Source organism: Aequorivita todarodis, assembly GCF_028561335.1.
Classification (GTDB): Bacteria; Bacteroidota; Bacteroidia; order Flavobacteriales; family Flavobacteriaceae; genus Aequorivita; species Aequorivita todarodis.
Window position 1 is genome coordinate 1 of the sequence record NZ_JAQQTG010000013.1, and the last position, 57,671, is coordinate 57,671.

Genomic DNA, 57,671 nt, shown 5'->3' on the forward strand with positions numbered 1-57,671 from the left:
GGATTCAAAACAAGGATAATCTCAAAGATAACGGCACTTACAGCTATTCAATATATCAACAAGTTTATCTTTGGCAGAAACATCAACAATATTAAAATCAGCATTATTTAAAATGCACAACGGGTTATATAATAAAATGTTATCGTGTAGGCCAATCCCACTAAATATGATATGGTCAATAAAATTTTCAAATAAAATTTCATAGGCTTGTTCTCTATCACTTCAACCCATAATGCCGCAAAAGCATCCGCTCATAAACCCGGTCGGGCAATACGCGTTTTAGTACAATTGAAAATTTCTGCAGGGAGGAGCCTACTTTATAATGGATCCGCGGATTGGCAGTTTCAATAATTTTATGCACCATCTTTGCCATTTCCAATGGATTGCCGCCATTGTCAACGTGCTCGTTCATTATTTTTAACGTATTCCCGTAATCTTTTTTATAGGGAGAATCTTCCAAAACCGGTGCGTGGTAGCGTCCCGCGGCAATATTGGTGGCGAAATCGCCCGGGGCTACATTGGTCATTTTTATGCCAAATTGGAGGGTTTCCATCCGCATGGCTTCTATGGTTATTTCCAAAGCGGCCTTGCTGGCCGAGTATATTCCGCGATACGGAAGTCCCATATAGCCCGCAATGGAGGTAATATTCAAAATATGCCCAAAACCCTGTTTGCGCATTTGTGGCAAAACTGCCTTTATTACGTTTATGGGCCCGTGGAAGTTGGTCTGGAAGGCTTTTTTAATTTCAGCTTCGGGGGTTTCCTCTATGGGCCCCGTAATACCGATACCCGCATTGTTTATTACCACGTCAATTTTTTCGGCCCTGTTCAATACTTCGGCAACGGCAGCGTCAATGGATGCCGTGCTGTTCACGTCCATTTTCAGCAGGGGAAAGACGGAATCATTGTAATTTTCAGGGTTTCTGCTGGTTCCAAACACTTGGTAGCCTTTTCCGTCCGGCGTGGCTGGCAGGTTTACAAGATATTCGCCGATGGCCTTGCCAATTCCCGAGGAACCGCCTGTAATGAGTACTGTTTTTGGCATAAAAGGGTATTGAAAGGCAAAGGTGCGGTTATGGAGTGGGTTTTCCAAATAGTTTTTCTAAAAAGAATCACGAACCACGATTAAAGGGAAACACGACTGAAAAAAGCTGTTTTGAAAAAGCCTTCCAAAAAAGACTAAAGTAATCCAGCACTAAAATAGTCGTGCATCGTGTTGCGAAGCGGTCGTGATTCAAATGGTCAACAGGAAAGTTTAGCGCACAAAAAATGGCAAGCTACCTACATCACACCGCTACGACCGTTTACCTTTGCTGCGTTCCCGCCCTGGAGGATTCAACAGGAGCTGGTTGTGTAGGACTTGCCGCTGCAAAGATAAGCCTTTTTGAAGTTTTTGCAAGTATTTTCACATTTCAATTTTAATAAATACCTTGCGTAAAAATTATTTGTACCATGAAATTTTATAACGTTTTAGCCCCTACCCTTTTAGTGCTTTTGATGGGCGGCTGCGGGAATAATTCCAAAGACAAAAAGGACGCTTTTTCACTGGAAATCAAAAATCCGAAGAAAACTTATACCACCGAAGATGTGCTCACTGTTTCCTTGGACAACAAAAAAGCTATTGAAACCGATTCAATAATTTACTTTTTGAACAAAGACAGGGTCGAGGTTTCAGGAAACACCCTTTCCCTTTCGGGGAAAAAACTCGGCGAAAAAACCCTGAAAGCCCTAATATATAGTGATGGCGAAGAATTTGAAGCTTCAAAAAACATCACGATTCTCTCCTCTATAAAACCGAAACTTTACACCTATAAAATTTTGGAAACCTATCCGCACGATATAAAAGCCTATACCCAAGGCCTTGAGTTTGAAAATGACACTTTATACGAAAGCACCGGGCAATACGGAGAATCATCACTTCGGAAAACGGACTATAAAACTGGGGAGGTTTTAAAAATGGTAAAGCTTGCGGACCAATATTTTGGGGAAGGACTTACCATTCTGAACAACAAAATTTACCAACTTACCTGGCGCGAGAACACCGGCTTTATCTACAACTTAAAAACCATGGAGCAAACGGGAACCTTTGTCTATGGCCAAAGCCGGGAAGGTTGGGGCTTGTGCCACGACCGTGAAAATAATATATACAAAAGCGACGGTACCGATAGAATTTGGACCTTAAATTCAAACACACTTGCTGAAAAGGATTACATCGAAATTTTCACCAACACCAGTAAAATCAACAGCGTGAACGAGCTGGAATGGGTAGAAGGAAAAATATATGCAAACGTGTATCAGCAAGGCTCCATCGCAATCATTGACCCTTCAAACGGCGCGGTGGAAGGCGTGATCGACCTTACCGATTTAAAGGACAAGGTAACGCAACACCCTAAACTGGACGTGCTGAACGGTATTGCCTACAATGGCGAACCCAACATACTTTACATTACCGGAAAAAACTGGGACAAGCTTTTTAAGATTGAAATAATACAGAAATAATCTATTGTCGTTTTATTCAACTTATAACTTTAGGAACTTAAAACTTCAAAACTTTTCCCTCACTGAAACGGCCGCTTCCCTCAAAAGCGGTTTTTTTATGGTTTGATATTTGATTCCTTTGAATCATTAAATCATCAACTATGAAAAAATCCATCACCCTCCGTATTCCAGAGCCTTGCCATGAAGATTGGGCAAAAATGACCGCTACCGAAAAAGGAAAGTTCTGCAGCGTTTGCACCAAAGAAATTTTCGACTTCACTTCAAAAACCGATGAGGAATTGGTAAAATTTCTTACCGAAAACAAAAATGCCTGCGGAAGATTGAAAAAATCGCAATTAAACCGCGAAGTAAAACTGGAACGCAAAAGCGGACAAAGCTTTGCTCCTATCGCGGCCTCCGTGCTTCTTCCATTGACGCTTTTTTCAAACAATCCAAAATCCGAAAACAATGCGACTTCAGGAAAACCGATGGTTTCCATGGGGATTGGCCGCTTCAACAATCCCGATAATTCAAGGTTACAGGTCTTTACCCAGGGAATTGTAAGGGACGAAAACGGAAATCCGCTGAAAAACGTCAAAGTCATTTCCAACGAAACCGAGGCACAAACGTGGACCAACAAAAATGGCGAATATGAAATTTATACGTTGGACAAAGAGTGGCTCACCTTCAGCAAAGAAAATTTTGAAACCCAGAAAATCCAACTGAACAACAAATCGGAAGCGCGAAATATTTATCTGATATCAGATAGCCAAATACAACCGATACTGCTTGGCAGAATTGCCGTCGCCCCCAAAAAAGAGGAAGTGATCAAGGAATATTCCTTCCATACCAAAGGAACCGTAACCGATGATACCGGTCTGCCGCTTCCGGGCGTAACCGTAATTATTAAAGGAACTTCCAAAGGAACCCAGACCGATTTTGACGGAAATTATAAAATTGAAACCCAGCCGGGCGATGTCTTGGTCTTTAGCTATGTAGGCTTTGAGACCAAAGAGATTACTGTTTCCAATATTTCAAATAAATTTGATATTACGTTAAATAGCTATGAATTAATGGGAGATGTAGTGGTTGATACCGGAGGATTGCCCAACGAAAATTATCAACCAAAAAATAACAATGGCCAGTAAGCAGAGGCACGCAAACTGCATACTGCGGCTGCCTACTAAAAAGCTTTACGGACTTATAACTTTACGGACGTTAGGCACTTTATTTCAACTTCACAATAATAACCTTCAATAAAAGTTATATTTTTACCAAAATTATTTTTGAATGAGGTATTTATACGGTTTGGCAATTTTGTGTTGCCTTGTGTTATGGAGTTCGTGCCGCAACGATTTTGAAACGGTTGCCAGCACTGGAAATTTGGAATTTTCTAAAGATACGGTCTATCTGGATACCATTTTTTCAAACATTGGCTCCAGCACTTATAATTTGAAAGTTTACAACCGAAGCGATGAGGATATCAACATTCCCACCGTCCGTTTGGCGCAGGGCGAAGCTTCCAACTATCGCTTGAACGTGGATGGAATTCCCGGAAAGGTTTTTGAGAACGTACAAATTCTTGCCAAGGACAGTATCTTTATTTTTATTGAAACTACTTTCAACGTCAACAACCTGCCCACAAACCCCAAAGAATTTCTTTATACGGACCAGCTCCTTTTTGACAGTGGCGGCAATGAGCAGAAGGTGGAACTCGTTACGCTGGTTAAGGATGCCGTTTTTCTTTTTCCCGAAAAATATGCCGATGGCACTTACGAAACGCTCAATCTTGGCGACGACGATAATCCTATTTTAGTAAAGGGATTTTTTCTTGAAGACGACGAGCTTACATTCACAAATGAAAAACCCTATGTAATTTATGGTTATGCAGCCGTTCCGAACAATAAAACCCTTTCGGTTGAAGCGGGTGCCCGTGTGCATTTCCACAACGGCAGTGGGATTTTGGTAGCGCCAAACGCTACGATGAAATCTATTGGTGCTCCCAGTTCGGACCCCGAGACTCTGGAGAACGAAATTATTTTTGAAGGAGATCGCCTGGAACCCGGATTTTCTGATGTTCCGGGACAATGGCTCACCATTTGGCTAATGCAAGGTAGCGTTGCCAATGAGTTTGTGCATACTACAATTAAAAATAGTACCGTTGGGCTTTTGGTAGATAATAGTCCCGTAATCCTTAGTAACGTTCAGATTTACAACAATGCAAACATTGGTTTGCTTGCGCGAAATAGTGCTATTATTGGCGAAAACATGGTAATAAACAACAGCGGCCAATCTTCCTTGGCTATACAGTTGGGCGGATTTTATGAATTTAGACATTGCACTTTTGCCAATTACTGGACCGGGGGCTTCCGATCGTTTCCTACGGTTTCAATTGCAAACAGTTTGGAAACAGAAACTGAAATTTTAGTAACGGACCTGGTTCAAGCTAATTTTATAAACTGCATTATCTACGGTAACGAGCGCCGGGAGTTTTCACTGTTTAAAGATACCAACGGAGCTTTCAATTTTAAATTTGAGAATTGCTTGCTGCGTTTTGAAGATCCAACGGGTGAATTTGGCAACGATCCGTTATACGATTTTGCCAACCCAGCTTTGTACCCCGAAACAAAGTTTAATTTGGACCCTATTTTTCAAGATACCGAATTGAATAATTTCAATATTGAGTCAGGTGCTTCGGGCGCAGAGGGTCTTGGTAAGCCTGGGGTTTTACCTACCAAAGATTTAAATGGGGTTACAAGAGGGAATTCACTACAAGACCCTCCAGATGCTGGAGCTTACGAGAGCATTGAATTTTAAATTTTAAAAAAACTGAATTGAAAAACCCATCCAAAATGATGGGTTTTTGTTGTAAAATTTTCAAAAGAAATTATTTTGCCTTCAACCATTTCAGCTTTAGTTTTGAATTTTTCCGCTCCACAGGCTGCATTACCAAGGTATCACCGTTAAAGTAAAATCTTCTTTCGGCAGTAAGCCCAAATTCGGATGGATTTGAATGGGAAAGTTTAAAATGCGAAACAATGCTATCGGCCTCAGATACTTTATAATTCCCCATATAGTAGTAGGATTTCGTTATATATTTTAATGCTTCCAAAGGAATGGAATCGCTAAAATTTGGAAACTCCATTCCCGCTTTTTCATATCCCTTTTCATAAAGGTGAAGGGCTACGTGGCCGTTTCCGTCATATAGTAGATAGCCGTCCATTCCGCCTTTGTAATCGCTCCAGGTATTGGTTGTGGTGTCGCGCACCTTCATACTTTCCAGTTTCCAAAGCCCCGTAATTGTAGCCTTGGACGGTTCATCCTTGCCACAGGAAAAAGCAATCGCTGCTATTCCAAGGAAGATGATTCGTTTCAAATTCTTCATTTTGAAAAAAAGTAAATTAGTAATCAATTCTTCCCTCCTTGGCTTCCCACTTTTTAAAAACTTTGCGGCCCTCTTCCCTACCAAGATTGATGAATTTGATGTTTCGGTTTTCAATATCCTTTTCTATTTCATCATAAATAAAATGGTCGTCAAAGCCTATTTCGGCAGCATCCTCTTTTGTGCAAGCGTAATAAACGGCTTTCGGCCGCGCCCAATAAATAGCGCCCAGACACATGGGGCAAGGCTCGCAGGAAGTGTAAATTATACAATCATCCAATTGGAACGAACCAAGCTCATCACAAGCTTTGCGGATGGCCACAACCTCAGCGTGCGCCGTTGGGTCATTACTGGAAGTTACCTGGTTGAAACCTTCGGCTATAATTTCGCCATTTTTTACGACCACTGCCCCAAAAGGGCCGCCGGCATTGTTGTCCATGCCTCTTTCGGAAAGTTCGATGGCACGTTTTATAAATTGGCTGTCTTTTTCGGTTATCATGTTTAAATTATTATTTAGTGTCGGTTGATTTTTCAATAGAACTTGCGTGGTCCTTAATTATGTACCATTTATCATCTATTTTTTTCAGGTCGTAACTCACTATCATTCTGTTGAAATATGGGGCGCCATCGCGCAAGGGTTCACGGTATATGATTTCTGTTATCGCCATTCCCAAATCCTGCCCAATCTCAGTGTTCAGTATTTTTGTTTCAAAAGTCCAATCGGGCGCGGCAAACCATTCTTTGTGATAATTCATAAACCCCTCCACGCCGTCAATGATTTCGGAACCGGGCAAAATCAATTGCATCTGGCCGTTTGGGGCCATGGTTTCTCTCAAAGCGCCTAAATCCCGATTTGAAACGGCATCCAAATGTTTTAGCATCACTGCTAAAAATTCCTTTTCATTATTTTCTTCGCTTTTTTGGGAAATGTCCACTTCAACAATGGTATCGGTTTTCGCCGATGAAGGTTTTTCGTTGCACGATATGGCAAAAACTCCTAAAAAGAAAAGCGCCGTTAATGGACTGGCTTTGAAAATTGAGGGTATAAACTGTTTCATAAAAGCAGTATTTATAAATGATTTTCTAATTTGAAAAAAGCAATAGCTCTTCCCCGTCTTCATACGTATAGTTTCCAACCTCCGAAAGACCGAGCTTTTTCAAAAGTTTTATGGAGGAAAGATTTGTTTCAAGCGTGATGCCCACTATGGTCTGAATTCCCAAGGTTTCCGAAGCGAACTGCATTACTGCATTTGCTGCCTCAAAGGCATAACCTTTATTGGCAAACTCGGGTAAAAACGCGAAACCTATATCCGGATGTTCCAAGTTGTCCCGCTTGTATAGACCCGCCGAGCCGAGTGGCGTTTCGTCTTTCTTCAACGAAACCAAATAGGGCCCAAAGCCATGCTTTTCATAACTGACCAAATAGTTCTTCTTCATATAATCTTCCGCATCTTCCAAGGTTTTGATATTCCTATCGCCGATGTTTTTGAGCCAGCCTTCGCTGTTCATCAGTTTAAAGATGAAAGGAGCATCGGTTAAGGTATATTGCCTTAATAGAAGTCGGTCGGTTTCTATTTCCACTGTTTTCAAATGAAGAAATTTTTTAGAAAAACATTCCTTGCGGCTTTGCGACCTTTGCGACTTTGCATCTCCGCGAGCTAATTTTTCACGCAAAAGCGCAAAGACGTAAAGACGTAAAGTTTTATATGGGAAATTTTAATTCTTAAAAAGCGGCAGCCCAGACATCATTTCGTTTACCTTTTCGGCAATGCTTTCCAGCTTGGCATCGTCTTCACGGTTCGCGATAACCTCATCAATTAAATTCACTATTTTTTCCATATCCTTTTCAACCAAACCGCGGGTGGTTACGGCTGCCGTTCCAATACGGATGCCGCTGGTAACGAAGGGCGATTTGTCGTCAAAAGGCACCATATTTTTATTTACAGTAATATCTGCTTTGCCCAAGGCTTCCTCTGCTTCTTTTCCCGAGATATTTTTGTTGCGAAGGTCAATAAGCATCATATGGTTATCGGTTCCGCCGGAAATAATATCATAGCCTTTTTCCACAAAATGCTTTGCCATTACCGCCGCGTTCTTTTTCACTTGCACCATATAATGAAGGAAATCATCCGTCAAAGCTTCGCCAAAGGCAATCGCTTTTGCGGCGATAATATGCTCCAACGGCCCGCCCTGGTTTCCGGGAAAAATAGCGCTGTCCAGCAGACTGCTCATTTTTTTAAGGTTGCCGTTTTTCAATTTTTGACCGAAGGGATTGTCAAAATCCTTTCCCATCAAAATCATTCCGCCGCGAGGACCACGAAGGGTCTTGTGGGTAGTAGTTGTTACCACGTGGCAGTGCGGCAGTGGGTCGCCAATAATTCCCTTTGCAATCAATCCTGCGGGATGGGCAATATCCGCAAAAAGCAGGGCGCCAACTTTATCGGCAATTTCGCGGAAACGCTTATAATCTATTTCTCTTGAATATGCAGAAGCCCCTGCAATAATCATTTTTGGTTTTTCCTTTATGGCAATTTCTTCAACCTTGTCATAATCAATCCGTCCAGTTTCCTTATCAACACCGTAAAAAACGGGATTGTAAAGCCTTCCGGAAAAGTTTACTGGCGAGCCGTGGGTTAAATGCCCGCCGTGAGAAAGATCGAAACCTAAATATTTATCCCCCGGATTTAAACAGGCAGCAAAAACAGCGGTATTTGCTTGCGAACCACTATGGGGCTGCACGTTTGCATATTCTGCCCCAAACAGGGCTTTTGCGCGGTCAATGGCTATTTGCTCTACCTCGTCCACCACTTCGCAACCGCCGTAATAGCGCTTGCCGGGATAGCCTTCGGCATATTTATTCGTTAAAACGGAACCAGCGGCTTCCATTACCTGGTCGCTCACAAAATTCTCTGAGGCAATCAGCTCCAGACCGTTCAATTGGCGTTGTTTTTCGGCTTCTATCAGTTCAAAAATTTGTTCGTCGCGTTGCATAAAAAATTTCAAAATTTATGGCTTATGGTTTAGAGTCGAAAAAATGGGAATTGCAGCGAGAGAACCACAAACTGCAAACCATTTACTCTAAACCTCCACCGAAAGTTAATTAAATCCAAAAATAGTAATTACATTCGGTAACTATCATGAAATATATATATTTGATGAAGAATTTTACTAACAAAACTCAGGTTGTAACTAAATTGCACTAACGAATTAATTCTCTGATTTTGAAACTTTTGAATTTTTTTCCTTAGTTTTATTTGCAACTACAAAAAGAATTTTAAAAAATGCCCATAACAGCAAACGACCCCAAACGAAAAACCTGGCTGGATACTGCGCCAGACACAGATTTTCCAATACAAAACATTCCCTTCGGCGTTTTTTTGACGCGCGACGATATTATTACCATCGGCACCCGCATTGGCGATTATGCCATTGACCTTGGCGCACTGCACCAATTGGGGTATTTTAAAGGAATTGACCTTACCGATGATATATTTCTGCAAGATACCTTGAACGATTTTATTAGCGACGGAAGAAAAACTTGGCGTTTGGTACGCAACCGGATTGCGGAAATTTTTGATGCCGAAAATCCAAAACTTCGCGATAACAAAGACCACAGACAGCACATCCTTTTCACGATGGATGAGGTGGAAATGCAGCTTCCCGTGCAAGTTGGCGATTATACCGATTTTTATTCCAGTAAGGAACACGCCACGAATGTAGGAACCATGTTCCGTGGCAAGGAAAATGCGCTGATGCCAAACTGGCTTCACATTCCCGTGGGATATCACGGAAGAAGTTCCTCCATAATCCCAAGTGGGATAAACGCCCGCAGACCTTGGGGGCAAACCATGCCCGAAGGCGCGACTGAGCCTGTTTTTGGTCCTTCAAAATTGGTTGATTTTGAATTGGAGATGGCTTTTATAACCACAGATGCAAACGCCTTGGGCGAACCCATTCCGGTAAACGAAGCCGAGGAATACATCTTCGGATTGGTGCTTTTCAACGATTGGAGCGCGCGCGATATTCAAAAATGGGAATACGTGCCGCTTGGGCCATTCCTGGCTAAGAACTTCGCCTCTTCCATTTCACCGTGGATTGTAACCTTGGATGCTTTGCAACCCTTCAAAGTGGAAGGCCCAAAACCCGAAATGGAGCAACTGCCCTATCTTCAGTATAAAGGAAAGAAAAGCTACGATATAAATCTTGAAGTTTATATTGCTCCCGAAAATGGAAAAGAAACCAAAGTTGCTGCATCCAACTTTAAATATATGTATTGGAATATGAGCCAGCAATTGGCGCACCACACCATAAACGGCTGTAACGTGAACAGTGGCGATATGATGGGAAGCGGTACCATTTCCGGCCCAACGCCAGACTCTTACGGCTCTATGCTGGAACTTACCTGGCGCGGGGAAAAGCCCATTAAACTTTCGGACGGTACGGAGCGGAAATTTATTAACGACAACGATACCGTTATTTTAAAGGGTTATTGCAAAAACGAAAACGTGCGGATTGGCTTTGGGGAATGTAGGACGAAACTGCTCCCGGCAATAAAGCTGTAGTCTTTTTATAATATGGAATTTAAAAACCACGAATACACGAATAATTAGGCATTAAAAAAATTCGTGTATTCGTGGTTTATTTTTCGCCCAATAATCTTCTTCAAAGTTATACAAGATAAATTGGCATTACTATTGTAATTTAGCCTTCATAACCAAATCAATTTCGGTATGAAGGCTTTTTACTTACTCCTATTTACTGCATTTTTCAGCATTTCCTGCAATAGCGTTAAACGTACCCAAAAGTTTGTTGCCCGAGGCGATTATGACCAAGCCATTGAGCTTGCCGTAAAAAAACTTCAAAAAGATAAGGGCGCAAAAGAATATGAACCGCACATCCGTCTTTTGGAAGAGGCTTATTTAAAGGCCAAGGAGGATGATACTCGCCATATTTCTTTTCTGAAAAAGGAAAACAACCCTGCCGCCGCCAAGGAAATCTATTACACCTATCTCGATCTGCAGGCGCGCCAAGATCTGATCCGTCCTTTGCTTCCGCTTTACAGCAACGAAATGGGCAGAAAGGCGAATTTCGTGTTTTCAGATTATAGCAATGATCTGTTGGCGGCCAAGGATGCGTATGTAAAGGCGTTGTATCAGGAAGCCATCGTTTATATGCAGCGCAACACGAAAAAAGATTACCGAAGTGCTTTTAATGTTTTATGCGAACTGGAGGAAGTGCAACCCAATTACCGCGATGTGCACCAACTTAAGGAAGATGCACATTTCCGGGGCACAGATTTCGTATTCGTAACGATAAACAACCACACCGGGCAGTTTATCCCGTTTCGCCTTGAGCGCGATCTGCTTGATTTCAACACCTACGGACTGGATGATTTTTGGACCGAATATCACGGACAACGAGCGAACGGTATCAATTATGACCTGGGCGTTGACTTAAATTTTCAGACCATCCAAATTTCCCCTGAACGAATTTCGGATAGACAATATACCCGAACTCAGCGCATTAAGGATGGCTTTGAATATCGCCGTGACCGTAAGGGAAATATTGTGCGCGACAGTCTGGGCAACCCAATCAAAATTGATAAGTATATTAATGTTTCGGCACAGGTTACCATCACCACCCAGCAAAAAAGTGTATTTGTGGGCGGTACCGTGGTTTATAAGGATTTGAACAAAAGGCGGCAATTAAACAGTTTTCCAATTTCTTCGGAATTTGTTTTTGAAAATGTCTTTGCAAAAAATCGAGGCGATGAACGCGCCCTGACCGCCGAGGACCGAAGACTGCTAAACAATTACTTTATACCTTTTCCAAACAACGAACAAATGGTCTTTGATGCCGGTACGGATATCAAGGAACGGTTTAAGGAGATTTTGAGGGATAATTCCTTTTAAAAATTAAACAAATCGCTCCAAATGCGAAGCCTCGATAGCATGGTGCGAATCGTGGTGTAACACTTCCCCATTCTTAATAACAAGCATTTGTGGGCTTTCGTGATGGACCTTAAAACGCGCTGCTATTTCGTTTGAAATCTCCCGGTTTTGCAAGAGGTCTAAATAATACAGTTTTAATTGGTCGTCAGAAAGTTTGTAGTTTTTCTCAAACAGTTTTAAAACGCCTCGGCTAATCCCGCAACGGGTGGAGTGTTTAAAAATAGCGACCGGTTTGGTTTTGGATTCCTCCACAAGTTCATCCAATTGTTCCATGGTGGCCAAAACGTGCCACGGTACTTCCACTATTTCTTCTTTCGCAAGGTCTCTCGGTGTTTTAAAAATATCTAATAATCCCATGATTTTCTTTTTTGGCAAAGCTACAGGTTATAAAGGCGAAATTTTCTAAAAGAAATGATAAAAAAGACTCGCGTTAAAACCGTCATAATGTCTGTTAAAACAAGGCGTTTAGCGGACATTTTGTCTTAATTTTAGCGTGGCTTTATATTTGAAAATATCTTTTTGAAATAAAAATAATATGTCAGGCCAAGCGCATCCGATAGACATCGGATCCAAGCCATTTCAAATAAAAAATAACAATAGATAATAAGTAATAAAATGAACTTTAACAACTTTACAATAAAAAGCCAGGAGGCCATACAGCAAGCGCAGCAGATTGCGCAGGGCTACGGCCACCAGCAAATTGAAAACGAACACCTCCTCAAGGCTATTTTTGAGGTGGATGAAAACGTGGCGCCTTTCATCTTAAAGAAGCTTAACGTAAACCTTGTTACCCTAAAACAAATCTTGGACAAGCAATTGGAAAGCTTTCCAAAAGTTTCCGGCGGCGATATTATGCTTTCCCGCGAAGCGAACAAAACGGTCATCGAAGCCAGCAATATTGCAAAAAAGATGGGCGATGAATATGTTTCCATAGAACATCTTTTATTGGCGATTCTGAATTCAAAAAGCAGCATTGCGCAGAGCCTGAAAGACCAAGGCGTAACCGAAAAGGGAATGAAAGCCGCGATTGACGAACTCCGCGGTGGTGAAAAGGTAACCTCCCAAAGTGCCGAGGAAACCTATAATTCATTGAACAAGTACGCAAAAAACCTCAACCAACTCGCCCGTGATGGCAAGCTGGATCCCGTTATTGGCCGTGATGAGGAAATACGAAGAATTCTTCAAATCCTTTCGCGAAGAACCAAAAACAACCCAATGCTCGTGGGGGAACCGGGAACGGGGAAAACGGCCATTGCGGAAGGTTTGGCGCACAGAATTGTTGATGGCGACGTGCCCGAGAACCTAAAATCGAAAGAGATTTATTCTTTGGATATGGGCGCGCTGATTGCAGGAGCGAAATACAAAGGTGAATTTGAAGAGCGTCTAAAAGCCGTTATCAAGGAAGTAACTTCCAGTGAAGGCGATATCGTACTTTTCATCGACGAAATCCATACCCTCGTTGGCGCCGGTGGCGGACAGGGTGCCATGGACGCCGCGAATATTTTGAAGCCCGCCCTTGCGCGTGGCGAATTGCGCGCCATTGGAGCAACGACATTGGATGAATATCAAAAATATTTCGAAAAGGACAAAGCGCTGGAGCGCCGTTTCCAAAAGGTGGTTGTTGACGAGCCCGATACGGAAAGTGCCATTTCAATTCTTCGAGGAATTAAGGAAAAATATGAGACGCACCACAAAGTGCGTATTAAGGACGAAGCGATTATTGCTGCCGTTGAACTTTCGGAAAGATATATTACGAACCGTTTTCTTCCCGATAAGGCAATTGATTTGATGGATGAAGCTGCTTCAAAATTAAGGATGGAAATCAACTCCAAGCCAGAAGAACTGGACGTTTTGGACCGAAAAATTATGCAGCTTGAAATTGAAATTGAAGCCATAAAACGTGAAAAAGACGAAACCAAGCTGAAATCGCTCAATGCCGAACTTGCCAATCTTAAGGAGGAACGCAACGAACTGAACGCGCGATGGCAGAGTGAAAAAGAAGTGGTTGACAATGTGCAGAACCTCAAAACACAAATTGAGGAATACAAACTGGAAGCCGAGCGTGCCGAACGGGAAGGCGATTTTGGAAAAGTTGCGGAGCTCCGTTACGGAAAAATCAAGGAAGCTCAGGAAGAACTCAATAAGTTGGAAGCACAATTGGCCGAAAAACAAGATGGCACTTCCATGATAAAGGAGGAAGTAACCCGCGAGGACATTGCCGAAGTAGTAGCAAAATGGACGGGCATACCTGTTACCAAAATGTTACAGAGCGACCGCGAAAAGCTATTGAATCTCGAAGACCATTTGCACAAACGTGTGGTGGGCCAATACGAAGCCATAGAAGCGGTTAGCGACGCCATTCGCCGTAGCCGTGCAGGTTTGCAGGATGAAAAGAAACCCATAGGCAGCTTCCTGTTCCTCGGAACCACTGGGGTGGGTAAAACAGAGCTTGCAAAGGCACTGGCGGAATATCTCTTTGACGATGAAAACGCAATGACCCGAATAGATATGAGCGAATACCAAGAACGCCACAGCGTAAGCCGTTTGGTAGGTGCGCCCCCGGGATATATTGGTTATGAAGAAGGTGGTCAACTTACGGAAGCTGTGCGCCGCAAACCCTATAGCGTGGTTTTGCTTGATGAAATTGAAAAAGCGCACCCAGATACTTTCAATATTTTATTGCAGGTGTTGGATGAAGGCCGATTGACTGATAACAAAGGCCGTTTGGCAGATTTCAAAAACACGATTATTATTATGACCAGCAATATGGGCAGCGATATAATCCAAGAACGCTTTGAGACCGTAAAGGATCCGGAAACCGCAATGGAAGGCGCCAAAATAGAAGTGCTCGCTCTGTTGAGACAAACCGTGCGCCCAGAGTTTTTAAACCGTATTGACGACATCATCATGTTTACCCCGCTTTCAAAAAGTGATATTCAGCAGATTGTGAAGCTACAATTGAAAGGCGTTTCCAAAATGCTTTTGAAACAGAACATCGTGCTGGATGCTACACCGGAAGCCATTAAGTACCTATCGGAAAAAGGATTTGATCCGCAGTTTGGTGCAAGGCCTGTAAAAAGAGTAATTCAGCGGGAAGTGCTAAACGAGCTAAGTAAGGAAATCCTCGCCGGAAAAATAACCACTGACAGTATAATCTTGCTCGATAGCTTTGATGACTCCCTGGTATTTAGAAACCAAGAGAATTTAGTTGAATAGATTGGATTAATTAGTCAATTTGAAAAACCCTCAAGAATTTACTTGGGGGTTTTGTGTATCTCTAATTCATCAATAGCCGCATTAGGCCAAAAAAAGACCCCTTAAAATTTTAATGTTTAAAATTTTAAGGGGTCCGGCTTCAAATAAAGCGGTAACTAAAGTTTAGTTTAAAACTACCACTTGTCAATCTGTTCCTTCAATTTTTCTTTAGATTCACCTGTCTTCTCTTGAAGGCGACCAAGCAATTCGTCCGATTTTCCTTCGGCATACATTAAATCATCATCGGTAAGGTCTGCATATTCTTGTTTGAATTTACCTTTTACTTGGTTCCATTTTCCTTTAAACTGATCTTCGTTCATAGCTTTTTTGTTTTAAGTTAAATTAATTTTTCTTTTTCGTTTTATAAAATTACAACAGACGCCCCCCTATTTATAATAATGAAATATTAAAGATTCACCCGTTTTAGTTATAACTTTGCCAATGAGTCTTAAAAAATGTTATTTAAAAAAAATTTTATGAAACATTTCGTCATCCTATTAACACTATTGCCACTTTTCACCTTTTGCGGTCAACAAAAGGAAAAAGAATCTGAGAGCGGCAATGAATCTGCTGCCCCCAATTACAGCGCAACTTATTATTTAATCCGCCACGCCGAAAAAGTACGTACCGACCCAAAAGACCCCGACCCCGTCCTGAACATTGACGGGATGATGCGCGCCAAGCGTTGGGCCACCTATTTTGAACCCATCAAGCTCGATGAAATCTACATTACCAAATATATCCGTACCAAGCAGACCATTTCGTTCATAGCACAGCAGAAGCAGATTTCGCCAAAGCACTATGACCCGAACACAATCTATTCCGAGGAATTTTTAAAGGAAACCAACGGAAAGACCGTGCTCATCGCCGGCCATAGCAACACCACCCCGCAGTTGGTGAACCAGCTTCTCGGCGAAGAAAAATTTAAGGAAATGGACGATAGTGATAATTCCACGCTTTTTAAGGTAACGATAGATGGTCCCGATAAAAAGGTTGAAACGATTACCGTTGAGTAGTGAGTGACAATATTCTTTATTCTTTATTCTTTATTCTTTATTCTTTATTCTTTATTCTTTAATCTTTATTCTTTATTATTTACACAATATTGTTTATTCATTATTAATTCTGCATTATTCAATCTATTTTTGCAGCTATGGCAATTCAGAAAAACGTAAAAATAAAAAACCGAAAGGCTAGGTTTGAGTATGAAATTCTCGATACCTACACCGCCGGCATCGTCTTGCGGGGCACCGAAATTAAGGCCATTCGTGAAGGCAAGGCGTCCATAGCTGAAAGTTTTTGTGAATTTAGCAATGGAGAGCTCTTCGTGATTAATATGACCGTGCAGGAATACAGCCACGCCACGCACTACAATCATTCCCCAAAAAGCGAGCGCAAACTTCTTTTAAACCGCAGCGAGCTAAAAAAACTTGAAAAGGAAGTAAGAAACAGCGGACTTACCATTATCCCGCTTGTACTTTTTACCAATAGCAAAGGCTTGGCAAAAATGGACATAGCGCTTGCAAAAGGTAAAAAGGAGTACGACAAACGCGAAACCATCAAGGAACGCGACACTAAAAAGCAGCTTAGCCGTATCAAAAAGGCTTTTAATAATTAATTCATAAAAATTTTACTGGCAGATAAGGTTTTGGTATTTTGGTTGGTAAATAACCAAAAGCAGTCCTTCTTTCCTTTATGAAAAAATTATTTTTTGCCCTCTTACTTTTTTCCACTTATCTACTCCAGGCCCAAATTGTTGGAAAAGTAACCGATACCAAAGGCGAGCCCCTGCCCTACGTAAATATTTACCTTCAAAATAGCTATATAGGCACCACCACAAATGACGACGGCAACTACTCGCTCAACGTTTCCCGACCGGGCGAATACAAGGTTATTTTTCAGTTCTTGGGCTATAAAACCTTGACCAAAACGATTACTCCCAGTACTTTTCCTTTTATCCTGAATATTTCCCTGGAAGAAGAAACCACCAGCCTTGATGAAGTGGTGGTCAACACTTCCGAAGACCCAGCGTACCGCATTATCCGAAAAACCATTGCCCAACGGAAGGAAAATCTGGAGAAGTTGAGCGAATACACTGCCGATTTTTACTCGCGCGGACTGTGGAAAGTAAAAAACGTGCCCGAAAAAATCATGGGCCAGGAAGTCGGCGATTTTGACGGAATGCTGGATTCTACCCGCACGGGCATCATTTACCTTTCGGAAACAATTTCAGAAATAGCGTATCAAAAACCGGATAAATTCACCGAAAAGATTATCGCCAGCAAAGTGAGCGGCAACGATAACGGTTTCAGCTTCAACAGTGCACAGAGCGCCAACATCTCCTTTTACGAAAATACGATTGAATTGAACGCGGCACTGGTTTCGCCCATTGCTAATAATGCGTTGAATTATTACAACTATAAATTGGACGGCGTTTTTTACGAAGGCCCAAAACTCATCAACAAAATAAAGGTAATCCCCAAACGCCCCAATGACAGGGTTTGGCAGGGCTATGTATATATTGTGGAAGACGACTGGCAGCTATACGGAGTTGAACTTTCTACCACGGGAGCCGCGATACAAGTGCCTTTTGTGAGCAATTTAATGGTGAAACAGAACTATAAATACGATAGCGATTATGATTTTTGGGTGAAAATTTCACAGTCAGTCGATTTCGGTTTTGGCTTTTTGGGAATGGAAGGCGACGGTCGGTTTATAGCCGTTTATAGCAATTATGACTTTAAGCCACAGTTCACCAAAAAATCCTTTACCAACGAAGTGCTTTCCTTTAAACCCGAGGCCAACAAAAAAGACAGTCTGTTTTGGCGAGGCAGCCGCCCCGTACCGTTGACCGATGAGGAGCTGAGAGATTACATCAAAAAAGACAGCATACAGGTTTTAAGGCGCTCAAAGCCCTATTTGGATTCACTGGACGCAAAGTCGAACAAACCCGGTGTTCTGAGTCTGTTGACAGGTTATACCTATAAAAATTCCTTTGAAAAATGGTCTGTTGGTTATGAAGGTCCTTTGCCCAACATAAATTTCAATACCGTTCAGGGCTGGAAGAGTACGGCGGGACTAACGTTTAACAAATGGTACGACGACAACCAGACCAACACCCTTTCGGCGGCCGTTCGGGCAGATTACGGGATTGCAGAAGACAGGCTTCGGTTTACGGCGAATATTCTTCGGAATTTTAATTGGACGGACAAATTGCGCTTCTCCCTTTCGGGCGGAAGCACAGTGGCCCAGTTTAATGATACGGAGCCCATTTCGCCATTGATAAATACGTTTGCCACCCTTTTCTTTGAAAGGAACTATATGAAGCTGTACGAGCTAAATTTCGGACGAATCGCTTACAGTCAGGAAGTTTTTAACGGGCTACACCTGTACGCCGCCGTGGCTTATGAAAACAGAAAGCCGCTTTTCAACAATACCGATTACGTTACCATTCCATTTGACGATGTGAGCTATACCAGCAACAACCCATTGGCACCAAACGATTTCAGCAATGCCGCAATCACCGAGCATAACATCGTGAAAAGCAAGCTTCGGGCGCGCATCAACTTTGCCCAAAAGTATTTTTCAAACCCCGATATGAAATTCAATATTGGCGACAACAAATATCCGGAGTTAAATATTTCCGTGGAAAATGGTGCCGCGATTACTGAAAGTTATTATGATTACACTCAGTTTGAAGCAAGTTTGAACCAATCCATTTCCTTGGGAAATAAGGGACAGTTTTATTACAATTTAAAAGGGGGAACTTTCGCCAATGGCGACGGGATTTCCTTTGTGGATTACAAACATTTCAACGGAAACCAAACACGGGTGGGCACTTCGCCTAATTACACCAATGTTTTTAACCTGATGCCCTATTACGATTTCAGTACCAACAAAAGTTATTTTGAAGGCCATGTGGAGCACGACTTCCGCGGATGGATTTTGGGGAAAATTCCGGGAATCAATCAATTGAACCTCAACTTGGTAGCCGGGGCGCATTTTTTAAGCACCGAAGAACGGAAACCCTATTCTGAAATTTCCGTAGGTATTGATAACCTTGGTTTTGGAAAATTCAGACTGCTGCGCGTGGATTATGTACGTTCCTACTATAACGGCAGCAGCGACGGCGCTTTTATCTTTGGGCTGAAGTTTCTGGATTTGTTGGGGTTATAAGATTTTAAAAAACATACTCCGTGAAACTCCGCGCTTCTTGGTGCTCCTCTGTGGTATAGCTATTACACAGAGTTGCGCTGAGGGCCACTGAGAGCAACAAAGAAGATTTATAACCAAAGAAACCATGATAAATATTTTAAAACTACTAATTGTTTTTTCACTTTTCACTAATTGCATCCCGATGCAAAAAGTGCCGAAAGATGCAGTAATGACGGACTTTTTCCACTTTCAGAAAGCGAAGGATTACGACGCTTCCAAATGGGCGGCATTTCTACCGGGAACTGGCGGCTTGCGGATTTTTAAGGACACGACCCATTATTACAAGGTAGCCGAAAAGCTAAACGCGGAAGGCATTTCGGTTCTATTGGTCGATAATGTTGCTGCCTATAAAGCTTCCAAAAGAGACGTGGACGAAGAAGAACCCGTACAAATTCTTTGGACACTGGAAGAGGCTCTAAAGTGGGCAAAGCAGAATGGAGATATCGCCCCAAGTTCAGAGGGAAGCATCGTGGGCTGGTCACGGGCTGGCCTCGGTTTAATTCCGCTTGCAAATGATGAAGATGAATTGAAAAAACTCAATATAAAATCAATTGCAATGTTTTATCCCGCAAATGGTTACGAAATAAAACTTAAACCAAAAGTTCCAGTACTGGTAATGACGGGCGGAAAGGATAAAATTGTTAAAGTTGATGATATTTTGAAGCATATGGTTGCCGAAAATGTGACCATTCAAGTATATGACGATGCGTATCACGGCTATGATGTGGAAAGCCTGAAAAAGGGAAAATATTACCGCTACATTCCCTTCATCAGCAAAAAGCATTATCTCCTAAAGTACGATGAAGAAGCCGCGAAGGAATCTTTTGAGGAATTGATTAAATTTTTAAAGAAAAACTAAATCTTCGCGCCCTTTGTGGCTCTGCGGTGTTAATTTTTCCGTAAAGAAACAGGAAGCGCAAAGCATAAAACCATGGCAATACCTTTTCCAATCCTAATTACCGAACGCCTAAACCTCCGGAAAATAGTTCCCACAGATCTGGAAAGGGTTTATTTTTTACGCTCAAACACAGATATCAACAAATACATAAAGCGACCACCACAGACGTGGGAAACGGCAATTGCGCATATCCAACTGCTGGACGACAATTTAAAATCCGACATAGCGATTGCCTGGGGAATTACGACCAAAGAATCAAACATGCTGATTGGTTCTATATGTCTTTGGAATTTTTCAGAAGACAAAAAAATCGCAGAGGTGGGTTACGACCTCGATCCAAAATTTCAAGGCAAGGGAATTATGAGCGAAGCACTAAAAGCTGTTTTGGATTATAGCTTCAACCAAAGAGGTTTTGAAACTATCGAAGCCTATACGGATTATAGGAATATTCCTTCAAAAAAGCTGCTAAAACAACATGGATTTATTCCAAGAGAAGGTAAAAAAGATGCTGATAACCAAGATAATATAATATATTACCTAAACTGTTAGTTTTTATCTTCTAAAAGTGGTACAAATCGGAATTCTCCGTACTCTTCTTTCTGAAATTCAGTGTCAGATTTACGTAAAAAGACAGTCATTATTTGCACATTTTCCCCAACCGGAATCACCAATCTTCCACCAATTTTCAACTGCGCCAACAACGGATTTGGAACATAGGGCGCTCCGGCAGTTACGATAATTCCGTCAAAAGGAGCTTCCTCTTCCAGCCCGATATAGCCGTCGCCAAAAATCATGCGTTTGGGTTTGTAGCCAAGTTTTGGAAGAAAGAGTTTCGTTTTTTTGAAAAGTTCGTTTTGTCTTTCAATGGTGTATAGAATCGCTCCCATTTCCAAAAGCACTGCAGCTTGATAGCCGCTCCCCGTTCCTATTTCCAGAATTTTGTCGCCTTTCTTCACTTGCAAGAGCTCCGTTTGGCGAGCCACGGTATATGGCTGCGAAATGGTCTGGTCTGCCGCAATCGGGAAAGCCTTGTCAACATACGCGTGGTCCACAAAGCCCGAGTCCATAAAAAGATGCCGTGGAATCTTGCCGATGGCCTGTAAAACGTTTTTGTCGGCTATCCCTTTTCTTTTAAGGATTTCAACCAGTTTTTTACGCATTCCTTGGTGGGTAAATGTATCTTTCACTACTATTGGATTTGAGATTTTGGACGTGAGATATTAGACTTTACAAAGTAACCAAATTAGCCTATTAAGCACCAAATTTCAAGCACCAATTTCCTAATATATTTTAGAAAGCAAATAGCAAAGCCAAAACCCCAGCTCTAAAGGGAGTTAATCATATATGCATAAGAAAGGGGTTGTTTCCCAAAAACAAAAATTCTGACGTCAATCAGCACAAAGAAAGCCAAAACACTCCCTTTAACGCTCAGGGGTTAAACTCCTAAACTTATAAACTTATAAACTCATAAACCCATCAACTCCTGAACTTTTAAACCCCTCAACTTTTCAACTTTCCCCCGAAACCCGTACATTTGTGAAAAACACACGCCAATGCTAAAAGCGGGAGTTCTGGGTGCGGGTCACCTGGGAAAAATACACTTGAAATTGCTGCAACAATCCACAAAATATGACCTTGTGGGATTCTTCGATGCCAGCAAGGAAGCCTCGAAACAAATAGAAACTGAATTCGGCTACAAAAGTTTTCCCTCGATGGAAGGCCTTATAGATGCTTGCGACATGGTGGTTGTAGTGACCCCGACGAGCACACATTTTGAATGTGCCGAAAAGGTAATACGGGCCGGAAAGCATCTTTTTATAGAAAAACCCATTACAGAAACGGTCGCACAGGCAGAGCAGATTCGCGATTTGGCGAAAGAGATGAAAGTACGCGGACAAGTAGGGCAAGTGGAACGTTTTAACCCTGCCTTTCAAGCCATTAAGGATAAAATCCACAACCCGATGTTTATTGAGACCCACCGTTTGGCGGAGTTCAACCCCCGCGGGACCGATGTTTCGGTGGTATTGGATTTGATGATACACGACATCGATGCTATCTTGAGCGTTGTAAAAAGTTCGGTAAAGTCGGTAAGCTCCAGTGGCGTTTCGGTTATCAGCGAAACGCCCGATATTGCCAATGCCCGCATTGAGTTTGAAAATGGTTGCGTGGCAAATCTGACCGCAAGCCGCATTTCGCTTAAAAAAATGCGCAAGGCCCGTTTCTTTCAGCGCGACGCCTATATTTCGGTAGATTTTTTGGAGAAGAAATGCGAAGTGGTAAAAATGAAGGACGCCCCAAAGGAAATAGACGATTTTGCGATGGTGTTGACAAATGCCGAAGGAATAAAAAAACAAATCTATTTCGAAAACCCAAAAATTGAGGCAAACAACGCAATCCTGGATGAGCTGGAAAGTTTTTACGAAGCCATAAAAGCCGATAGAACTCCGGAGGTATCGCTTAAACAAGGTACTGAGGCGCTTCGGGTTGCTATGTTGATAATTGAAAATTTTAAGAAAATATAAAAAATGACTGATGCCGGATGCTGGATGACGGAAGCAAAAAATAATACCGACCAAAGTATCAATAGCGTCAATAGCATCAATAGCATCAATAGCATCAATAGCATCAATAGCATCAATAGCATCAATAGCATCAATAGTAAAATTAAGTTTAACCTCAAAAGATACCCGCCTACGCGGGCATTATTATGAAAAACATAGCAGTAATAGGCGCAGGCACGATGGGCAACGGAATAGCCCACACCTTCGCGCAATTTGATTATAAAGTACAATTGATTGATATTCACCAAACGTCGCTTGACAAAGGGATTGCTACCATTACCAAAAATTTGGACAGAATGGTCGCTAAGGAAACCATTTCTGAAGAAGACAAGCAGCGAACCCTAAAAAACATTACAACCTTTACCAGCCTTGAGGAAGGCGTGGAATATGCCAGCCTTGTTGTGGAAGCAGCCACTGAAAATGTGGATTTGAAACTGAAAATCTTCCGTGATTTGGACAAGTTTTGTCCGGAAGATACGATACTTGCGAGCAATACTTCTTCCATTTCAATTACGCAGATTGCCTCGGTAACCTCGCGTCCCGGAATGGTTATCGGGATGCACTTTATGAATCCGGTGCCGATTATGAAACTGGTTGAAATAATAAAAGGTTACAGCACGAGTGAGGAAACGTTCAAAACGGTGGAAGAACTTTCAAAAAAGCTGAATAAAGTTCCAGTGGAAGTGAACGATTATCCCGGCTTCGTGGCCAACCGCATTTTGATGCCGATGATAAACGAAGCCATTGAAACGCTCTACAACGGCGTGGCTGGAGTAAAGGAAATAGATACCGTAATGAAACTTGGAATGGCCCACCCGATGGGCCCCTTGGCATTGGCAGATTTTATTGGTTTGGACGTTTGTCTTTCTATTTTGAAAGTGATGTACGAAGGCTTTAAAAACCCAAAATACGCGCCTTGCCCGTTATTGGTAAATATGGTCATGGCAGGAAAACTGGGCGCAAAAAGCGGCGAAGGTTTTTACGATTACAGCCAAAACAGAAAGGCGGAGGATGTTTCCTCGCAATTTGGGAAATGATTTTTTAACCACGGAGTGCACAAAGATTTGCACAAAGTCCACAAAGAAAACCCCGAAACCCATAAACTTTTAAACACTTAAACTCTTAAACTCATAAACCAAAACATTGGCCAAAATCATCCCCTTTAAAGCCGTACGCCCTACGCGTGACAAAGTGAGCCTGCTCGCGGCGCGCTCCTATGACAGTTATACGGCCATGCAGGTAGAGTCGCGATTGCGGGACAACCCATTTTCGTTTCTGCATATCGTGAACCCGGGGTATAAGTACCAAAAGGAAATTTCGGGCGAAGAGCGCTACGGCCTGGTACGCAACCGCTACCAGGAATTTAAGGAAGATGAAATTTTTATTCAGGACGAAAAACCATCGTTCTACATTTATAAAATCGTAAACCGCGACAGACTTGAGTTCAACGGCATTGTGGCCGCGGCGAGCGTTCAGGATTACGCCGATGATGTCATCAAAAAACACGAGGACACGCTGGAATTTCGAGAGGTTATTTTTAAGGAATACCTAAAAACCGTGGGCTTCAACGCCGAAGCCGTGCTCCTTACCTATCCCGATAATGACGAATTGGAAGCCATAATTGAAGAGGTGATGCAAAGCCGCGCCGAGTATGAATTTACCACCACCTATCGCGACACGCACTATCTGTGGAATGTAGATGACGAAGTGCTGCTGAAAAAAATCCAGCAGATTTATAGTGAAATGCCGGTGCTGTATATTGCCGATGGCCACCACCGCTCTGCTTCTTCCTATTTGTTGGCAAAAGATTTAAGAGAAGAAAATCCGCATCACACGGGCGATGAAGCTTATAATTATTTTATGAGCTACCTCATTCCTGAAAGCGATTTGAAAATTTACGAATTCAACCGCTTGGTGAAGGATCTGAACGGGATGACAAAGGAAGAGTTTTTAATAAAGCTCGACGAACATTTCAGAATAGAAAACCGCGGGATGGAATATTACAAGCCTTCAAAACTGCACCATTTCAGCATGTATCTTGATGGCGAGTTTTATTCCTTGTACCTTCGCAAGACAAAATATGAAATAAAAAATGCGCTCGATGCGTTGGACACCCATATTTTATACGTTACGGTCTTAAAACCTCTGCTCGGTATCGAGGATTTACGGAACGACCAGCGCATAGAATATTCCCACGGAAAAAAGGATTTGGCATACGTAAAAACCGTGGTTGATTCGGGGACGTTTGCTGTGGGTTTTGGGCTGGTTGCCGTTACAACGGACGAACTAAAGCAGATAGCCGACGAAGGCCTGAAAATGCCCCCCAAGAGCACCTATATTGAGCCGAAACTGAGAAGTGGCGTAACGGTTTACGAATTCGGAAAATAGAGAAAAGAGGAAGAAAAAGAGAAGTGATTATGACGATTTCAGAAAATTTAAAAAATTTCAAAAAAGCATTACCGAAGGATGTTACACTGGTAGCGGTTTCAAAAACCAAGCCCGTGAGCGATTTGATGGAGGCCTACAACGCAGGGCAGCGTGTTTTTGGCGAAAATAAAATTCAGGAAATGGAAGCCAAATGGCAAGAAATGCCAGAGGACGTTGAGTGGCACATGATTGGCCACGTGCAGCGCAACAAGGTAAAATATATGGCCCCTTTCGTGAGTTTGATACATGCGGTGGACAGCTTGAAACTTTTAAGGGAAATCAACAAAGAAGCCATCAAGAATAACCGGACCATCAATTGCTTGCTTCAAATAAAAATTGCCGAAGAGGAAAGTAAATTTGGAATGGACGAAGCCGACGCCGCTTCCCTCCTCGCTTCCGAAGCATTTAAAAAACTTCAGAATATTAAGATTGTTGGTCTTATGGGAATGGCAACCTTTACCGATGATGAAAGGCAGATTTCAGAAGAATTTCAGAAATTGAAGGATGTTTTTGAAAAATTCAAGGTTCAAGATTCAAGATTTGAAATTCTCAGTATGGGTATGAGCGGCGATTACAAAATCGCAATCGAACACGGCAGCAATATGGTGCGCGTGGGAAGCGCGATTTTTGGGGAACGAAAAGCCCCCTAGCCCCCAAAGGGGGAACTTATAACTCAAAACTAAGAATACTATTAACTATTAACTTAATAACCCAATAACTTTTACGGTGTACGCAATTTTAGACATAGAGACCACGGGTGGAAAATACAATGAGGAAGGCATTACCGAAATTGCAATTTACAAATTTGACGGCCATAAAATCGTGGACCAGTTTTCAAGTTTAATCAATCCCGAAAAGCCCATCCAGCCATTTGTTGTGAACCTAACGGGCATAAATAATGAAATGCTCCGGCATGCGCCCAAGTTTTACGAAGTGGCCAAACGCATCATCGAAATTACCGATGGCTGCATTATGGTGGCGCACAACGCCCTTTTCGACAATAGAATCCTTACCACCGAATTTGACCGATTGGGCTACCCGTTTGAAAAGGAAACCCTTTGTACCGTGGAGCTCGCAAAAAAGTTGATACCCGATATGCCTTCGTACAGTTTGGGAAAATTGGTGCGTTCGCTCGGGATTCCGTTAAGCGACCGCCACCGCGCCCAGGGCGATGCAAAGGCTACCGTGGCACTTTTTAAAATGCTGTTGGCAAAGGACACTTCCAAAGAAATAATTACCGAGACACTTCGGAAAGACCCAAAGCGACAAATGGAGCCGAAACTTCTCGATATTATTGAAAATGTTCCCTCTGAAACGGGTGTGTATTATATGCACAACGACGCCGGAAACATAATTTACATCGGCAAAAGCAAAAACATCAAAAAAAGGTTGATGCAGCATTTTACAAGCGACAACCGCAAATCGAAAAAAATTCAGTTGGAAGTAAAATCGGTCACTTTTGAAAAAACAGGAAGCGAACTGATTGCCCTTTTGAAAGAATCTGAAGAAATTAAACAGAACAAACCCCTATTTAACCGGGCGTTACGCCGTACGCTGTTTACGCATCAGCTTATTAGCTTTGTGGACGAAAACGGTTATATAAACTTAAAAATTGAAAAAGCGGACGGCAGGAAAAAAGCCATTACCACGTTCAGCAATTATCAGCAGGCAAGGTCGGCACTTTTCAAAATAACAGAGGAAAACCAGCTGTGCCAAAAATTGACGGGGCTTTACGACACCAAAAAACAATGTTTCAATTATACCATAAAAGAGTGCTACGGCGCTTGCATAAACAAGGAACCAGTTGCCGAATATAACAACCGCGTTCAGGCATTTTTGGAAAAGTGCAGTTACGAAAACCAAAATATGCTCATTATAGATCGCGGTAGGGAAATTGAAGAACGTTCGGTGATTTTGATTGAAAACGGAATTTATAAAGGGTATGGTTTTTACAATCTGAATTACCAGATAAACAATCCGGAAATTCTGAAATCCATCATCAACCCGATGCAGAACAACCGCGATGCGCAGCACATTATTCAAAGTTATCTTCGAAGAAAAAAAGTGCTGAAAACGGTAAACCTTTCAACCAATACGGTTATTTAGGCTAACATTGCTTATTTTTAGTCGTTCAAAAAAAAGATCTTGAAACCAACCGATAAAAAATCCTGGCGTTACAAACTTCACGAAATAATCTACGAGGCCGATACGCCTATGGGAAGGCTTTTTGACATTGTCCTGCTTATACTCATTCTGCTGAGCGTTGTAATCGTAATGCTGGAAAGTGTGCGCTCCATCGATTTGGAATACCATAGACTGTTTTATGTAATTGAGTGGGTCATAACCATTTTTTTTACCATTGAATATATTGCCCGCATCCTTACCGTAAAAAAACCAAGGCATTATATTTTCAGTTTTTATGGAATTATTGACTTTCTCTCTACCATTCCGTTATATCTGTCGTTCATACTTGTGGGGAGCAACTATTTGCTAACCGTGCGGGCGTTGCGACTGTTGCGGGTTTTCAGGATTTTAAAGATAACGCGGTACATTGGCGAAGGCAACAAGCTGAAAAAGGCACTCATAGAAAGCCGCGCAAAAATCTTTATCTTCATATTTGCCGTACTTATCGTAGCCATTATCGCCGGAACTCTTATGTATCTCATTGAAGGAGAAGAAAGTGGTTTCAAAAGTATTCCCGTGAGCGTATATTGGTGTATTGTAACCCTGACCACCGTAGGTTTTGGCGATATTGCCCCCGTTACTCCGGCCGGCCAGTTTTTGGCAACCATCATTATGATTCTTGGGTATGGCGTTATCGCAGTGCCAACAGGAATTGTAAGCGCTCAGTACGTAAGAAAGGCAAGTGATGATTATGTGCACGTAAACACCCAAGCCTGCAGAAATTGTGGAGTACAACGGCACAGGGACGATGCGAAGTTTTGCCACAAATGTGGTAAGGAACTGCATCCTGAAAATAATGCTGAAGCCTGATGGCCGCACAAAAACCATTGCTTATCTGCGTTGTGGGCGCTACGGCCATTGGCAAGACTTCCTTGGCCATAAAGCTTGCGCAGGCTTTTTCTACGGAAATCATTTCGGCAGATTCGCGGCAGTTTTTTAAGGAAATGACCATTGGCACTGCCGTTCCGAGCAAAGAGGAATTAAGTGCCGCCCCGCATCATTTCATTCAAGATAAAAGTATTTTTGAAGAATATTCCGTTGGCGATTTTGAACGGGATGCGATTGCCCTGTTTAAAAATCTTTTTGAAAAGAACCAGGTCGTTATAATGGTCGGCGGTTCCGGCCTGTATGTGGATGCCGTGGCAAAAGGCTTGGACAGTTTTCCGGAAGTGCCTTCGGAAATAAGGGAACAGTTGAATATTGAGTTGCATGAAAAAGGCATTGAAACACTCCAAAATGAGCTGCGAAAAGCAGACCCGCGGTATTTCGAAAAAGTGGATATCCAAAATCCGCACAGGTTAATTCGAGCCTTGGAAATCTATCGCGCGACCGGAAAATCGTATTCGTCTTTTCTTAAAAAAGAAAATCCGCAAAGAGACTTCAACACCCTATTTATTGGTTTAACTGCCGAACGGGAACTAATCTACCAACGTATAAATCGTCGGGTAGATAATATGATTGAAGCGGGGCTAATCGATGAGGCGAGATCGCTTCTTCCGTACAAAGAAAAAAATGCGCTGCAGACGGTTGGGTATCGCGAACTTTTTGAATATTTTGAGGGTAAAATTTCTTTGGAAGAAGCCATTTCAGAAATTAAAAAAAACACCCGAAGATTCGCCAAACGCCAAAATACCTGGTTTAAAAAAAACGAAGCCATCCATTGGTTTTATTACGATACGGAAGTTTCAGAAATTATAAATTTCATAAAAGAAAAAAACGCCCTTTAAAGGCGTTTTTTTACACATATCTTAAGCTGTAATTAATTCTCCACTTCGTTCTTAACTACCAAACGGAAACCTTCGCCATGAATATTGACTATTTCTACGCCATCATCCTTGCTTAGGTATTTGCGAAGCTTTGCTATATAAACGTCCATACTTCGGGATGTAAAGTAGTTATCATCTCTCCAGATTTTGGTAAGGGCGAGTTCACGCGGCATCAAATCATTCTTGTGAAGTGCCAATAGCCGCAACAATTCATTCTCCTTTGGAGAAAGTTTTATGGGGGTTTCCTTGTTATAGGTCAAAAATCGCAATTTGGAATTTAAATGGAAATTACCGATCTGGAACTCAAACTGCTTGCTATCGGCAATGGAATCAGTAGCCTTTCTTTGAATGATCGCTTTAATTTTCATCAAAAGCACCTCGCTGTCAAAAGGCTTGTTTAGATAATCGTCTGCCCCTACTTTATAGCCTTTCATCACATCTTCTTTCATCGCCTTTGCGGTAAGGAATATGATTGGCACATCCTCGTTTTTCTCGCGGATTTCCTTTGCCAACGTAAAGCCATCCTTATAGGGCATCATTACATCCAGGATACAAAGATCGAAATCGTCCTTTTTAAATTTTTCAAAACCTTCCATTCCGTTTTTTGCATGGGTTACGTTATAATCGTTCATGGCAAGGTAATCTTTTAGTACTGTCCCAAAGTTGGGATCATCTTCTACAAGAAGGATTTTTTTGTTTTCAGTTTCCATAATTTTAAGATATTAAGTGTAGTTTTATTATAAAGGTGCTGCCTTTTCCCTTTTCGCTTTCCACGAATATTTCGGCATCGTGGTCGTCTAGGATGCGCTTTACATAAGCAAGGCCAAGGCCGTGGCCTTTTACATTGTGAATATCGCCGGTATGTTCCCGGTAGAATTTTTCAAATATTTTTTTCTGTACAGGTTTGCTCATTCCCATACCCTGATCGCGTATTTTGAGAATAACGCTATTTTTTACATTTTCGGAATAAATATCAATCTTTGGCGCTTCCTCAGAATATTTTATGGCGTTGTCCAGCAGATTTACTATCACATTGCTCAAATGTGATTCGTTGGCCAGGACAGCAGATTGGAGCGCTCCGTAATGGGTTTTTATATAGCCTCCCCGATCCTCAACGATCAAACTTACGTGCGAGATAGCTGCTTCAACAACATCCTGTAGATTGACGCGTTCCTTGGGCAAATCCAGTTCGTTTTTTTCAAGCTTTGAGATTTGCAATACGTTTTCAACCTGTGCGTGCATGCGCTTGTTCTCTTCCCGGATCATTCCCAGATAGCGGTCCAAAAATTCTTTATTATCCTTTACTTTCGGATTCTTAAGTGAGTCTAAAGCCAAGTTAATTGTCGCTATGGGGGTTTTGAACTCGTGGGTCATGTTATTTATGAAATCGCTCTTAATTTGAGAGATTTGCCTTTGCTTGTATATCTGTGAAATGGCACTGGAATACGCAAGTATGATAACCGCCGTAAAAACCAATGATAGGATTGCCATCCCCAAGATGCTGTTCAATACCAATTTTTCCTTTTCTGAAAAATTAACATATAGCTGATAATTGGTATTGTTGTCAACATCAAAAAGAGGGACTACGTAAGTACTTCTATCATCGTATTTGAAATTCTTTGACCTCACTTTGGTTTCAAGGTTGTTGCTGTAAACGGCAAATTCAAACTTTGATTTTAATCCTCTTTCCTTTAATTCATTGTCAATCAATGTTGTTATCAAGGCTGGGCTCACTCTTTTGTATATTGGTGTAAGCGATGTAATGTTGCTCACAAAACTTTCAAACTGCTTTTGCTCGTAGTCCTTCATTCTTGAAAAGGACACCATCCCTGTCTCTGTGGTCGTGGTACCGTCAATACCTTCAGAAATTCTGGTTTTGGTCTTTCTGTTTGTCAGCTTCTTAAATTGGATACTATCTGCATCAGTATCTAAAAGACCCGAAGAAAGTTTATAATCCTGCTCTAAAATTCCATCAGTGAAAATATAGGTTTCATTGGTGGCCTTATTCTGATATTTATACGCCAACTCAGTAAAACTGACATTATCGGGAACTTTAATGCTGTCAACATACGGAATATAAAGCTGATAATAGGCTTCGGTCTCTCTCAGTTTGATTTCCTTGGCAACGGACAAAAGGACTTGTTTGGCGTTTATGGTAAATTGGTCGTCCTTGGTCCGGTATGCGTTTGAAATCCAATAACCTTGAACAAATACTATCCCCAATAATGAGAGGCTCATGAGCGCTATAAGCAATACAAATAGCTTTCTATTCATATTTCAAAAGTAAGATTTTAACATTTAGCCAGTCGTCCATTTAACCAAATGTTAACAAAAGACAGGAAGTGCTATCCCACGAGGGATTAGCTTAAAGATTTGTGGATTTTTTCAACTTTATCGCGGGTGGTTTTTAAGTCGATATTCTCAATAATTATGTCCGCAAGTTTTTGCTTTTTTTCATCGCTCCATTGATTGTCCATGCGCTGTTCAATGGCTGTTTTCGAGGTATTATCGCGCGCCATCACGCGAGCTATGCGCATCTCTTTGGGGGCAGTTACCAAAATTACCAGATCACAATCTTTGTAGCTGCCGTTTTCAAAGAGTATCGCGGCCTCCTTTATTACATAGGGCGCTTGCTGTTTTGAGGCCCATTTTCTGAAATGCGCCGCAACTTTTGGATGGATCACTGCATTCACAGCTTCCAATAGAGATTTGTCATTAAAGATTTTAGCTGCAACAAACGCGCGATTGAGTCTTGGCCCCAAATAAGCCTCTTCTCCCAGTAACGCAGTAAGTTTACGGCGTATCACCTTTGAGGAATCGGTAAGTTTTTTTGCCTCAGTATCCGCAATATAAATAGGCACCCCCAGCTCGGAAAACATTTTTGCCACCGTTGTCTTCCCGCTTCCTATTCCGCCCGTTAGACCTATTATTCTCACTTTGATACCTTTTTCTCTTTTGAAGTTGAAGAACTATTTGAATATGAAAAAATCAATTTTCTTGGGTTCGAAGACCACATTGTAAATGTTCGGAGGTTTTTTCTCAAGAAACGGCAGCATAAAGTTTTCCTCCTTATTTCTTTGGGAATAATCGCATACCAGCCTAAAGCTTTCTTTGGAAATGGTAGCAAAATCGGTTACGGATACGTCAAAAGTAATAGTTACTGCCTGTGGCACCATTTTAATATCCGTATCTGGCGGTAGGTTAATCACCTCAACCGGCAACGTATATTGCCCCTGCGAAAATTCAGCGACATCAAGCGTAACCTTCACTTTATTGGGTTTGATTGAAACTATTTCGCTTCCGGGACTAACAACTTTTGCCGTTTCTGAAATATTTTTTTCAACATCTTTTAGCGAAATCAGTTCTGTCTCGATTGTATGCATGTTCTTCAAACTGCCCGAAGGACCGGATATTGTAACAGAATCTGGTGTAATTTTCACGCTATCTATCGGTTTAAAGCCGTTTTTAAATGAAATGGCCGTCTTTGCGATAACGCGCACTTTTTTTAGGACTATGGGGTCCAAATGAACATTTAGTTCATCAACGGAAAGGTTTTTAATGGCCAAATTTCTATTGAAATTGGCAGATACCATTCGTAAAAGTTCACTTTTTGAAACCTTGAAACTGTCTTTTTCCTTTGTATAATATTTACCCACAGGCACCGTAATTGTGGGTTTTTTAAATTTATAGAAAAGTATTTCAAAACCATTTGCGGCAAGATCGAAAGTAATATATTGGGGGTTATTCTCCGAGAGCGCAGCTGTTTCGGGAATATTTTCATAATTGATCTTGGCTGTCATCGTTGAAGTAAACTCCCTACTGAACTTGGTCAAAACCCAAAAAATCGTGGCAAGCAACAAAAACAGCAGAAAGCGGTTCACCTTTGCGTTTTTAGTGTTTTTAAAAAATCCCTTCGGCATAGCGGTTTGTTTGAATGTCAATAAAATTAACTAAAAAATAAGGAGGGAAATTGTTTCCGGGGATCTTTCTTCAGAAGATTTATATAAAAACTGGACTTCAAAAAAGCCATTCCATACCCAAAAAACTGAACAAAAACAGCAGCTACGGAAAGCAAGCCAATATAAATTCTTTTGTTTTTTATTGAAGAGTCTATCAGAATCAACATTAAATAGAAAAGCAATGGGACCAAAAATAACGGATTGAAAAAGAGGGAACATAAAATAGATCCAACAACAAAAAACACGAATACTGTTGGAAACCAGAATGTAACCTTTGCTGCGGAAGGATGCCATTGGTTTAAAATGGGGCGTACAAGTCCAAATTTTTTTACCTGAATATAAAACTTCTTCCAGGAAATCCGTCGTTTATGGTAAACAAAAGCCTTGGGCAAAAACGTTGTTTTATAGCCTGCCTTCAAAATGCGCTGCGAAAGGTCCGGATCTTCCCCTGGATGGATTTTTGCAAAACCACCCGTTTTTTCAAACACTTCTTTTGAAATTCCCATATTGAAACTCCTGGGCTCAAAACGATTTAGGCTGGCTTTACTGCCCCGAATACCACCCGTGGTAAAAAAAGAAGTCATTGTATAATTGATAGCCTTTTGCAAAGGAGTGAAACTTTCATGGGCCGCATCTGCGCCTCCAAAACAATGGTAACATGTTTTGTTCAGGAATGAATCTACCGTTTTTAAATAGTGCGGCGGCAACAAACAGTCGGAATCGAGAATTATGAAATAGTTCCCTTTTGCCTGCCCCATCCCAAAATTCCGTGAATCCCCGGGGCCGGAATTTTGTTTGAAATAATAGGAAATGGAAAGTTTTTCTGAAAACTGGCCCACTATTTTTTCAGCGGTTTCCGTGGATCCATCCTCTACCAATACAATCTCAAAATCTTCGTGAAAATCGAGCTTCGAAAAACTTTCCAAAAGCTCCATCACTTCCTGCGGACGGTTATAGACGGGGATTATAAAGGAGTACATTCGTTGCATTGCGCAAAGTTAGCTAAATAAAAAAAGCCACCCACTTTCGCGGATGGCTTTTGGTATCAAATTTCTAAAAATTAGTTTTTCAATACTTTATAAGTACCTATCTGTCCTTCAACGGTAACCTTCATAATGTAGGTTCCGGTTGTTAGACCAGAAATGTCAAGATCAGTAGTTGTAGCGCCAATTTTAGAGCTCAACACACTTTGACCCAACAAGTTATAGATAGTAACTGAATCTATATTGTTTACAGATTTCAAAGAAAGCGCTCCGTTGGTTGGGTTTGGATAGTACACAAAACCTTCCAATGCGTTTTCAGAAACTCCAAGGATCTCTCCTTTTGCTGAAGTCCAAGCTACTTGGTCAGAGCCGCCGTTGAAAAGACCGATTACAGTTGAAGCACCGGTAAGCACATCAACTCTTCTCCATTGTCCTTGCAATGCGCCACCGTCAAAAGCAGATAGGTAAACAAAACCAGGGTCGCCTTTAATGTATGTTCCACCTTGGCCATAGTTGGCATCAAAACCAAGTGGGCCTACAATAGAAGCTGTACCGGTTCCAAGATCAACATAATAGAAGTTATCATCAACAATATCGTGGCTGTAACCATCACCATTTTCGTCTATCATTAAGGAGATAGCTCCGGTCATACCTGTTACCCCTACTGTAGTAGCGGTACCTGCACCAATATCAATAGTAGAAAGTGTAGAAGTGGCAAGGTTCGTAGAAATTGCATACAAAGTTCCGCTAACTGGATCAAATTCAGCACCGGCCCAAGATTCACCACCAGGAGCAGCAATGCTACCAAGTGAAGTATAAGCACCAGTTGCAAGATCTACACTGTAGAAATCGTTGTCGTTGGCAAGTACATACGCAGTACCGTCATCATTCGGGTCAATGGCGCCAGCATTTTCAAAATTTGGATTTGTAATTGGAGAAACTCCAACAGTAGCAAATGCAGCAGGATCTGCTGGATCAAAGCTTATCAAGCTCTCGGTAGAGTTATTAACACCAAATACAACGGCTGGATCGCCTCCGCCTCCGCCTGGCTCGTCATCACCAAGAACATTCCATACAAAACCTTGGCTCAAACCTAGGTCGAACAAAGGAGTAGGAACGTTTGCGCCACAATCAGGAGCCATAATATAACTTGGTCCAGTTTCACCATCGTTGTTGCAGCCAAAACGCATAAAGTTTGTATCCGTTCCATCATCTACCAATACGAGCTCCATAACCATTGCCTCACCAGCAGGAATCATTGCCGAAAGAGGCAAGTTAATCATCGTCTCATAATCTGCGTTGGTTGCCATATAAACGGCAGTACCTTGAAGAGTCAAAGTTCCACCTGGAAAAGAACCAGGAGTTGTAGAATAGATATTAGCAGTTATGGGAAAACCAGATGGAGTTGAAATGGTTCCCATTGCAAATTCCACAGCAGTAACTTCCAAACCGTTCATAATACCATAATCTCCCGGAAGATCAAAGGCTCGATAAACATTATTGTTTCGGAAGCTTGTTGGAGATGCGCAAGCAATCTCTGCGCCAGACTCAATTGTTTGTGTGTTACTTTGTGTGATAACAACCGGGGCTAAATTCTGGATCCCGTTGAAATGCACATTTAGCATACGTTGTTCTTGAGGAGTAAAATAAGAATTAACATCCCCTGCGACATCTCCAATATTCTGAAGTCTGGTTATCAAACTTTCAATTGTTACTGGGGTTTGTGTGCTAGTGTTAGTTCCTGTAAAAGAACTTTGCGCATTCATTAGGCCAATGGACCCAATAAATAAAGCTAATAGTAATGTAATTTTTTTCATAATAAGAGTTTAAATTAAAGGTTAATTTTTTTATATGAAGGCTAAAGATATTCAAATAAAAATTGATTCCAAAGAATAAGTTATAAATAAAGCAAAAAAGCCACCCACTTTCGCGGATGGCTTTTCGTACTCAATTGTGAAAGATTAGTTTTTCAGAATCTTATAAGTACCTGTCTGTCCTTCAACTGTAACCTTCATTATATAGGTTCCTGTGGCTAAACTAGAAACGTCAAGATCAGAAGTGGTGGCGCCAATTGTAGAGCTCAACACGCTTTGACCCAGCAAGTTATAGATGGCTACTGAATCTATATTGTTTACAGATTTCAAAGAAAGCGTTCCACTGGTTGGGTTTGGATAGTAAGTGAAACCTCCAAGTGCGTTATCGGCAACACCCAATGGATCACAATCGCCTTCAAAATTATAAACAAAATCGTCAGCACCTGTAGCAACTTGCCAAGTAGCTCCACCATCGGCTGAATAAACAGCAGGGTAACCTACAACACTTGCAGTTGTTATCTCCCAATATCCAGGACCTCCAGTACCAGCAGATGTGGTAACATATATGCTTACCCAATAGGTGGTTGGAAAAGCAGCTTGACCCGCTAAAGCAATTGGAGCAAGATCAAATACAACCTCTGTAACATCAAGAGAGGAAGCCGCTGGGAAATCCCCAAGCAATGTTTGTGAACTTGGAACAACAGCAGTTTGGGAAGCTATAACATTTCCTGGATCTGGAAGCCCTCCAAAATCATCAGCATATACAGTAATATCAGCAGATACAACTGTGTCGCCATCAGGCATTATAAAGTTGGCGGTCGCCTTGTTAAAGCTCATATTCTCTCCCATTGCTACGGTTAAATCAGCAGCTACATGCTGAGGGGTATCTACTGAAGAAGTATAACCGTTTTCAAAACCGTTTGATGCATTGGATTCATTACAAGCAGTACCACCTCCAACAAGATCGCCATACATTACGAAAGGAAAACCTTGGGGAGTTAGCGAACCACTGTCTTCAACAGGAGCATATACACCAGCATTGTTTTGAAGTGCGTTACCTGTAGTAGCATTTCCGGTAATTACAATTGGAGGAGCCCAAGGACCAGAAGATCCAGAACCTTCAAAAGAATACTCAATCCAGTAAGTACCAGGCGTTAATGAAAGACCCGGGGTAAGCGCAGTGGCTCTTTGAATTTCTCTTGAAGTATCGCCAGGCGCGCTCTCCAGTTGTCTAAAGGCATCGGTTGCAACTGCAGTATCAAGGACATCTGTAGTAAGATCGCCCCAAATTACGGTAGCACCACCACCACTTGGATCACCATCCCAAACTTGAAGGTATAATGCATTGATAGATGGCGCAGAAGATCCTGTTTGGTAAGCAAAGACATCAATAGAAGTAATATCATAAGAATCTGTAAGCACTACATCATCTGCAATACTAAATCCGTTAATAAATGAGGCACCAAAACCATATACGCCCATTCCTAAAGAAGCATCCTGTAAAAAGCTGATGTCTGGAGGACCTGCTACGTTAAAATAAGGTCCATTGTCATAAACCACTGCATCTGGAGATCGGAAATAATAGGTTCCCGTAAAAGGAACATTTAAATTAGTATAATCAACCTCGTTATTGGAAGTTACTCCTGTGGTTTCACCAACCGCTGTTACCGTAGAATTGTAATAAGCCGCAGGAAGTAGAACCGTTTGCGAATTTTGATCCGCAGGCGCATTCGTGGCTTTATTTTGGCTAAATCCAATAGCGCAAAAGCCCATAAAAATTAGCATTGTAATTTTTTTCATAATAAAATTTGATTTAAAAGTTAATATTAAAATCTTCACTATAGTAGGCTAAAGATATTCAAAAAACAATCTAAAACAAAACAAATAAACAAAATTTACAAAGCGTAACTTTATTTTTAATAAAAAAAGCCGCCCACGAATTTGGGCGGCTTTAGTTAAAATTAAAAATATAGAATTATTGTTTCAACACTTTGTAAGTACCTGTCTTACCGTTTACGGTAACCTTCATCAAGTAGGTTCCAGCGCTAAGACCTGTAATATCTACCTGTGAAGCCGTTGCATTCACGCGGTTGTCGATCACTACTTGGCCCAAAAGGTTGTATAGCGATACGTGCTCGATGTTATCAACACTGTTTAGGTTCAGGATACCGTTGGTTGGGTTCGGGTAATAACTGAAACCGGCAATGGTATTGTCTGAAACTCCAAGATTGGTACCGTCTATTACGATATCGGTAATGGCTCCCGTGTTCATCACAAACACATAGTATGCCTGGCCGCCCAATGTGAATATAGAGGCCGATGTGCCAGGGGCACACTGGTTGGTCTGTTGTGGAACAAGGGTAAGGTCTGTTTCCACAGCATTCTCATTAGGTGCGGTATAGAAGGTTACCGAGCTGGCTCCGCCAGGGGTAACGATCGTCGCGTTTGCGGTACCGTCTCCGGCAGGAACAAAGTTGTACCAAACACCTCTGGCTCCGGTAAGATCACAGTTCACAGGATTACCATTTTCCAGAGTAGCCGCAGGCATTGCTACAGCGGGATCAGTATAAGGGAATCCAATTTCATCAACATCTATCGAGTTTACGATCATATCGTTCGGCGGAGGTGTTGGAGTACAGGTAACGTCCAAAGTGAAGTTACCGGTAGCACCACCAAAGCTGTGGATAAGAATGTAGTACTGTGTGTTCCCATCACTCGCAAAAGTGACCTCGGACTGAAGTCCACAGGCATCATCGTTTCCGTCCACACAAACAAGTGCTGCGCAGGTTCCGCTATAAACCGAAATCTTAGAATCGAAATCCGTTCCGTTACACAAGGACAAGGTAATATCACCTGGAAGACCACTGTTGTCGTTCAGGGAATACCAAACTCCGGGAGAGGTAATTGCTGGACCACAAGCAGGTGCGCTGGAATCAATGGTGGCGTCAACTGTAGATCCAGTAACCGAACTACCGCAGCTTACCGCTATGGCACCGCTACAATCATCGTTTGGCAATGGATCCTCACAAGTTACATCAAGACTAAAGTTACCAGAAGCACTACCAAATCCTTCTACCATTATATAATAGGTAGAGGTACCATCGGAAGTAAAACTCACCTCAGATTGAAGACCACAAGAGTCATCGTTGAAAGCTAGCTCATTTAGAAGGTCGCAATCGTCAAATACGCGAAGCGCAGAGTCATAGTCGGTTCCGCCACCGCAAAGTGAAATGGTAACCAACTGTGGAGCACCGCTGCCGGTGAATTTATAGAATACGTCTGGAGCAGGGTTTCCGCCAGAATCAGTAGCAGTCAAAGTCTCGCCTACTACACTGTCGCCACAAGCAAGGGCTATCGCGCCAGCGCAATCGTCATAGGTGCTACCACCGCCGATTGGCGAACAAGTACCATCAAAGGAGTAAACACCTTCCAGTGTTCCGTCAATCACAAATCCTCCGCCAAGTCCATCGTCATAGGCTTCACCGAATCCAATAAGACCAGCAGTAGAGTTTTCCCAGAAAGTATTGCTTCCATCGGTTGGCTCAAGCGATAGGCCGATCCAATAGGTAGTAGCCGCACCGGATTGCCCAGGAAGGTTCACGTCGGTTATATCAAGTTCTACGCTCCATACGTCAAAACCAAAATTAGTTCCAATAACAACTTGGGAGTCTGGAACCAGGTTCGTTTGGGAGGTTAAAAGTGCGCCAGGCGCGCCAGAACCGTTATCCTCATAGATGAAAACATCTACGTTATCAGCATTTACGCCAGAACCAGTGGCCCCAATAAAGGCAGAGAAGGTAATGGACTCCAATAGCATGTCTTCACCGTCAACAACAGTTATGTCGTTGGCAACAATTCGGCCAAGGTTTTTAGTGAAACTCTTTCCGTTTTCAAGGCCGTTGCTCGGGCCGGTTGTAGCACAAGGGCTTCCACCACCGCCGATTGGCGAACAAGTACCATCAAAGGAATAAACACCTTCCAGTGTTCCGTCAATCACAAATCCTCCGCCAAGTCCATCGTCATAGGCTTCACCATATCCAATAAGACCAGCAGTAGAGTTTTCCCAGAAAGTATTGCTTCCATCGGTTGGCTCAAGCGATAGCCCGATCCAATAGGTAGTAGCCGCACCCGATTGCCCAGGAAGGTTCACGTCGGTTATATCAAGTTCTACGCTCCATACGTCAAAACCAAAATTAGTTCCAATAACAACTTGGGAGTCTGGAACCAGGCTCGTTTGGGAGGTTAAAAGAGCGCCAGGCGCGCCAGAACCATTGTCCTCATAGATGAAAACATCTACGTTATCAGCATTTACGCCAGAACCAGTGGCCCCAATAAAGGCAGAGAAGGTAATGGACTCCAATAGCATGTCTTCACCGTCAACAACAGTTATGTCGTTGGCAACAATTCGGCCAAGGTTTTTAGTGAAACTCTTTCCGTTCTCAAAGCCATTGCTTGGTCCTGTTGTGGCGCAAGGGCCACCAGTACCACCGCCGCCAATAGTAACATTCATGGAGTAATCCTCGGCTTGACCAAAACCTGTTGCCAAGCAAGGATCTAAATAATTGGTCATGCCAAATTGCTTTTTAACTCTCATTCTGGTGGTTCCAGCCATTGCTCCAGCAGGAACATCAATGGTTCCGTTGGATTGCTGGCCATCAGTACCTGTGGAATTGATAAGAAGATCAGTTATTTCATATACTTCTCCTGCATCGTTTAAAATTCCGTTTTGGTTCCAGTCTATAAATACAACAAAGCGGTTTGTAAAATTTCCGTCTGTATTTCCCTCTAAGGCAATAGGGTAGCTCATTCCAGCTTCCATATCACCACTGATAGCGGTAAAATCTTCGTGATCGGGTGTACCGTTTACCGTAGCATCTGTTACATTGCTTATTCCGGCAACTTCTACCAAGGTAATGGGTTCAACATTTGAAGTGAAATCAAGCGGTCCACAGTAAGGATCTGGGAAAGGCCCGCCGCCGCCAGCTTCTTCTCCAACAATATTCATGACCATATGCTGATTCGGAAATCCGATTGCAGCAAGATCTGTAGGAGTGCTTATAGAACAAGCAGCAGACATGATCCAAGATACTCCAGTTTGGCCATCAGCATTGGAGCCAGGGAACCACGAGGCAGTGGCGCCAGCGTTTATCTTAAGCTCGTAAATCATAATTGACCCTGCAGGAATGGTTGCAGTAATTGGAACTGAAACCACATTTCCGGCATCAGCCACGTTTGAAACATAATTAGCTGTTCCCTGAAGGGTGGCAGAGCCCGGATATCCGCCAGGAAAGGCAGTTGTTGTAGAATAGATATTTATGGTCAAATTGGTTGGACCCGAAACAGCTTCTACAGCAAATTCAGCACTGCTTACATTGAAGGCATCCGTGATACCAAAATCAGCTGCTAAATCAAAATCCCTGAAAAAACTGTTTTCATCAGGAATACCCCCTGCATTACATGTTACAGAATTACCCGCAACAATATTTTGGGTAACACTGTGAGTAATAGTTACCGGAGCCATATTATTGTAATATGAAACAGGGTGCATATTTCTAGATGCAGTTCCCGGAGGGGGACCTATTACTGTCCTTAGTGAATTATTGGAAGCGCTTAAAGACATTGGCCCGGACAAATTTCTTTGCACAGGAGCAACATCGTCAAGAGAAGTAGCAGAACGACCTTCAGAAGTACCCTGATAAATAGTTTGCTGCTTTTGGTAAACAACAGGGTTATTCTCCCCTTGTTTCATTTTGGTAATCTCAGACGGGCTGTCCGAAATGTTTGAAGTAACAACAGCCTTTTTCTTTTGCTGCTGATTGTAATAAATAGGGTTGTTTACCCCCATCGATTTTGCTTCATGCTGACTATACCCTAAGGCACAGACCATGAACAAAATTACCATAGTAATTCTTTTCATAATTAAATCTAGTTTAGTTAGTAAATGATTTTAAAAGTCTAAAGCTATTCTAAAAAAATCATATTTCAAAGGTTTTGACTATAAGATTGTTAAGTCTTTTAAAAATAAGAATGAATCGGGATACTTGCAGAAATGATAGAAAGGCATTTTCCGTATCGCTTTTTCTTAAGCAAATTTGAAATCAAAGAAAATGGTTCCGAAATCTTTTGGGCAAGTGCCAAAAAAAAGAACCACCCGCAAAAAGCGGGCGGTTCTACTAAAGATTAAAGGTTTAAAAATTATTGTTTCAGTATTCTATAAGTACCTATCTGACCATTCACGGACACCTTCATTAAATAAGTGCCTGTGCTAAGCCCAGAAATATCAACCTGTGAAGTTGTTGCGTTCACGCGGTTGTCGATCACTACTTGGCCCAAAAGGTTGTACAGCGATACGTGCTCGATGTTATCAACACTGTTTAGGTTCAGGATACCGTTGGTTGGGTTCGGGTAATAACTGAAACCTGCAATGGTATTGTCTGAAACTCCAAGATTGGTACCGTCTATTACGATATCGGTAATGGCTCCCGTGTTCATCACAAACACATAGTATGCCTGGCCGCCCAATGTGAATATAGAGGCCGATGTGCCAGGGGCACACTGGTTGGTCTGTTGTGGAACAAGGGTAAGGTCTGTTTCCACAGCATTCTCATTAGGTGCGGTATAGAAGGTTACCGAGCTGGCTCCGCCAGGGGTAACGATCGTCGCGTTTGCGGTACCGTCTCCGGCAGGAACAAAGTTGTACCAAACACCTCTGGCTCCGGTAAGATCACAGTTCACGGGATTACCATTTTCCAGCGTAGCTGCAGGCATATGTACTGCAGGGTCAGTATAAGGGAATCCTATTTCATCAACATCTATCGAGTTCACGATCATGTCGTTTGGCGGAGGCGATAGTGCACAAGTAACATCTGCTTCCCATCCAGATTGCGGAACGGACGCGTCACTCATAAACACGAAAGTCAACGCCCCACTTGGATCGGTTGAAACAAATGGACCAGGTATGCTGGTACCATAATATCCACCAGGAGGAAATCCACTATTGGTCGCTGGGTTTCCACTTGATATGATTGGGAAACTTGCATCTGGACCATCGTACACATATAGTGCGTCCCAGGTAGCTTCTACTTCAAAGGCTGTGAAAGTTACCGTTACAACTTCGCCCGCATTTTCCGGGGTTATTATAGTTGTAACATTTTCACTGTTTTGATAATCTCCATTTGGACCACCAGTGTCATAGAACTTACCGCCACAAGCCGGAGGAGTCGCAAAATTAACCGGACCGGCAAGTTGACTCAATCCATCTGAATCACAATCTGCAACCACATAGAAATCATAACTAAAACCGCCTCCTAAGCCAGTTGCAGTCGCAGATGTTGTACCTGCAGGAACTGTGCCTGTTGCAACCGGTGGATCAGAAATTGGGTTAGCTCCTTGGTCAAAAACATACCAAATGTAACCGTTGCTGGCGTTTGGCTCAACATTCCAAGAAAGATCGGCAGTAGTTGGTGTAATGTTTGAAACCATAAGGTTTGTGGGTTCAGGACATGCTGGTGGAGGAAGTGTTTCCCCTATTGAAACCCAAGCTACTTGAGTTGTTGCAGCAGTAGTAACGATTGGACCAATTAAGGTAGTCGCTCCTGTAGCGGTATCAACTGAACGCCATTCCGCAGCAAATGAACCATTGTTAAAAGCAGCCATATATACGGTATCCGTAAGCGCATCGTAGCACATACCTTGTCCAAAATTGGCGTCAAAACCAATGTTTCCTATCATTGTGGTAGCCCCTGTAGCCATATCGATACTATAAAGGTTATCGTCCACCAAATCATAGGTATATCCAACACCTGCACCATCAATAGCAAGAGCAATTGGAAGCGCACCACCAGCAAGACCCAATGGTCCTACCAATGTAGCAGATACTCCAATTGGATCAATAGTATAGAGGTCTGTTAGCGATATAGCGTATAAGATACCCGAAGCTTGGTCATATTCCATTCCGAGCCATTCTCCGCTTATGGTACCTAAGGAAGTATAGAACCCTGAGGCAACATCAAAACTATAGAAAGCTCCCGTATTGTCAAGCACATAACCTGTTGTTGGGTTTGCGGGATCAATGGCCCCAGCATTTTCAAAGTTTACGGTAACCGGTGAATCACCAAATACCTCAACGGTTGATGGATCTGATACTGGGAAACCAATTAGTTCCAGGTTACTATTGTTCACTCCATAAGCAGTATCTAATGTACCGCCGCCGCCAATCGGCTCGCATTCGCCTTCAAGGTTGTAAACAATATCGTTTCCTGCTATCGCAATCCACGTTACTCCCGTATCCGGTGAAAAATATGCTTCATATCCCTCAATAGTTGCAGTAGTGGAACTTATATAACCACTTCCAGCCGTAACATTAACCGTAAAGACAACCCAATAAGTGGTCTCTACGCCAGCTTGTCCGGCAAGCATTTCCGGAGCAATATCAAATACAACTTCTGAAATGTCAAAACCAAAATTATTGCCTATAACGGTCTGGGAAGTAGGCACCACAGCAGCTTGGGTTGTTAAAATAGCGCCAGGGGCACCGGCAGCATCACTATAGAAAGCGATATCCGATGAAATAACTGTCTCACCCGGATCCATCCAAATATCTACAGTTGCAGTGTTCAACGTGAAATCGATATCTGCTGGAACAGTAACGTCAAATGCAATTCGCTGTGCTTGATCAGAAGAAGTGGTATAACCGTTTTCAAATCCATTCTCAGGATTGTCTTGGCTACAGGCTGAACCGCCACCACCGCCGCCAGAACATTCTCCAAAGGCAAGCATTCCAATTCCCTCAATGTTGGCACCGGTTAAATCTTCCAACTCAACGCTTACGATGGTTTCAGAAGCAATATAACCCCAGAAAGATTCTGGGATGGTAGAAGTAACTGTCTGTGTATCGATTAATCCCCCAGTACCAAAAATTCGTATTTCAACAGGGCCAGTGCCCAATAAGGTAATAAGGTCGAAACCAAATGAATTTACATCGTTGTTCGGGAAGTTGATTATCGTGTAATCCACAAATGTATTGGAACCAACAATTGGCACTGTATTTCCAAATCCATCAGATGGATCTACGTAAACGGTTTGGCCACCGGCAGAATTGTTTGCCGTAATCTCAATACCGGGCAAAATTTCCCCGGCAGGGAAACAGGATTCACCAGAATTACTGATTACCAGTCCGCATTGTTGAAGTGCTGATGGACCTCCGGCAAAATCTTCTAAATTAAGAGGGCCGGCTTCGGCATCAAAAGCACTGCGGCTTGTATAAACACCCGCGGTACATCCGCCGCCACCGCCGCCACCGCCGGTTGCGGTTATTTCAACCTCCCAGCCCAAGCGGTTTACTACCGTACTGGAGTGAAAGAAGAAAAAGAAGTTTCCGCTGGCCGCAGTAAATGATGCAGACCCATTGGAAGCGATCAAATCTGCTAAGGTTTGATCTCCGGAATTAGGGCCTCCAGAACCATTGTCATATAATAATGTTCCTGTAGCATCAGTTCCATCATAGATTCTTAAATAATCGAAAGTGGCGAAAATACCAAAATCAAGAAACTCAATTTCAGTAACGCCGGCCAATGTTGTTTGAGTATCACAGCCACAGTTAGGATAATTTCCCGGAGTCCCGTCAGGTCCACCTCCTGGCCCTCCCGGATCAAAAAAGAAATCTCCAGTTGCTGGATTAAAAGTTTCTGTTGCGCCCGCAGTAGGAATGATGTCGCTCAAAATCCCTCTTCTACTATTGTTTGTATTGGGAAAGGACGCCATCAAATTCACTGAATTGGAATTGGCCAAAATTTCAGCTTCCTCTTCAGCGGTAAGCGTTTTAGGGGCCGTAAATAAAGGCTGCACCTGATAAGCCACCCTATTCTCCGGAGAAATTTCAATATCCGATAAATTACCCGCACGACCGGTAGGAGCTACAAACAAAGGCGTGTATTGTGCATTATTTGCATCCTCGTTTTTCGAAAAGAAAACTGGGTTATTCGCTGCCGAATTGTTTGTTCTTACACCTGTTGCAACCTGATTGGATTTGGCAGGTTTTTGGTTCTTGAAATAGGAATGCAACATTTGCTGCTCCTCTTTTGAAAAATATTCAGAAAGTGAGCCGCTCTTGCTTCCCAGATTCTGATACCTCACCAGCAACTCCTGAATGGAGGCGGTGTGCTTTTGTACCTCGACATTCGTAGTCCCAGTATCGGACTGCGAAGAAGAGGATTGAGTAGATTGGGCGCTCATGGTAAGCGAAAGCAAACCGACGAAACACCCAATAATAGTACTTCTTCTCATAATTTGATAAATTTTAGTTAATAATCCACTAAAAGTATTTAAAAAAATGTTAATATCAAACATTTCCGGCAACTAGTTTATCAGTTTCAAAAAAAAAATCCTACCCAAATAATCGGGCAGGATTTAAATATTTTTAAAATACCGAATGTACTACGTCCCTTCCACAAAAGCCTGCATTACGCCATCACTCACGCCCATATTGGAAAAACCGCCATCGTTGTATAAGTTCTGTAGCGTTACCCGTTTGGTAAGATCGCTAAACATCGCTACAGTGTAATTCGCACAGTCTAAGGCTGTTGCATTGCCCAGCGGCGACATTTTATCGGCATAGCTTATGAAGCCATCAAAACCCTTCACTCCCTGGCCCGCGGTGGTTGGTGTTGGCGATTGCGAAATAGTGTTCACGCGCACCTTTTTATCCCTTCCGAAGAAATATCCAAAACTACGGGCGATGCTCTCCAAATAGGCCTTGTTGTCCGCCATATCGTTATAATCTGGAAAAACGCGCTGTGAAGCCATATAGGTCAGCGCTATGATGCTCCCCCACTCGTTCATTGCGTCTTTTTGGTAAAGTACCTGCATGGTTTTATGGAACGAGACCGCTGAAATATCCCAACCCTTGTGGGTAAAATCGTAATTTTGGTTGGTGTAATGATTGCCCTTACGAACATTTACGGACATTCCGATGGAGTGCAGCACAAAATCCAATTTGCCGCCCAAAATTTCGGTTGCCTTTGCCACCAAATTTTCCAGGTCTTCCAAACTTGTGGCATCCGCAGGGATAACCTCGGAGTTCGTTTTTTCGGCAAGTTCATTTATGGTTCCCATTCGCAAGGCTATTGGCGCATTTGTAAGTACAAACTTCCCGCCTTCTTCGTGAACGCGTTCCGCTGTTTTCCACGCAATGGAATTCGCGTCCAATGCCCCAAAAATGATTCCCCGTTTTCCTTTTAGTAAATTATACGACATGTTTTAAATGTTTGTGGTTAATGGTTTATTGTTAACTGTTTGTTTTTTATCGTTTGTTTTTTATCGTTTGTTGTTTGTGGTTTGTGGTTTGTGGTTTGTTGCTAATCTGCTCCATAAAAATATTGAAATTCCAAATCGACAAAACGACTACCGACTACCGACTACCGACTACCGACTACCGAAAAGTAAAGATACGTTTTAATTCAATAATTCCTTCGCATTTGCAATTGCTGCTTCCGAAACATTTTTGCCCCCGAGCATCTGCGCTATTTCAACGATGCGCTCTTCTTCGCCTAAAATCTTTAAATGGGTACTCGTTAAGTCGTTGCTGTCTTCTTTATATACTTTTATGTGGTGATCGCCCTTTGCGGCAATTTGTGGCAAGTGTGTAATGCTCAACAATTGCATGGTTTTGCTCATTTGGTGTAAAATAGCAGCCATCTTATTGGCTATTTCGCCTGAAACACCCGTATCAATTTCATCAAAAACGATGGTAGGCAATTTTTTGTATTCGGCCAAAACCGCTTTTATGGCGAGCATGATCCGGCTCATTTCGCCGCCGGAGGCCACTTTTTTTAATGGCCCGAATGCCAAACCTTTATTGGCCGTGAACAGTAATTGCAACGTATCGGTGCCGTTGGTTTTGAAATCCTCGGAAGCGGAAAGCTCAAACTGAAACTGGGCGTTTGGCAAGCCCAACGGAAATAAGGTGTCTTCCAATTTTTTCTTAAGAACGGGAATAGCCTCTGTCCTTTTGGAATGCAATTCCGAAGCAATTTTCAGTGTTGTTTCGCGTAGCCTGCGTTTCTCCTTTTCCAGGTTTTCTATTTGTTCATCAAGGCCCAAAGTAGTGTTCACTTTTTCTTCCAGCTGGGCTTCTATTTCAATCAATTCCAAAACCGTGGAAACGGAATGCTTTTGCTGGAGCTTATAGAGTGTTTGGAGTTGTTCATTCACCTGAAAAAGCCGTTCGGGGTCAGCCTCAATTTTTTCAGCGGAATTGGCCATTTCGGTCGAAATATCTTCAATCTCAATAATAGCGCTGTTTAAACGCTGCCAAAAATCGTCAAAGGTCTTTGAAAATTCCTTTATGCGCCCCAAAACGAGACGTGCTTCCTTCGCCGTCTGCAAGCTGCCAATCTGATCCTCGTCCAAAAGTTTGTTCGCATTTGAAAGCGCTTCCTGTATTGCCTCGGCATTATTCAGCGTTTCAAAAGTTTCTTCAAGCTCTTGCTGGTCCAGCTTTTTTAGATTTGCCTGTTGTAGTTCATTATAAAGAAAGGCGTTGTAGTCAAGCTCTTTTAAAGCGTTTTCCTTTTGAAGTTTTACGGCCGAAAGTTTTTCCGAAATGGTTTTGAAATCCGCAAAATGCGCTTGATACGATTTTAAAAGTTCAGCGTTTCCCGCCAAGGCATCAATCACTTCCATCTGAAAGTTTTCCGAAACCACTTCCAAAGTTTCATGCTGGCTGTGTACATCAACCAAATGGGGCGCCAACGCTTGCAGTTGCGTTAAAGCCACTGGGGTGTCATTCACAAAAGCCCTTGATTTTCCACCGGGCAATATTTCACGGCGAATAATTGTGAGCGGGTCGTAATCCAGATCGTTTTCATCAAAGACATTTTGCAGTCCATAATTTTTAATGGAGAAACATCCTTCAATCACACATTTTTTTGAAGCGTCTTTCACGCTACCAATATCTGCCCGTTTTCCCAACACAAGTGCCAAAGCCCCGAGAAGTATCGATTTTCCGGCACCCGTCTCGCCAGTAATGATTGTAAGGCCCTCATTAAAATCCACGCGTATATCTTCAATAAGCGCATAGTTTTTTATGGCGAGACTGGTTATCACTGTTAGTGGTTAGATTTTAGAGGTTAGACGGTTGAAATTTTCAACTTTCAATCTTGAATCTTGAATCTTGAATCTTGAATCTTGAATCTTGAATCTTGAATTTAAAATTTGATTTCAGACCAATTGTTCCGCTTAGTAGGCGCCAGTTTATTGAGATTTTCAACCAGTTTTGTAATATCAACCTGTGGCCCTCCGCTGAAAATGGCTTGAATTTCGTCGCTTTTGGCGTCAAAAAAGGTGCGCACCAAAAAGGAGTTGGGACGCCTGTCGTTAATGCCTTTCAACTTATTGATGGCATCGGCTATTTTCAGTTTGGCCGCCTTTTGGTCCGAGGCCATAATATCCATTCCCTCGCGATGGTATTCGTACATCACATCGTGAAATTCCTTATAGACCGAGGACAGCAAAGCATCGTTATAGCGATATCTGGACTGGTTTCCATCTGTAGATCTCCATCCCTGGAAATTGCTGGAAGCTGCCGTGTTTGTTATTTGTTTGGCTATTTCAAAATAGGGCGCCCCTCCATTCAGAACATAGGTGTCCGCATCTAAGCCAATAATCGTGTAAACGTGGAAAGCAACCACCGAAACAAGATTGGAGCCAAAACTGTTCATATTGAAATTAAGCGGCTCGTATTCCTTGTAATTAAAACTTAGCTGCCTGTCAAAATAATTATAAACGGGGCTGTCGTAGGTCGATTCAAAAACAGGTCGCGAAGATTGAATTTGAATTGTTCCCGTAAAATTATCGCCGTCATAGCTGCTTATTACCAAACTCATGTTGCAATCTATGCGTTCTTGGTTTTTATATTCCTTATCGGTCCATTTTGTGTTGTTCACAAATTCGCGCAGCTGGGTTTCCAGCGTCCTAAAAATCTGCAAATTGGGTTGTCCGGTCTGTTCGGCATCAATGGAAATGGTGCAGTTGAGTTCTTGGGCCTGTGCAGAAAACACAGCGGTTGCACATAGGAAGAAAAGTAAAAATTTACGCATTTGTCTGTTCTATAATATATTCTAAAATATCTTTTGCTACTTCTTTTTTAGGTTTAACAGGAAAAGGAAGCGTTTTATTGTCTTTGGTTATCAAAGTAATTTTGTTGGTGTCGGTTTTAAAACCCGCGCCTTTGTCCCGAAGCGAATTTAAAACAATTAAATCTAAATTCTTTTTTTTGAGTTTCAATTTTGCGTTTTCTTCCTCATTTTCGGTTTCCAATGCAAAACCCACCAAGAATTGATCTTTTTTTATTTCGCCCAGCGAAGCAAGTATATCCTTGGTTTTTGTAAGCTGAAGAACCAACTCGTCCGTTTTCTTTTTGATTTTTTCCGAAGCCATTTCCGAAGGACGATAATCGGCTACTGCGGCGCTTAAAATAGCGACATCGCTCTTGTTGAAATATTCGTGCGCGGCATGGTACATTTCTTCCGCAGAAGTAACGCGGATGATTTTTACGAACTCATTGTCAAGTTTTAATACTGAAGGGCCTGAAATCAAAACAACCTCAGCGCCAAGTTCGGCAGCGGTTTCGGCAATGGCATACCCCATTTTTCCGCTGGAATGGTTGCCGATGAAACGAACGGGGTCAATGGCCTCATATGTTGGGCCGGCGGTAATCAAAAACTTTTTGCCGCGAAGGGGAAGTTTTGATGAAATATCATTTTCCAAAAAGGAAACAATTTCCTCGGGCTCTGCCATCCTGCCCTGTCCTACCAAACCGCTGGCAAGTTCGCCAAAGGCCGCCGGAATCTGAATATTTCCAAAGCTCTCTAATTTTTTAAAAGTTTCCGCGGTAGTAGGATGTTGGTACATATCCAAATCCATGGCAGGCGCATAGTACACCGGGCATTTTGCGGAAAGATAGCAGGCGAGCAAGAGATTGTCGCTGGCGCCATTCGCCATTTTGGAAAGCGTGTTTGCCGTGGCGGGAGCGATCAAAAACAAATCGGCCCACAGGGCCAATTCTACGTGGTTGTTCCATTTGGGCTCCTTAAAGCTGTCTTCTCCCTTTTCATCGGTAAAAGAAGAAAGCACCTCATTTTTTGAAAGGGTTGCAAGGGTAAGTGGCGTAACAAACTCTTTAGCCGAATCTGTCATTACCACTTTTACGTTAGCTCCTTTTTTCACTAAAAGCCTAACTAAAAATGCTGCTTTGTACGCGGCAATCCCGCCGGTAACGCCAAGCAAGATATTTTTTCCGTGCAAAACAGACATAATTCAGTGTTCAGTGTTCAGTAATTAGTCGCCAGTAGTCAGTACGCAGCAGCCAGAAATCAGTACGCAGTTCCTACACACTGAGTTCCCGCTTTGGGGTATAGGGGGCTTACTCTACTACTTCGTCAGCAGTGTTTCGCCAATAGATTTTGTTTTCCAACCATTCCTGCAATGCCAAAGCGTGTGGTTTTGGAAGCCTTTCGTAGAATTTTGAAACCTCTATTTGCTCCTTGTTTTCAAAAATTTCTTCCAGACTGTCGTTGTAAGTTGCAAACTCATCAAGTTTTTCGAGCAGTTCCTTTTTGATGTCGCCGTTTATTTGTGCAGCTCTTTTCGCAATAATTGAAATAGCTTCATAAATATTGTTAGTTGGCGCATCGATCAAGTTCTTGTCGAGGGTAACGGTGTTGATGGGTGCTTCTGAATTTTTAATATCCATAATAAAAGTGATTAACTATTGGGTTCTGTTTCTGTGGGTACGATCCTGCGCTCGATGTCCTCGTAAATCTCTGTCGCCTCGGGAGCCAGTTCGGTATCCTTATAATATTTCATAAAATTTTTGTAGTATCCCTTTGCGGTAACCAAACGTTCCTGAACCAAGCTTGGAATACTGTTTATTGCAAGTTTGTAGGCGGAGACAAATCTACCATAAAAAGCATCTTTTCTATAATGCGAACCGGGATTGTCTGTTATAAAATTGTCAAAAGCTCCAATGGCAGCTTTGTAATCTTCAACGTGCAAATATTGTTTTGCTATTTCGAACTCTTTGGTTTCCAGCTTTTCCTGCAATTCGGCAACAAGGGCATTGGCTTCCGACCTTTTATCGGAATTTGGAAAACGATTTATAAATTCCTGAAGTTTCTCCAAAGCTTTATAAGTATCCTTTTGGTCCAGCGAATATCTGGGCGAAAGTTGATAAAAGCTCTTCGCGCCTTTAAATGAAGCTACTTCGGCGCTATCGCTTTGCGGATATGCCTGTGTAAACCGCTCAAATTGATACCCCGCCAAATAATAATCCTCCAAATTATAATAGGTGTTCGAGTAGATAAACATCAGTTTTTCACCCTGTGGCTTTCCTCTATAGGAAGGAACTATCTGCTCCATCAATTTCAGGCTTTTTCGGTATTTGCCTTTTTTGTAAAGTGAATCCGCCATGGCGTATTTCTTGCCCATATCATCCTTCCGGAGTACCCGTTGGTATTCGCTACAGGATGAAAGGAGAATCGTAAGACTGAGTATAATAAAAAGTGGTAAACGCATGGGCTTAAAAAACATCGTGCAAAAATAGGGAATTAAACGTGATTGGACAAAACTTATTCTTCGGCTAAAATATTGCGCTGAAGGCTATTATTTGCAAGCCTTTTGAAATATTTAACTTCAAATGCAAAAAGGGGGCTTTTAGAATTTTTTAATGAAATCTTCTATTCTGGCTCTCAAACCATCGCTGACGCCCACTAAGGGAAGCCTCACGGTATCGCCGCAAATTCCCAAAGATTTAAAAACCGCCTTTATGCCGGCAGGATTTCCTTCGGCAAAAATATAGTCTATTGCCGGTGCTATTTTGTAATGGATTTTATAGGCTTCGTCCGCTTTTTTATCAAGACCTAGTTTCACCATTTTTGAAAATTCCTTAGGAAAACCTTCGCCGATAACAGAAATCACTCCTGCCCCACCGGCAAGTACCATTGGCAAGGTAATCATATCATCGCCCGAAATTACCAAGAAATCTTTTGGGCAACCTGAAATCAATTTCATTGCCTGCACAATATCGCCGGCCGCTTCTTTTATGGCCACGATTTTTTCGAAATCATTCGCCAAGCGGATTACGGTTTCCGGAAGCATATTTGAAGCCGTCCTCCCCGGAACATTGTAAAGAATTATCGGCAGCGGAGCCGCCTTTGCAATTGCGGCAAAATGCTGATAAATACCTTCCTGCGTAGGTTTGTTGTAATAGGGCGAAACCGAAAGAATGGCCGTAAAAGCGGATAGGTCACGGGTTTTCATTTCTGAAATAACCTCCTGCGTATTGTTGCCACCAATGCCCAAAACCAAAGGCAAGCGGCCATTGTTTGCTGAAACCACGGTGTCAATCACAAGCTGTTTTTCTTCTTTGGAAAGCGTTGCGCTTTCGGCAGTGGTTCCTAAAACCACCAAATAATTTATTCCGTTCTCAATGTTGAAATTCACCACATTTTTAAGTCCTTCCACATCTACGGAAAAGTCACTTTTAAACGGGGTTATCAATGCTACGCCTGTTCCAACTAATTCTTTCATATTGTATATTTTGATGCTGTTGATACTTTTGTTTCTATGGATTCTAAAATTTGACTCATTTCACCTTTTGCCCCCTACTTTTAGCTTCCATTAAATCTTTTTAAAAATTTTTAAATATTTTTTCACTTCACTTTTAAAAGCTTCCTTGTTTTGCAGGTCAACGGCTAAAAGCAAATCAAAAAGCCGGGGATCAGAATTATTGAAGCCTATTTTGAATTTTGCCCTGCTCTGTGCCACCATCGCTCCTAAAAATTCGTGCTTTCCGTTGTAATAACCAATAAGCACATCAAACGGAAAATCCAAAAACTCCTGTGCATTTTGATTGTGGATTTCACCGCGCCATGTAAATTCCTTATTGGTTATCTGGTTTTGCCGAAGCGAAGGTATCTTTCGCCGCGTTTCCACGAAAGTGAAGACTTTTACGTCCTTTCGTTGCAAGCCGAGCTCCTTTCCGAACTCGTACAGCATTTCAAAATCGTCAAAAAAAGCCTCGTCCACTACAAAGCCCAAATATGTTAAAGGCTCATTGCGCTTTGAAAAATCCCGCTCAGTCAGGTTTCTTTCAATGTGTTTTTTTAAGGAATGTCGCTTTACTTTTTTCAACATGGAATGCCCAATTCTCGCGTGGCAAAAATAGCTATTTTCAAAATTTATCCTCTGCCAATTATGAAATCATTATAAAACAACATTTTTTTCCGAACCCGAAGGGTTCAAATATTTATAGACGATGAAACACGAAGAAGATTCGACCCCGATGGGGTCGTATGTTCGAACAATAATAAAATTTCTATAAATATTTCATTTCTTCGGAATGATGCTTCAATTTTAAAAAATTCATCGGAGGTATCCTTTTTCCCATTAACATTTAACACCTAACCCTTAACCTTCCCTATGAAATCATTTGCAAAAAATCGTCTTCGGAAATGATTGCGACACCCAAACTTTCGGCCTTAGTCTTTTTGCTCGGCCCCATATTGTCGCCTGCCACCACATAATTGGTTTTGGATGAAATGGAGCTGGAAACCTTACCGCCGTTGTCCTCAATCAGTTTTTTGAGTTCATCGCGGGAGACTTTTGTGAAAACACCCGAAACTACGAAGGTATTCCCCTTTAGCGTGTCGGTTTGGTTGGCAAGTTTTTCTGCGGAAATCTCCAATTGCACGCCATAACTTTTCAACCGTTCGATGATGGCGATATTCTCTTCGGAAGCGAAAAAGGAAACCACGCTTTGGGCGATGCGCTCGCCAATTTCGTCAACGGTGGTGAGTTCTTCTTCGGAAGCATTTCTTAAGGCATCAATGGTTTTGTAGTGCTTTGCCAGTTTTTTGGCAACGGTTTCACCCACATAACGGATTCCCAGCGCGAAAAGCACCCTTTCAAAAGGAATTTCTTTGGAAGCTTCTATCCCTTTTATCATATTTTCGGCACTTTTCTGGGCCATTCTTTCCAAAGGAATAATCTGTTCTTCTTTTAATAGATACAAATCGGCGTAATTATTTATCAAACCGTTGTTTACCAAAAGCGCGACGGTTTCGCCGCCCAAACCTTCAATATCCATCGCCTTTCGGGAAATAAAATGCTGGACGCGCCCGATAATCTGTGGCGGGCAGCCTTCGGTATTTGGGCAATAGTGCTGTGCTTCGCCATCATTTCGAACCAAGGTCGTTCCGCATTCGGGACATTCGGTTATGTATTCCGTGGGACCGGAACTGGGGTCGCGCTGGGTAAAATCTACCCCGATTATCTTCGGAATTATTTCGCCGCCCTTTTCCACAAAAACCGTATCGCCCTCGCGGATGTCGAGCTTGGCAATCTGGTCCGCATTGTGCAGGGAAGCGCGTTTTACGATGGTGCCGGCCAATTCCACAGGCTCCAGGTTTGCCACGGGCGTGATGGCGCCCGTTCTGCCAACTTGATAGGTTATTTGGTTTAAAACCGTGGAAACCTGTTCTGCCTTAAATTTATAGGCCATTGCCCAGCGCGGCGATTTGGCGGTATAGCCCAGCTCTTCCTGCTGTTGCAGATTGTTCACCTTTACCACTACCCCATCGGTTTCGTAGGGCAGTTCGTGGCGGTGCACGTCCCAATAATTTACGAACTCCAAAACCTCATCCAAGTTTTTAGCGAGTTTGGCTGCTTCGGGGACCTTAAAGCCCCACTGTCTTGCTTTTTCAAGGCTTTCGAATTGGGTTTTTATGGGAAGTTTTTCGCCTACAATACTGTAGAGCAAGCAGTCCAACGGCCGTTTGGCAACTTCGGCGCTGTCCTGCAATTTTAGGCTGCCGGACGCAGTGTTTCTCGGATTTCGGTATGGCTCTTCGCCTGCCTCTACCCTTTCGGCATTCATCTTTGCGAAACCTTCAAAAGGCAAAACTATTTCGCCACGAATATCAAACAACGGCGGGTAATCGCCTTTCAATTGCAACGGAATGGAACGAATGGTCTTTACGTTTGCGGTTACGTCATCACCCTGAAAACCGTCGCCGCGGGTAATGGCTTTTTTCAGCTTGCCGTTTTCATAAGTCAAACTAATTGAAGCGCCGTCGTACTTAAGTTCACAGGTGAATTCTACTTTGCCATCAACGGCTTTCTCGATTCGCTTTTCCCAATCCTCCAAATCTTCCTTTGAATAGGAATTATCCAAGGAATACATTCTATAGGTATGCGGCACGGTCTCAAAATTCTTGGTGATTTCACCCCCAACCCTGAGCGTGGGCGAATTGGCATCATAAAACTCGGGATGTGCCTTTTCCAGTTCCTGAAGTTGCTTTAGTTTTTGGTCAAACTCAAAGTCGGAAATGGTGGGATTGTCGAGGACGTAATAGTTATAGTTGTGCTCGCGGAGCTCGTTGCGGAGGGTTGTGATTTGCTGTTCAATGTTCATGAAACAAATATAGAAATAAAGGAAATTTAGTTTTGGATGAATTTCAAAAAAAGAACCACGGATGCGTTAAAATAAAGAACCACGAATACACGAAAAATTTTATAAAAACATTCGAGTATTCGTGGTAAATCTTTTCGATTTAAAGCAAATCAATCATCCAAAAATATCTTGCGCACCAAGGCAGCGCAAAGTCCGCCGGCAATTGGAGCAACAATGAACAGCCACAGTTGCTGAAGTGCCATTCCCCCAGCAAAGAGTGCCGGACCCAAACTACGGGCCGGGTTCACGGAGGTTCCCGTAATTGGGATAACGACCATGTGTATCAACGCCAAGGAAATACCAATGGCAAGGCCTGCCATCATAGGCGAGGTGTGCCGTTCAGCGGTTGTTCCAAAAATTACCATTAGGAAAAGGAAGGTAAAAACAAACTCAGCCACCAGTGCCGAGGTCATATTGTACTCGCCCAAATACCCGGGACCCCATCCATTGGCGCCCAAGCCCCATTCTGGCATAGCAAAACCGGCACTGCCAGTGGCTAAAAGATATAATAGTCCAGAAGCGGCAATGGCTCCGATACATTGAAAAATGATGTAGCCAACGGTATCTTTGGCCGATAGTTTTCCCGCGGCCAACATAGCTATTGAAATTGCCGGATTAATGTGGCAACCTGAAATGGGACCAATGGTATAGACCATTACCAAGACCGCAAAACCAAAGGCGAGCGCAATGCCCAAAAGACCAATCCCGGCCGGACCGGAATGTGTTACACTGGCAATGGTAGCTGCCCCGGTGCCAAACAAAACCAAGGCGAACGTCCCGAGAGCTTCGGCAAAATACTTTTTTGATGAGTTCATCTTCAATTATTTAAGAGGTTAGACAACCTAAATTTAAGAAAATGAACCAATAAAATTACATTTGTTAAAAACGAAGTCTAAATTGTTGATAACGCACTACGTTCTGTCAGAATTTAGCCACTTTGGAACATCGGGCCTTTTAAACTCCTCCATTTTTTTGAGAAGTTGAATGGGATTGGAATCGACCAAAAGCAGATTGTAGTTTTCCATGGAAAGGAAGCCCTTGCGCACCATGGTTTCCAGCATTTTCACAAGGTCGTTGTAAAAGCCGTTGATATTCAAAAGGCCAATTGGCTTTTGGTGCAGGCCCAACTGGAGCCAGGTTATTATTTCAAAAAGTTCCTCTAAAGTACCCATACCGCCGGGCAGGGCTATGAAACCGTCGCTTTCTTCCTGCATTTTGAGTTTGCGGTCGTGCATGTTTTCGGTGGTGATAAGTTCTGTGAGGCCCAGATGGACAACTTCTTTTTTCTT

Annotated in this window: 48 protein-coding genes, 1 other RNA gene and 1 pseudogene (1 of these 50 running past the window's edge); 20 read left to right on the forward strand and 30 right to left on the reverse strand. The window is 42.4% G+C overall.

Features of this window, described 5'->3' with window-relative positions:
• A pseudogene (locus POV26_RS04595) lies at positions 1 to 111 on the forward strand (IS982 family transposase); the annotation flags it as partial.
• Between the two features lie 106 nt (positions 112 to 217).
• Here POV26_RS04595 and POV26_RS04600 read toward each other — a convergent pair.
• Complete coding sequence (locus POV26_RS04600) at positions 218 to 1,045, reverse strand: SDR family oxidoreductase (RefSeq protein ID WP_272855300.1); 828 nt, start codon at positions 1,043 to 1,045, stop codon at positions 218 to 220.
• A gap of 222 nt (positions 1,046 to 1,267) precedes the next feature.
• Positions 1,268 to 1,366: signal recognition particle sRNA small type (gene ffs / locus POV26_RS04605), an RNA gene on the reverse strand.
• 86 nt (positions 1,367 to 1,452) lie between these two features.
• On the opposite strand from ffs, the gene POV26_RS04610 reads away from it, so the two are divergent.
• The 3 genes from POV26_RS04610 (at position 1,453) to POV26_RS04620 (ending at position 5,295) form a co-directional block, all read left to right on the forward strand.
• Positions 1,453 to 2,499: a glutaminyl-peptide cyclotransferase gene (locus POV26_RS04610; protein ID WP_272855301.1), complete on the forward strand. Its 1,047-nt coding sequence runs from the start codon at positions 1,453 to 1,455 to the stop codon at positions 2,497 to 2,499.
• Between the two features lie 140 nt (positions 2,500 to 2,639).
• Complete coding sequence (locus tag POV26_RS04615; protein WP_272855302.1) at positions 2,640 to 3,626, forward strand: carboxypeptidase-like regulatory domain-containing protein; 987 nt, start codon at positions 2,640 to 2,642, stop codon at positions 3,624 to 3,626.
• Between the two features lie 142 nt (positions 3,627 to 3,768).
• On the forward strand, positions 3,769 to 5,295 hold the full coding sequence (locus POV26_RS04620; protein WP_272855303.1) for a hypothetical protein: 1,527 nt from the start codon (positions 3,769 to 3,771) through the stop codon (positions 5,293 to 5,295).
• A 70-nt stretch (positions 5,296 to 5,365) separates the two neighbouring features.
• Here POV26_RS04620 and POV26_RS04625 read toward each other — a convergent pair whose 3' ends face one another.
• The 5 genes from POV26_RS04625 to glyA form a co-directional block, all read right to left on the reverse strand.
• Positions 5,366 to 5,854, reverse strand: coding sequence for a lipocalin-like domain-containing protein (locus tag POV26_RS04625; protein ID WP_272855304.1), 489 nt, complete (start codon positions 5,852 to 5,854; stop codon positions 5,366 to 5,368).
• Between the two features lie 25 nt (positions 5,855 to 5,879).
• Entirely contained in the window at positions 5,880 to 6,359 is a 480-nt protein-coding gene (locus POV26_RS04630) for a nucleoside deaminase (protein ID WP_272855305.1), read from the reverse strand.
• 10 nt (positions 6,360 to 6,369) lie between these two features.
• Positions 6,370 to 6,918, reverse strand: coding sequence for a YybH family protein (locus POV26_RS04635; protein WP_272855306.1), 549 nt, complete (start codon positions 6,916 to 6,918; stop codon positions 6,370 to 6,372).
• Between the two features lie 25 nt (positions 6,919 to 6,943).
• Positions 6,944 to 7,441: a GNAT family N-acetyltransferase gene (locus POV26_RS04640; RefSeq protein ID WP_272855368.1), complete on the reverse strand. Its 498-nt coding sequence runs from the start codon at positions 7,439 to 7,441 to the stop codon at positions 6,944 to 6,946.
• A 135-nt stretch (positions 7,442 to 7,576) separates the two neighbouring features.
• The gene (gene glyA, locus POV26_RS04645; protein WP_272855307.1) at positions 7,577 to 8,851 is read right to left on the reverse strand and encodes a serine hydroxymethyltransferase; all 1,275 of its coding nucleotides are present in this window, start codon (positions 8,849 to 8,851) and stop codon (positions 7,577 to 7,579) included.
• A 290-nt stretch (positions 8,852 to 9,141) separates the two neighbouring features.
• On the opposite strand from glyA, the gene fahA reads away from it, so the two are divergent.
• On the forward strand, positions 9,142 to 10,422 hold the full coding sequence (fahA, locus tag POV26_RS04650; protein WP_272855308.1) for a fumarylacetoacetase: 1,281 nt from the start codon (positions 9,142 to 9,144) through the stop codon (positions 10,420 to 10,422).
• Positions 10,423 to 10,590: 168 nt separating this feature from the next.
• Positions 10,591 to 11,772 carry a hypothetical protein gene (locus POV26_RS04655; protein WP_272855309.1) on the forward strand — a complete coding sequence of 394 codons (1,182 nt, stop codon included), beginning with the start codon at positions 10,591 to 10,593 and terminating at the stop codon, positions 11,770 to 11,772.
• Between the two features lie 3 nt (positions 11,773 to 11,775).
• Here POV26_RS04655 and ytxJ read toward each other — a convergent pair whose 3' ends face one another.
• Positions 11,776 to 12,168, reverse strand: a complete 393-nt coding sequence (gene ytxJ, locus POV26_RS04660; RefSeq protein WP_272855310.1) for a bacillithiol system redox-active protein YtxJ — start codon at positions 12,166 to 12,168, stop codon at positions 11,776 to 11,778.
• Positions 12,169 to 12,426: 258 nt separating this feature from the next.
• On the opposite strand from ytxJ, the gene clpB reads away from it, so the two are divergent.
• The gene (gene clpB / locus POV26_RS04665; protein ID WP_272855311.1) at positions 12,427 to 15,027 is read left to right on the forward strand and encodes an ATP-dependent chaperone ClpB; all 2,601 of its coding nucleotides are present in this window, start codon (positions 12,427 to 12,429) and stop codon (positions 15,025 to 15,027) included.
• Between the two features lie 173 nt (positions 15,028 to 15,200).
• On the opposite strand, the gene POV26_RS04670 is transcribed toward clpB, so the two are convergent.
• A complete protein-coding gene (locus POV26_RS04670; protein WP_272855312.1) occupies positions 15,201 to 15,386 on the reverse strand; it encodes a CsbD family protein in 186 nt (61 codons plus the stop codon).
• 156 nt (positions 15,387 to 15,542) lie between these two features.
• Here POV26_RS04670 and POV26_RS04675 point away from each other — a divergent pair, with 156 nt between their 5' ends.
• From POV26_RS04675 to POV26_RS04695, 5 genes are all read left to right on the forward strand, one after another.
• Complete coding sequence (locus POV26_RS04675; RefSeq protein ID WP_272855313.1) at positions 15,543 to 16,082, forward strand: SixA phosphatase family protein; 540 nt, start codon at positions 15,543 to 15,545, stop codon at positions 16,080 to 16,082.
• Between the two features lie 137 nt (positions 16,083 to 16,219).
• Positions 16,220 to 16,684: an SsrA-binding protein SmpB gene (smpB, locus tag POV26_RS04680; protein WP_045079696.1), complete on the forward strand. Its 465-nt coding sequence runs from the start codon at positions 16,220 to 16,222 to the stop codon at positions 16,682 to 16,684.
• Positions 16,685 to 16,761: 77 nt separating this feature from the next.
• Positions 16,762 to 19,242, forward strand: coding sequence for a DUF5686 and carboxypeptidase regulatory-like domain-containing protein (locus POV26_RS04685; RefSeq protein WP_272855314.1), 2,481 nt, complete (start codon positions 16,762 to 16,764; stop codon positions 19,240 to 19,242).
• A gap of 124 nt (positions 19,243 to 19,366) precedes the next feature.
• Entirely contained in the window at positions 19,367 to 20,140 is a 774-nt protein-coding gene (locus POV26_RS04690; RefSeq protein WP_272855315.1) for a dienelactone hydrolase family protein, read from the forward strand.
• 72 nt (positions 20,141 to 20,212) lie between these two features.
• Entirely contained in the window at positions 20,213 to 20,728 is a 516-nt protein-coding gene (locus POV26_RS04695) for a GNAT family N-acetyltransferase (protein WP_272855316.1), read from the forward strand.
• On the opposite strand, the gene POV26_RS04700 is transcribed toward POV26_RS04695, so the two are convergent.
• The gene (locus POV26_RS04700; protein WP_272855317.1) at positions 20,725 to 21,366 is read right to left on the reverse strand and encodes a protein-L-isoaspartate(D-aspartate) O-methyltransferase; all 642 of its coding nucleotides are present in this window, start codon (positions 21,364 to 21,366) and stop codon (positions 20,725 to 20,727) included. The two genes, POV26_RS04695 and POV26_RS04700, sit on opposite strands and share 4 nt — an antisense overlap.
• 366 nt (positions 21,367 to 21,732) lie before the next feature.
• Here POV26_RS04700 and POV26_RS04705 point away from each other — a divergent pair, with 366 nt between their 5' ends.
• From POV26_RS04705 to miaA, 8 genes are all read left to right on the forward strand, one after another.
• A complete protein-coding gene (locus POV26_RS04705; protein ID WP_272855318.1) occupies positions 21,733 to 22,701 on the forward strand; it encodes a Gfo/Idh/MocA family protein in 969 nt (322 codons plus the stop codon).
• A gap of 3 nt (positions 22,702 to 22,704) precedes the next feature.
• The gene (locus tag POV26_RS04710; protein WP_272855319.1) at positions 22,705 to 22,890 is read left to right on the forward strand and encodes a hypothetical protein; all 186 of its coding nucleotides are present in this window, start codon (positions 22,705 to 22,707) and stop codon (positions 22,888 to 22,890) included.
• The gene (locus tag POV26_RS04715; RefSeq protein ID WP_272855320.1) at positions 22,887 to 23,777 is read left to right on the forward strand and encodes a 3-hydroxybutyryl-CoA dehydrogenase; all 891 of its coding nucleotides are present in this window, start codon (positions 22,887 to 22,889) and stop codon (positions 23,775 to 23,777) included. Before POV26_RS04710 ends, POV26_RS04715 begins: the two co-directional genes overlap by 4 nt.
• Positions 23,778 to 23,883: 106 nt before the next feature.
• A complete protein-coding gene (locus POV26_RS04720; protein WP_272855321.1) occupies positions 23,884 to 25,128 on the forward strand; it encodes a DUF1015 domain-containing protein in 1,245 nt (414 codons plus the stop codon).
• A 29-nt stretch (positions 25,129 to 25,157) separates the two neighbouring features.
• Positions 25,158 to 25,817 carry a YggS family pyridoxal phosphate-dependent enzyme gene (locus tag POV26_RS04725; RefSeq protein WP_272855322.1) on the forward strand — a complete coding sequence of 220 codons (660 nt, stop codon included), beginning with the start codon at positions 25,158 to 25,160 and terminating at the stop codon, positions 25,815 to 25,817.
• Between the two features lie 76 nt (positions 25,818 to 25,893).
• On the forward strand, positions 25,894 to 27,273 hold the full coding sequence (locus POV26_RS04730) for an exonuclease domain-containing protein (protein WP_272855323.1): 1,380 nt from the start codon (positions 25,894 to 25,896) through the stop codon (positions 27,271 to 27,273).
• Between the two features lie 39 nt (positions 27,274 to 27,312).
• Entirely contained in the window at positions 27,313 to 28,161 is an 849-nt protein-coding gene (locus tag POV26_RS04735) for an ion transporter (protein WP_272855324.1), read from the forward strand.
• Positions 28,161 to 29,078: a tRNA (adenosine(37)-N6)-dimethylallyltransferase MiaA gene (gene miaA / locus POV26_RS04740; protein ID WP_272855325.1), complete on the forward strand. Its 918-nt coding sequence runs from the start codon at positions 28,161 to 28,163 to the stop codon at positions 29,076 to 29,078. Before POV26_RS04735 ends, miaA begins: the two co-directional genes overlap by 1 nt.
• Positions 29,079 to 29,110: 32 nt before the next feature.
• On the opposite strand, the gene POV26_RS04745 is transcribed toward miaA, so the two are convergent.
• The 20 genes from POV26_RS04745 to POV26_RS04840 form a co-directional block, all read right to left on the reverse strand.
• Positions 29,111 to 29,827: a response regulator transcription factor gene (locus POV26_RS04745; protein WP_272855326.1), complete on the reverse strand. Its 717-nt coding sequence runs from the start codon at positions 29,825 to 29,827 to the stop codon at positions 29,111 to 29,113.
• A gap of 4 nt (positions 29,828 to 29,831) precedes the next feature.
• Positions 29,832 to 31,391: a sensor histidine kinase gene (locus POV26_RS04750; protein WP_272855327.1), complete on the reverse strand. Its 1,560-nt coding sequence runs from the start codon at positions 31,389 to 31,391 to the stop codon at positions 29,832 to 29,834.
• 86 nt (positions 31,392 to 31,477) lie between these two features.
• Positions 31,478 to 32,053, reverse strand: a complete 576-nt coding sequence (coaE, locus tag POV26_RS04755; protein WP_272855328.1) for a dephospho-CoA kinase — start codon at positions 32,051 to 32,053, stop codon at positions 31,478 to 31,480.
• A gap of 33 nt (positions 32,054 to 32,086) precedes the next feature.
• The gene (locus tag POV26_RS04760; RefSeq protein ID WP_272855329.1) at positions 32,087 to 33,037 is read right to left on the reverse strand and encodes a CdaR family protein; all 951 of its coding nucleotides are present in this window, start codon (positions 33,035 to 33,037) and stop codon (positions 32,087 to 32,089) included.
• 26 nt (positions 33,038 to 33,063) lie between these two features.
• Complete coding sequence (locus tag POV26_RS04765) at positions 33,064 to 34,065, reverse strand: glycosyltransferase family 2 protein (protein ID WP_272855330.1); 1,002 nt, start codon at positions 34,063 to 34,065, stop codon at positions 33,064 to 33,066.
• A 71-nt stretch (positions 34,066 to 34,136) separates the two neighbouring features.
• On the reverse strand, positions 34,137 to 35,369 hold the full coding sequence (locus tag POV26_RS04770; protein WP_272855331.1) for a T9SS type A sorting domain-containing protein: 1,233 nt from the start codon (positions 35,367 to 35,369) through the stop codon (positions 34,137 to 34,139).
• 651 nt (positions 35,370 to 36,020) lie between these two features.
• A complete protein-coding gene (locus POV26_RS04775; RefSeq protein ID WP_272855332.1) occupies positions 36,021 to 37,673 on the reverse strand; it encodes a T9SS type A sorting domain-containing protein in 1,653 nt (550 codons plus the stop codon).
• 175 nt (positions 37,674 to 37,848) lie between these two features.
• Positions 37,849 to 41,790 carry a T9SS type A sorting domain-containing protein gene (locus POV26_RS04780; protein ID WP_272855333.1) on the reverse strand — a complete coding sequence of 1,314 codons (3,942 nt, stop codon included), beginning with the start codon at positions 41,788 to 41,790 and terminating at the stop codon, positions 37,849 to 37,851.
• Between the two features lie 278 nt (positions 41,791 to 42,068).
• Complete coding sequence (locus tag POV26_RS04785) at positions 42,069 to 46,157, reverse strand: T9SS type A sorting domain-containing protein (protein WP_272855334.1); 4,089 nt, start codon at positions 46,155 to 46,157, stop codon at positions 42,069 to 42,071.
• A 150-nt stretch (positions 46,158 to 46,307) separates the two neighbouring features.
• The gene (locus tag POV26_RS04790; RefSeq protein ID WP_272855335.1) at positions 46,308 to 47,126 is read right to left on the reverse strand and encodes an enoyl-ACP reductase FabI; all 819 of its coding nucleotides are present in this window, start codon (positions 47,124 to 47,126) and stop codon (positions 46,308 to 46,310) included.
• Between the two features lie 198 nt (positions 47,127 to 47,324).
• A complete protein-coding gene (recN, locus tag POV26_RS04795) occupies positions 47,325 to 48,977 on the reverse strand; it encodes a DNA repair protein RecN (RefSeq protein WP_272855336.1) in 1,653 nt (550 codons plus the stop codon).
• 101 nt (positions 48,978 to 49,078) lie between these two features.
• Positions 49,079 to 49,969 (reverse strand): type IX secretion system protein PorD, encoded by an 891-nt coding sequence (gene porD / locus POV26_RS04800; RefSeq protein WP_272855337.1) that lies wholly within the window; start codon positions 49,967 to 49,969, stop codon positions 49,079 to 49,081.
• Positions 49,962 to 51,185: a bifunctional phosphopantothenoylcysteine decarboxylase/phosphopantothenate--cysteine ligase CoaBC gene (gene coaBC / locus POV26_RS04805; protein ID WP_272855338.1), complete on the reverse strand. Its 1,224-nt coding sequence runs from the start codon at positions 51,183 to 51,185 to the stop codon at positions 49,962 to 49,964. The genes porD and coaBC overlap by 8 nt, the downstream gene beginning before the upstream one ends.
• A gap of 109 nt (positions 51,186 to 51,294) precedes the next feature.
• Positions 51,295 to 51,624, reverse strand: coding sequence for a DNA-directed RNA polymerase subunit omega (locus POV26_RS04810; RefSeq protein WP_272855339.1), 330 nt, complete (start codon positions 51,622 to 51,624; stop codon positions 51,295 to 51,297).
• Positions 51,625 to 51,635: 11 nt separating this feature from the next.
• Complete coding sequence (locus tag POV26_RS04815) at positions 51,636 to 52,445, reverse strand: outer membrane protein assembly factor BamD (protein ID WP_272855340.1); 810 nt, start codon at positions 52,443 to 52,445, stop codon at positions 51,636 to 51,638.
• 138 nt (positions 52,446 to 52,583) lie between these two features.
• The gene (gene dapA, locus POV26_RS04820) at positions 52,584 to 53,459 is read right to left on the reverse strand and encodes a 4-hydroxy-tetrahydrodipicolinate synthase (RefSeq protein ID WP_272855341.1); all 876 of its coding nucleotides are present in this window, start codon (positions 53,457 to 53,459) and stop codon (positions 52,584 to 52,586) included.
• Positions 53,460 to 53,549: 90 nt separating this feature from the next.
• The gene (locus POV26_RS04825; protein ID WP_272855342.1) at positions 53,550 to 54,065 is read right to left on the reverse strand and encodes a DUF6913 domain-containing protein; all 516 of its coding nucleotides are present in this window, start codon (positions 54,063 to 54,065) and stop codon (positions 53,550 to 53,552) included.
• 283 nt (positions 54,066 to 54,348) lie between these two features.
• Positions 54,349 to 56,343 (reverse strand): NAD-dependent DNA ligase LigA, encoded by a 1,995-nt coding sequence (gene ligA / locus POV26_RS04830; protein WP_272855343.1) that lies wholly within the window; start codon positions 56,341 to 56,343, stop codon positions 54,349 to 54,351.
• Positions 56,344 to 56,492: 149 nt separating this feature from the next.
• Positions 56,493 to 57,197, reverse strand: a complete 705-nt coding sequence (locus tag POV26_RS04835) for an MIP family channel protein (RefSeq protein ID WP_272855344.1) — start codon at positions 57,195 to 57,197, stop codon at positions 56,493 to 56,495.
• Between the two features lie 96 nt (positions 57,198 to 57,293).
• Positions 57,294 to 57,671, reverse strand: the 3' portion of a protein-coding gene (locus tag POV26_RS04840) for an LOG family protein (protein ID WP_272855345.1). It continues 213 nt past the right edge of the window; 378 of the gene's 591 nt are visible here — the last part of the coding sequence; its start codon lies beyond the right edge, outside the window; it ends in the stop codon at positions 57,294 to 57,296.

Bases quoted from the DNA above. Each gene is read 5' to 3' on its own strand.
- POV26_RS04600 (WP_272855300.1), bottom strand. From the start codon at position 1,045: ATGCCAAAAACAGTACTCATTACAGGCGGTTCCTCGGGAATTGGCAAG.
- POV26_RS04610 (WP_272855301.1), top strand. From the start codon at position 1,453: ATGAAATTTTATAACGTTTTAGCCCCTACCCTTTTAGTGCTTTTGATG.
- POV26_RS04615 (WP_272855302.1), top strand. From the start codon at position 2,640: ATGAAAAAATCCATCACCCTCCGTATTCCAGAGCCTTGCCATGAAGAT.
- POV26_RS04620 (WP_272855303.1), top strand. From the start codon at position 3,769: ATGAGGTATTTATACGGTTTGGCAATTTTGTGTTGCCTTGTGTTATGG.
- POV26_RS04630 (WP_272855305.1), bottom strand. From the start codon at position 6,359: ATGATAACCGAAAAAGACAGCCAATTTATAAAACGTGCCATCGAACTT.
- POV26_RS04635 (WP_272855306.1), bottom strand. From the start codon at position 6,918: ATGAAACAGTTTATACCCTCAATTTTCAAAGCCAGTCCATTAACGGCG.
- glyA (WP_272855307.1), bottom strand. From the start codon at position 8,851: ATGCAACGCGACGAACAAATTTTTGAACTGATAGAAGCCGAAAAACAA.
- fahA (WP_272855308.1), top strand. From the start codon at position 9,142: ATGCCCATAACAGCAAACGACCCCAAACGAAAAACCTGGCTGGATACT.
- POV26_RS04655 (WP_272855309.1), top strand. From the start codon at position 10,591: ATGAAGGCTTTTTACTTACTCCTATTTACTGCATTTTTCAGCATTTCC.
- ytxJ (WP_272855310.1), bottom strand. From the start codon at position 12,168: ATGGGATTATTAGATATTTTTAAAACACCGAGAGACCTTGCGAAAGAA.
- clpB (WP_272855311.1), top strand. From the start codon at position 12,427: ATGAACTTTAACAACTTTACAATAAAAAGCCAGGAGGCCATACAGCAA.
- POV26_RS04670 (WP_272855312.1), bottom strand. From the start codon at position 15,386: ATGAACGAAGATCAGTTTAAAGGAAAATGGAACCAAGTAAAAGGTAAA.
- POV26_RS04675 (WP_272855313.1), top strand. From the start codon at position 15,543: ATGAAACATTTCGTCATCCTATTAACACTATTGCCACTTTTCACCTTT.
- smpB (WP_045079696.1), top strand. From the start codon at position 16,220: ATGGCAATTCAGAAAAACGTAAAAATAAAAAACCGAAAGGCTAGGTTT.
- POV26_RS04685 (WP_272855314.1), top strand. From the start codon at position 16,762: ATGAAAAAATTATTTTTTGCCCTCTTACTTTTTTCCACTTATCTACTC.
- POV26_RS04690 (WP_272855315.1), top strand. From the start codon at position 19,367: ATGATAAATATTTTAAAACTACTAATTGTTTTTTCACTTTTCACTAAT.
- POV26_RS04695 (WP_272855316.1), top strand. From the start codon at position 20,213: ATGGCAATACCTTTTCCAATCCTAATTACCGAACGCCTAAACCTCCGG.
- POV26_RS04705 (WP_272855318.1), top strand. From the start codon at position 21,733: ATGCTAAAAGCGGGAGTTCTGGGTGCGGGTCACCTGGGAAAAATACAC.
- POV26_RS04710 (WP_272855319.1), top strand. From the start codon at position 22,705: ATGACTGATGCCGGATGCTGGATGACGGAAGCAAAAAATAATACCGAC.
- POV26_RS04715 (WP_272855320.1), top strand. From the start codon at position 22,887: ATGAAAAACATAGCAGTAATAGGCGCAGGCACGATGGGCAACGGAATA.
- POV26_RS04725 (WP_272855322.1), top strand. From the start codon at position 25,158: ATGACGATTTCAGAAAATTTAAAAAATTTCAAAAAAGCATTACCGAAG.
- miaA (WP_272855325.1), top strand. From the start codon at position 28,161: ATGGCCGCACAAAAACCATTGCTTATCTGCGTTGTGGGCGCTACGGCC.
- POV26_RS04745 (WP_272855326.1), bottom strand. From the start codon at position 29,827: ATGGAAACTGAAAACAAAAAAATCCTTCTTGTAGAAGATGATCCCAAC.
- POV26_RS04750 (WP_272855327.1), bottom strand. From the start codon at position 31,391: ATGAATAGAAAGCTATTTGTATTGCTTATAGCGCTCATGAGCCTCTCA.
- POV26_RS04760 (WP_272855329.1), bottom strand. From the start codon at position 33,037: ATGCCGAAGGGATTTTTTAAAAACACTAAAAACGCAAAGGTGAACCGC.
- POV26_RS04765 (WP_272855330.1), bottom strand. From the start codon at position 34,065: ATGCAACGAATGTACTCCTTTATAATCCCCGTCTATAACCGTCCGCAG.
- POV26_RS04770 (WP_272855331.1), bottom strand. From the start codon at position 35,369: ATGGCAACCAACGCAGATTATGAGACGATGATTAACTTGCCTCTTTCG.
- POV26_RS04775 (WP_272855332.1), bottom strand. From the start codon at position 37,673: ATGAAAAAAATTACAATGCTAATTTTTATGGGCTTTTGCGCTATTGGA.
- POV26_RS04780 (WP_272855333.1), bottom strand. From the start codon at position 41,790: ATGAAAAGAATTACTATGGTAATTTTGTTCATGGTCTGTGCCTTAGGG.
- POV26_RS04785 (WP_272855334.1), bottom strand. From the start codon at position 46,157: ATGAGAAGAAGTACTATTATTGGGTGTTTCGTCGGTTTGCTTTCGCTT.
- POV26_RS04790 (WP_272855335.1), bottom strand. From the start codon at position 47,126: ATGTCGTATAATTTACTAAAAGGAAAACGGGGAATCATTTTTGGGGCA.
- porD (WP_272855337.1), bottom strand. From the start codon at position 49,969: ATGCGTAAATTTTTACTTTTCTTCCTATGTGCAACCGCTGTGTTTTCT.
- coaBC (WP_272855338.1), bottom strand. From the start codon at position 51,185: ATGTCTGTTTTGCACGGAAAAAATATCTTGCTTGGCGTTACCGGCGGG.
- POV26_RS04810 (WP_272855339.1), bottom strand. From the start codon at position 51,624: ATGGATATTAAAAATTCAGAAGCACCCATCAACACCGTTACCCTCGAC.
- POV26_RS04815 (WP_272855340.1), bottom strand. From the start codon at position 52,445: ATGCGTTTACCACTTTTTATTATACTCAGTCTTACGATTCTCCTTTCA.
- dapA (WP_272855341.1), bottom strand. From the start codon at position 53,459: ATGAAAGAATTAGTTGGAACAGGCGTAGCATTGATAACCCCGTTTAAA.
- POV26_RS04825 (WP_272855342.1), bottom strand. From the start codon at position 54,065: ATGTTGAAAAAAGTAAAGCGACATTCCTTAAAAAAACACATTGAAAGA.
- ligA (WP_272855343.1), bottom strand. From the start codon at position 56,343: ATGAACATTGAACAGCAAATCACAACCCTCCGCAACGAGCTCCGCGAG.
- POV26_RS04835 (WP_272855344.1), bottom strand. From the start codon at position 57,197: ATGAACTCATCAAAAAAGTATTTTGCCGAAGCTCTCGGGACGTTCGCC.